Here is a 46,856-nt window from a genome sequence, read left to right as displayed (position 1 = left end):
ATATGACTCCAGAAACTTTTTCGAGAATTTTAAATAAATTTAAAACAAATGGTTTAGTTAAACTTGATGAAAAGAACCAAATTTTGGAAAAAGATGTGGGTGGACTGCAAGAAATTTATTCTTATTGAAAGTTAATATCAAATAAATATTTTTATTTACTTAAAGAAAAAATTTATATTTTTTTAGATAACATTCACTTAAAATTTTCGTAAAAATTTACGATATATTGATAAATTCAGGAGGAGATTTTGGCTGAAGTTAAGAAGAAATTTTTTGTTTGGTCATCTGTTATTATCGGCATTGTGATCGGACTTATTGCGTCTATGGGTATTGCTGATGCACTTCATGCAACTGGTAGCGGCTACATCTGTACCATTTGCCACACTATGGATCCTATGAATGCTGCATATCATGAAGATGTACACGGTGGCAATAACAAGCTTGGCATAAAAGCTGAATGTTCAGCCTGTCACCTAAATCATACAAGTGCCTATACCTATGTACTTACAAAACTTAAAGTATCGATAAATGATGGTTATAAGACATTTTTTACAGATACGGACAAGATCGACTGGCGCAAAAAACGCGAGCATGCATCTCACTTTGTCTATGATAGTGGCTGTTTGACTTGCCACTCAAATTTAAAAAATGTTATTCAAGCTGGTAAATCATTCTTGCCACATAGAGATTATTTCGTTCTTGGAAATCCTAATAAAAAATCATGTGTTGACTGCCACGAGCACGTTGGTCACAAGAATTTAGGACTACAAATCGATAAATTTGAAGCAATTAAAAAACAAGAAAACAATAAAACCAAGTAAGGAGGAGAGATGTTTAAAAAGTCGCTAATGTTATTAGCCTGTCTAATGTCTTTTGGCTTTGCCGCAAACATGGATGCAAATAAATCTGATGCTTTAAACCTTAATGTTGTAAAAAACATTAAAGTTGCTCACAAAATGTCAGACTTATCAAAAAGCTGTGTTGAGTGCCACGCTAAAGAGACACCCGGCATAGTTGCCGATTGGAAAAATAGTCGCCACGCTCACGTTGGCGTAAGTTGTATGGATTGTCACTCTGTAAATGCAGATAATCCTATGGCTTCAGTTAAGGTGCATCCAAAAGATTCTAACAACCATGTTTCAATGCTAGTTAGCCCAAAAACTTGTGCTAAGTGTCACGAAAATGAGGTTGAAGAATTTGTTAAGAGTGGTCACGCAAGAGGTGCTATGCAAATGTATGCTAACCCTGCGATGGTAAAACTAATGTATCACTATGAAGGTATGGATCATCCAGAATACAAAATGGCTCCAGACGCTACTGGTTGTACACAGTGCCACGGAACCGTCATCAAACTAGACGCTGATCACAAACCTACAAAAGAGACTTGGCCAAACTACGGTATAGGTAATGTTTATCCTGATGGTGGCGTAGGCGGATGTAAATCATGCCACAGCGCACACACATTTAGCATAGCTGAAGCTAGAAAACCAGCTGCTTGTGCATCTTGCCACCTTGGACCTGATCACCCAGATATTGAGATCTTTAACAACTCAATGCACGGACATATCTATAATAGCGAAGCTCACAAATGGAATTTTGATGCTGCTCCTGATACATGGGATGTACCAGACTTTAGAGCTCCAACTTGTGCAGCTTGCCACATGAGTGGTGTTGGTGAAACAACAACAACTCACAACGTTTCAAGAAGACTAAAATGGAACCTATGGGGCGTCAGCAGTAAGCTAAGAACAGCTGGTGATGAACAAGCTGCTGTTGTTTACGAAAAAACTGGCAAACTAACCATAGGAACGCCACTTGCAGGTCATCCAAATGGACCAGAAGCAGCAAGAGCTGAGATGAAGCTAGTTTGTAAAGCTTGCCATACATCAACTCATACAGATAACTTCTTCATTATGGGTGATAAGCAAGTAGAGCTTTATAACGTTTACAATGCTGAAGCAACTAAGATGCTTGAAGAGTTGAAAGCTAAAAACTTACTACTTGCAGACGCTTGGGAAGATGAATTCCAAGATGTTTACTATCATATGTGGCACCACGAAGGCCGTCGTATGAGACAAGGTGCTTTAATGGGTGGTCCTGACTACTCACACTGGCACGGTGTATTCGAAGTTAAAAATGATATAAGAAAACTTCGTGAGATATACAAACAAAGAATTGAGACTGGTAAAGTTAAATAATTCTTTATAAGGTGGGTTTTCTCCCACCTTACTTTCTTAAATAACTATTAGATTTACTCAACTTAAATCATTTTTTATACGTTCAAAACTATACAATTTTTAAGACTAATAACATTAAAAGTAAGATATTAATTTTTATAGTACAAATTTAAAAATATAAAATATAATTTTTTATTTTTACAAGGAGAATTTTTGGGACTTTTGAGAATTATTATTGGAGCATTTATATTTAGTTTTCTTATAAATTTTTATTCATATAACCGTTTCATAAAAAAGGTTTCATTTTTTATACCACATCTTGCAAAAATCAGGATACTTTTATATGTTATTTGTATTCTTGAGTTTATATTTGTTCTTCAGATCAGGTTTTCATTCTTAAGCATTGAGCTTTATTTGATCGCTGGTACGCTCATAGGTTTTTCACTATTTTTGTTTGCTGTTAGTCTATTTTACGATATTTTACGTAGCATTTTTTCTAAAAGTAGCTTTAGTCCAACAAGACGAAAATTTATAAAATTTTGCTTTGATATTACATTTGTCATTTTTGTAATTGCTTGTTTTTTAAAAGGTATTTTCAATGCTTTAATGCCACCAAAGATAAGGCAAGTAGATATAAAAATAAAAAATTTACAAAGCAGCCTAAAAATAGCCATGATAACGGACGTGCATATAGGAGAATTTTTACAGAAAGACTTTATTAAAAAACTCGTCAATGACATAAATTTGGCAAATCCTGACATCGTAGTGATAGTGGGTGACTTAGTTGATGTAAATGCCGCTTTTATAGAAGATTTTCTAGAGCCATTAAAAAGTCTTAAAAGTACTTATGGGACTTTTTATGTACCTGGCAATCATGAATATTATCACGGAATAGATGGCATTTTAGAAAAGATCAGTTCTCTTGGCATAGAAATTTTAGGTAATAAAAACAAAAAAATTGCGAGTATAAATCTAGCTGGCGTTTACGATTTGGCTGGCATTAGGTTTAAACATTTAGAGCCAAATTTAGATGAGGCATTGACAGGACGTGACCCATCGCTACCTACCATCTTGCTCTCTCATCAGCCAAAATTTATAAAATCAATGCAGCAAGATGTTGATCTGGTGCTTTGCGGTCATACACACGCTGGTCAAATTTTCCCTTTTGGCCTTTTGGTTTTACTTGATCAGGGATTTTTACATGGCCTTTATAAGATTAATGATAAAATGCAAGCTTATGTTAGCAGTGGTGCTGGATTTTGGGGGCCTCCTGTTAGAATTTTTGCTCCAAGTGAGATTGCAATATTAAATTTAAGTAAGGAATAAAATGAGTAAAGACAATCTGTTTTCTCAAATTTTTGGAAAGGTTGCAAAGATTAACTTTTTCAAACCACTTCAAGAAGCCATAAATTCTTTTTACATAAAGCTGTTTAAGATAGATATGAGCGAGTTTAAGCCAGCAAATGAATATAAAAATTTAAATGAGCTTTTTACTAGAAGGCTCATAAAACCAAGAGATTTTGATGCAGCAGATGAGATGTTTATAAGCCCAGTTGATGGTACTTGTCTTAGTTTTGGTAGCACAAAGGAACTAAAGGCCTTTAGCATAAAAGGCATGGAGTATAGTGTAAGCGAACTATTGGGGCAGAGTGAGCTTGAGGGCGAATATGACTTTGCAAATATCTATCTTAGCCCAAAAGATTATCATCATTATCATGCGCCTTGCGATATTGCCATTAAAAAAGCCATATACATTCCGGGTAAGCTTTACAGCGTGGCTGCAAAATGGCTTGCAAAAGTAGACAGCCTTTATACAAAGAATGAACGCGTAGCGCTATCTTGTGAGATAAAAAATGGTAAGAAACTTTGGCTTGTTTTTGTAGGTGCGTTAAATGTCGGAAAGATGAAATTTTGTTTTGATGAGCGTATACAGACAAATGCGATGGCAAATTTTACACAAATTTACGAGTATGAAAATTTACATATCAAAAAGGGCGAGTGCCTTGGGAATTTCGAGCTTGGCTCAACTATCGTGATACTTAGCGAAAAAGATGCGATCGAGTACAACCTCTTTGAAAATAAAGAGCTTAAATTTGCTGAGACTATCGGGTTTATAAAATAAATTACGCTAGGCATATAAGTAAAATTTTTATACCTTACTTGGCCGGTATCCTATTTGCTTAGATTTTAGCGGTAAGTTTTATATAGTCTTTAAAAAAAATTATTATAGATTTAAAAGTTTGTAAAAGATGATGAATACATTATTTTATCTATCAAAATCTTTCTTGCTTTAATGTGTTCTTCATTAAACCATCAACCTCTGTAACCAAGCTATTATCTTTACTTATAAAACCTATATTGATATCACAGAGCTGATAGCATTTACATCATTACTTGTATAGAGAAGCTTATATATCAATAAAGATTATTAATAAGGCATAAGATAACTTAGTATATTTTTTTAAAAGAATTTTTATTAACTATAATAAAGAAGTTTAAATTTGACTTATAGCTTAAGACTTAAATAAACTTTAGCTGTTTAGCCCAAAAGAGGGCTAAATTTAAACATTAAACCTAAAGTGCATAACATCACCATCTTGTACGATGTAATCTTTGCCCTCAAGCCTCATTTTGCCAGCCTCTTTGGCTCCGTTTTCACCGCCATGTGCGATATAGTCCTCGTAGCCTATCACTTCAGCTCTAATGAAGCCCCTCTCAAAGTCATTGTGAATGACGCTTGCTGCTTTCGGCGCTTTCCAGCCTTTTGTGATCGTCCAAGCTCTTACTTCAACGACGCCAGCAGTAAAATAACTTATTAAATTTAGCTTTGCAAAAGACGTTCTTATGATCTTTTCAAGACCGCTCTCGCTCGTACCGATAGATACCAAAAACTCGTGTGCCTCTTCTTCGCTTAGACCTATTAGCTCCTCTTCTACTTTGGCACAAAGCTTGATTACCTCATGATCTGAAGCCTTTGCGTACTCTTTTAGCGCTTTTACAAATTTATTATCTTCGCTAAGTCCCTCTTCATCGACGTTCGCACCATAAACTACCTCTTTGGCGCTTAAAAGTCTTAGTTCTCTATTTAACGCTAAAAATGCCTCACTATCTTTTTGTTCAAAGCCGCTTGCACTTTTACCTTCATTTAGGTGAGCCAAAAGTAAATTTGCTATCTCAAGTGCCTCTTTTGCACCTTTTGCATTTGCCTTCGCCTCTCTTGTGAGCTTTTCTATCTTTTTGTTTAGCTGCTCGATGTCAGCTAGTATCAGCTCGGTTTGGATGATCTCGATGTCTCTTACCGGATCGACGCTGCCCTCGACGTGAGTAATATTTTCATCTTCAAAGCAGCGAACGATGTGTAAGATAAGCTCGGTTTCTCTGATGTTTGATAAAAATTTATTGCCAAGCCCCTCGCCTGAGCTTGCACCCTTTACAAGACCTGCGATATCGACAAATTCGATGGTTGAATACTGAATTTTATTAGGATTAACTATCTTGGCAAGCTCATTTAGGCGCTTATCAGGCACTGGCACGATGGCTTTGTTTGGCTCGATCGTACAAAATGGATAGTTCGCACTCTCGGCATTTTGCGCCTTTGTAAGTGCGTTAAATGTCGTTGATTTACCCACATTTGGTAGGCCTATGATTCCAACTGAAAGTCCCATCAATTCTCCTTGCTAAGTGCTTGTAAAAAGTATAAATTCATCCTCACACCCGCTCCACTCGCACCTGCTTGGTTGTATCCCCAAGCCTTTTCACGGTATGCTGGGCCTGCAATGTCGAGGTGTAGCCACTTATCTTTATACTCATCTTTAATAAATTTATCTAAAAACATGCCAGCTGTGATCGCGCCACCATATCTGCTTGAGGCGCAGTTGCTAACGTCTGCGATCTGGCTTTTAATAAGCTCGCTAAGATAAGGGTTAAAATCAAGCGTAGTCACTAGTTCGCCGCTATCTTTTATCTTATTTTTAAACTCGCTTTTTAGACTCTCACTATTGCCCATGATGCCTGTTGTGTATTCGCCAAGTCCCACGATGCAAGCGCCAGTTAAGGTTGCCATGTCGATTAGGATATCTGGCTTAAAGTCCTGAGCGTAGCTTAGGCAGTCCGCCAACACCAAACGTCCTTCTGCATCAGTATTTCTCACCTCTATACTAATGCCACTTCTTGAAATAAGCACGTCATCAGGCTTGTAGGCGTTGCCTCCAATCATATTTTCAGTTGCACCCAAAATGGCGTGAATTTCAAATGGTAAATTTAGCTCCGCAGCACCTTTTATGATGCCAAGAGCCGCTGCTGCACCGCTTTTGTCTGATTTCATAGTGAGCATGTAGTCAGCCGGCTTTAAGCTAAGGCCACCGCTATCATATGTTAGGCCTTTGCCGACAAAGATGATGCGTTTTTTAGACTTTTTAGGCTTGTAAGTTAGGTGAATTAGTCTTGGTTTATGCACGCTTGCGCGATTTACTGCCAAAAATGCGTTCATATTCTCTTTTGCTAGAAATTTCTCGTCATAGACCTCGCACTTTATGCTTGCGATATTTTTGGCTAAATTTTGCGCGTCCTCGGCCATCTTTTGTGGTGTGTAAATTTCTGGAATTTCATTTACGATATCTTTTGCGAAATTTGTAGCATTTGCTATTATCTCTGCTTCTTTAAAGCCCTCATTTGCTGTCTTTAGATCGACCTTTTTGCCAGCAAATTCTTCAGTAGAAAAGATGATCTCTTTTAGGGTGTATTTTTCTTTTTTTTCTTTATACTTGTTAAATTCATAACTTCCAAGCAAAAAGCCCTCAGCTAGCACCTCAAAGCTTAGTTTTTGGCACTCTGCTACGTAAGAAGCTAGCTTTATACTCTTGATGTTTAGTGACTTTAGTGCATTATAAGCTTTAGCGGCTGCAACTCTTAGCTCGTCAAGATCAAGCTTAGAAAGTGGCACGTAAGCCCTTTTTGCCTCGCTTAGGATAAGGACGCTCTCGCCTTTGTAATTGTTAAATTTAATAGCCTCCTTATCGCCTATAAATTTATGTTTTAAGTCCTTATCTACTACGAAAATTAGTTCAATATCAGCTTTTATATCTTTTAATTTCTTATCAACTATTTGAAACTGCATGTCTTCTGTCTCTCCTTTCGTTTAAAATTTTATTTTCGATGCGCTTAAATGCATATATCAAAAGCCCCATAAATATAGCAACCACTGGGATAGCGACGTACCAGTGCTCTTTTGCTTCTTGCAAAAGCACAAGTATATGCTCGCCAAGTATCCAAGCAGGTATGGTGGTGATCGCCGCCCAGCACCAAGCGCTGATTAAATTTATAAAGGCGTACTTTTTAGCGTCATAGCCAGTAAGTCCTATGCAAAGCGGGATGATGACGCGAAAGCCATACATATAGCGTTGCAAAAAGATGATCGGCCAGCCGTATTTTTTCAGCATTATGTGCGCCACTGCAAATTTTCTCCGCTGCGTGTGAAGCCTTTTTGCGATGTATTTTTTATTATAACGGCCAAGGTAGAAGTAAATTTGATCACCCACAAAACCTCCAAGTCCAGCCACAAAGATAGCAAGAGCGATGTGCATATGTGTGGTGTGAGCGAGAATTCCAGCCATTATTAAGGCCATCTCGCCCTCCATGATACACCAGACAAAAAGTATGATGTAGCCGTACTCTTTAAGCAGCTCTATAAAAAACTCTTCCATTCTAAACCTCTAAAACGCTGTAAATTTTAGTAAGCGACTTTAGCTTTTCGCTACCTTTTAGATCGACTAGATCTATTAGAAAGCACGCTTCTACGCAGGTTGCGTTAGTTTGATTGATAAGCTCAACCGAGGCCTTTGCAGTGCCTCCAGTGGCTATGAGATCGTCCATCAAAAGCACTCTAGCGCCTGCTTTTTCTCCAAAAGCATCGATGTGAATTTGCACTTCATCGACGCCATACTCTAGGCTGTATTTTTGAGAAAGCGTGATAAAAGGCAGTTTTTTTGGCTTGCGAATAGGCACAAAAGGCAGTCTTAGTCTTGCTGCAAGCGCTGCGCCAAAGATGAAGCCGCGAGACTCGATGCCAGCGATGTAGTCGATATTTACGTCCTCATATCTAGCCATCAAATGATCTATCAAAAAGTTAAATGCATCTTTGTTATTTAGCAGCGTCGTGATGTCGCGAAAGACTATGCCAGGCTTTGGAAAGTCGTTTATGCAGCGAATAGAGTTTAGTAAAAATTCTTTACTTTTTTGATCTAAAATTTTCATAAATTTCCTTAAATTTGATGTTATAGTAACGCTTCGATTTTGCCTTCAAGCTCACGTATGCGTTGTCTTAGCTTATCGTTTTCTAAGCGGTACTGGGAATTTCTTGTGCGAAGCGAGGTCACGTCATTTTTAGTTTTGTTTAGCTCGTCTGTTAAGATGTCGATGTTGCCTAGGCTTCGCTGAAGTTGGATCTGAAATTTTCTTATGACGACCTCGGTGTCTTGGAGGTTATTTTTCATAAAATCTTTTGTCGCACGCTCTTTTTTTAGAAGCGTTTTGAAGTAAAAAACCATAACAGTTAGGTAGATCGCAGCACAAACAAGAGCAGTAAAAACGATCCACTCGCCTATCATTTGGCTTCCTTAAGCTCTATTTTTTTGACTCTTCTTTCGTGTCTGTCACCTGCAAACTCTGTCTTTAAAAATGTTTCAAGTGCTGCTGTAGCCACGCCAGCTCCGATAACCCTTGCTCCAAAAGCGATAACATTTGCATCGTTATGTTCTCTTGCAAGTCTTGCGGTAAATTCGTCGTGACAAAGTGCGCACCTTACGTTTTCATGCCTGTTTGCAGCGATTGAGATGCCAATACCTGTGCCACAAATGAGCACGCCGTAGCAGTTAGGCTCAAGCTTGCTTGCTAGCAAATGCGCATAATCAGGGTAATCAACGCTATTTTTGTCATTCGTACCAAGGTCAATAACTTCATAACCAAGCTTTTTTATGGCTTCCTTTAGCTCTACCTTAAGCTCTACTCCAGCGTGATCGCAGGCTATAAAAATTTTATCTATTTTCATGAAAAATCCAATAAATTTTTGCAGATTATAGTCAAAGTTGCATTAAAATAAAATTTTGCTTGCATGTGAGAAAAGGCTATAATTTTAGAAATTCTTAAAAGGGAAAAATATGAAAAAGACGCTCTTTTTAATGGCTTCAGCGCTAGCCTTTGCAAATGAAAATTTGATAGAGATATACACGGATCAAACCATCATCACTCAAAAATTTAGTGACGCAAATAGCTCTTTTAGCGCCTTTGTGCCAGAGGGTGTGCAAAGTGAGAGCATCACGATAAATGGGGATTGTGACGCGAATGCTTATCTAAAAAAGATCAACGAAGAAAATAGCCCAAGTTACATAAAATGGAAGCAAGAAGTTGCAAATTTAAATAACAAGCTTGAGGCGCTAAATGCGAGAGGTAGGTTTATAGAGCAAGCTTTAGTAGAAGAAAACAAAAGTAACGATGTGACAAAAAGAGCTGATGAGTTTTATAAATTTAGCCTAGAAAATATCGAGAAAATTTCAGCTGCTAAAAGTGAGCTTGAAGCGCTTAAAGAAAATGAGCCAAAGAGCGAGATGGCTGGATTTTTGCAACTTGATATGAAATTTGCTTGCGACCCAAAAGAGGCGACGCTTTCATACATGGATGATGAGGCGCCAAAGACGCTAAATGAAATTTATGCAGACACAAAAAACAAAAATATCTTGATAAAACAAGAAATTTTGCTCACCAACCCATTTACCAGTGATGTTAAAAATTTAAAACTCGCTATCTATCCAACCAGATATCAAAAGGCGCTTGCTCCAAGCAAGTTTTACCCTTGGTACGAGGAGAGTGAGGCAGAGGCTGATGGTTACGGCACTTCAAAAAATATGCTAAGAGCCGCAAAAGTCACTGCTGAGGTCGCTGATATGCGTGTGCAAAGAGATGAGAACGAATTTGCCAAAATTTGGAAGATAGATGGGATAAATTTAGCAAAAGGCGAGAGCAAATATATAACTTACGATACGCAAAAAATGGACACAAATTTTAGCGTTTTTGCTGATTTTTACGGCTCGCTAAAGGCATATAACGTAGCTAGCTTTAAGCTAAATGATGATCTAACGCCAGCTAAAACGCAGTTTTATGTTAATGGTGTGAGTGTTGGTAGTCCAAGCGAGTTTGAGATGAAAGCTAAAGATGAGCCAGTGCAGTTATTTTTAGGACAAAACGAGCTAATCGAGCTTAAAAAAGAGCGCTTAAATAAATTTAAAAAGAGCTCGCTTCTTGGCAAAGACCGCATAAGCGAAGAGGGCTATGAGATAAGTGTCAAAAATAACTCAAGTAAAAGTGTCGATGTCACTTTGGTTGATCGCGTGCCAGTATCTGTTGATGAGGCGGTAAAGGTCGAGATAAAGGGTTTTGATAAAAAAGATATCAGCAAAGATGGCAAGGTGGAGCTTAAATTTAGCCTCGCACCAAAAGAGGAATTTAAAAAAGAGTACTCTTATAAGATCACAAAGCCAAAAAATTAGAGCAAATTTGCTCTAAATTTAGCCGTTTATAAAGGCACTTGCGATATCTAAAACGTATCTTGTCGGATAAAAGATAGTATCTTTTAAAGGCGAAACAAGGATGATGATAAGGATGACAAAGCCATATCTTGAAATACCCTCAAGCTTTTCAGCCAGTGCATGAAAGCCAAAATTTCTAAGCGCGTACTCAACTGCGTGAAAGCCATCAAGTGGTGGAATCGGATAGAGATTAAAGATGGCTAACATCAAATTTAAAAGCGCAAGCGTAAATAAAAACTGAAGTAAAATTTCAAAGGTTTCTATATTTAATAAAGCCTTTAACACAAAAAGCGACAAGACGCCCAAGATGATGTTGTAGCAAATGCCAGCTAGACTTACGTAGATAGCTGCTTTATATCCGCCATTTCGCACGACTGTGTAGGTATTTACAGGCACTGGTTTTGCCCAGCCAAACATCATACCAGTGCTTAGGTAAAGTACCAGTGGCACGATGATAGTGCCAACTGGGTCAATATGTTTTATAGGGTTTATGCTAAGCCTGCCAAGGCTTTTTGCAGTGTTGTCACCAAATTTATAAGCGACATAGCCATGGGCGATCTCGTGACCAACGATGGCGATTATTAAAGAGATGACGATAGTGGCGATTTTAACTATGTCTATGTTATCAATGAAGCCCATCTACTTCACCTTCTTTTAGAGCTTTGCTAGTGAAAAATTCGTCATTTTCTATCGTATCTACAAAGCGTCCGATACGCTCCCAGCGCACATTGTAGTTATTGTCCCAGCTAAAATAAATAAACCAAGGCTGACCGACTATGTCCTTGTAAGCCACGCTTCCCCAAAAACGGCTGTCGTTTGAGTGATCGCGGTTGTCGCCTATCATAAAGTACTCATCCTTTGGCACTTTGACGTAAAATGCATTAAAGTTAAAATTTGGATTTTGCGGTAGTGAGCTAATGAGCGCTGGCTTCATAAAAACGTTTGATTTGTTTGTATTTAGCATGAAAACCATCTGCTCAAATAAATTTACATTTTCGTCGTAATGGATGCCACTAAATCTATACGGCTCTTTTATGAAAAGCTTGCCGTCAAGCTCGGCTATGTCGCTGCACGAGTAGCCAAATTTGCTCTCTTTGCCGTTTAAATTTTCACGGCAGTTTGCCTTTATGAAGCTATCTCCCTCTTTTGGGCGCAGATAGAGGGCTTTTTCAGTAAAAACGATCTCGTCCTCGCTAGTCGCAAAGCAGCGCTTTACAAAGTGAGTTTTCTCATCGTTTGGATAGCGAAATACGACTATATCGCCCCTTGCAGGACCATCGCCTGTTATAAGGTGACCATTGTCATTTAGCTCAGGTAAAATTTTCACCTCAAGCCAAGGAATTCTTGGTGTTGGTATGCCATAAACATACTTTTTAGCAAATAAAAAATCCCCAACCAAAAGCGTGTTTTTCATCGAACCAGACGGGATCACAAAGGCTTGAGCTACAAAGAAAATGACAAGCAAAACGATGATAACCGTACCTGTCCAGCTCGAGCAAAAGTCATAAAATTTAGTAAAAGCTCTCTTCATTATCTCACTCTTTAATTTTTAGCTATCTTTGCTTGTGCAGCAAGGATGGTGTTGTTTAAAAGCATGGCTATGGTCATAGGTCCAACGCCGCCAGGAACAGGCGTGATATATGAGCATTTTGGTGCGACCTCTTCAAAATCCACATCACCCACAAGCCTGCCATCATCAAGTCTGTTTATGCCCACATCAACGACTACTGCGCCATCTTTTACCATATCAGCCTTTAAGAAAAATGGCTTGCCAATGGCTGCAACGATGAGGTCAGCATTTTTGCAAATTTCTTTTAAATTTTTAGTCTTGCTGTGTGTCACCGTAACCGTTGCAGAGGCATTAAGGAGTAAATTTGCCATAGGCTTGCCAACGATGTTGCTTCTGCCGATCACCACTGCATTTAGTCCAGCTACATCTATGCCATACTCTTTTAAAATTTCCATCACGCCAAGCGGTGTGCAAGGCACGAAGCCATCAAGTCCGCTAACAAGTTTGCCAACATTTACAGCGTGAAAGCCATCTACATCTTTTCGTGGATCGATCGCTGCGAGCATGACGTTTGTATCGATGTGCTTTGGCAGTGGCAGCTGAACCAAGATGCCATGGATGCTATCGTCTAAATTTAGCACGTTTATAAGGGCAAGTAGCTCGTTTTGGGTTGTATTTTCGCTTAGACGGTGAGCCACGCTTTTTATGCCGTATTCGTTGCAGGCTTTCTCTTTGGCTCTAACGTATGTCTGAGATGCTTTATCTTCGCCTACTAAGATGACAGCTAGGGTTGGCTCTACGCCAAATTTTTTTAGTTCTTCAGCTCTTACTTTTACGCTTTCTTTGACCTTTAAAGATACGGCTTTGCCGTCTAAAATTTTCATGTTGGATCCTTATTTAAAAGCTTTTTTAATCACAAGGGTGGTATCATACCTAAAATTAAATTAAAATTTTTAAAGAGAGGTTTATGCGGTCTGTTTTTTTGATTTTGCTTTTTTGTGTAGCGATTTTTGGTGCTGATTTTATCACAAAGACCGAATATGCCAAGATGCTCTACCTAAATCCACGTGGCATAGGATGCGATAAATGTCACGGCACAAAGGGTGAGGGCAGTCTAATCTCTAAATACAAACACTTTGATAAAAAGGCAAACAAAACGGTTGACGATGAGCTTAGAGCACCAAAGATAAATGATATAGATTTTGAAAGCTTTAAAGCCGCTTTAACTAAGCCAAAAGGCGTCATGCCAAGCTACTTTTTGACAGACGAGGAGACTACGATTCTTTATGAATACATTACGAATAAGATAAATACTCCTTCAAAAGCAGCAAAAGCGCAAAATTTAAGCAAGCCAGTTTCCACTGATACGACGCAAAAACAGCCAGAGCAATCTGCTAAAGCCGCCCCTGCTACAAAACCAGCAGAGTCAGCTAAAACTACCACAGCTAAGCCAGCTGAGTCAGCAAAAACCGCTACTACGCAAGCACCAAAGTCGCCAGTAAAACCAGTAACAAATCAAAAAGATAATCAAAAGACAAATTTAAAAACACAAAATCAAAAGGATAAAAAATGACAAATAAAGAGGCATTTAGCGAAGCCAAAAAATATATCCCAGGCGGCGTAAATTCGCCAGTACGTGCATTTGGAAGCGTTGGCGGTGAGCCTGTAATGATCGATCACGCAAATGGAGCTTATCTATACGATGTCGAGGGTAAAAAATATCTTGACTTTATCCAAAGCTGGGGACCACTCATCTTTGGTCACTGCGACAAAGATATCGAAGAGGCGATCATCTCTGCTGTAAAACAAGGCGTCTCATACGGCGCTCCATCTCCAAAAGAGACAGCTCTAGCAAAGCTAATATGTGATGAGTTTAAACAAATAGATAAAATTCGCTTCGTAAGCTCTGGCACAGAGGCCACTATGAGCGCTATCAGAGTGGCTAGAGGATATGCTAAAAAAGATGGACTAATAAAATTTGAAGGCTGCTATCACGGACACAGCGATGCACTTCTTATAAAAGCAGGAAGTGGCGCTACGACATACGGCAACGCATCAAGCAGCGGCGTACCACAAGATGTTGTGAAAAACACTTATCTAGCAGTTTATAACGATATCGAGAGCGTAAAAGCCATCTTTGAAAACAATAAAGACAAAATCGGCGTCGTCATAATCGAGCCTATCGCAGGAAATATGGGGCTTGTGCCAGCTGATAAGAAATTTTTAGAAGAGCTTAGAGAGCTTTGCGATAAATTTGGCGCAGTGCTTATTCTTGATGAGGTTATGAGCGGTTTTAGAGCTTCTCGCCTTGGCTCATATCCATTTCACGAAGTAGATGCCGATCTTGTCACATTTGGCAAAGTTATAGGCGGAGGCATGAACGTCGCTGCATTTGGCGGTAAGGCTGAAATTATGGACTGCTTAAGCCCTGAGGGTGCAGTATATCAAGCAGGCACGCTAAGTGGCAACCCAGTGGCGATGAGCGCTGGTATAGCGGCTATTTCAAAGATAAATAGCGACGTAAATTTATACGCTAGACTTGAAAAATTAGCTAAAAAACTAATGGACGGCTTTAAAGAGGCAGCAAAAAGTGCTGGCATTACCATCCAAACTGATGTTCGTGGCTCTATGTTTGGCTACTTTTTTACAGAGCATGCCGTGAAAAACTACAACGATGCGTTAAAGAGCGACACAAAACTCTTTGCTAAATTTCACCAAGCGATGCTTAGGCGTGGAATTTATCTAGCGCCAAGTCAGTTTGAGACTGGATTTATCTGCGATGCGATGAGTGAGGCGGATATTGATCTAGCGGTAAGTGCAGCTAAAGAGGCGTTTTTGGAGATAAAAGCCTAATGGCAAAATTTAAGATAAAAGATATCGTAGCGGGGGCTGAGCAGCTAAGCCTTGGCGTTTCAATCGTAGTTGCGATCTTGCTTGGCACTGGACTAGGGTATTTTGTAAAAAAGGCTACAAATTTCACGCCAGCCCTTTGGATAGGCTTTGCTATTGGCATCGCAGCTGCTATTTTAAACGTCTATAAAGCTTACAAAGCGCAGATAAAAAGCCTAGATGAGCTAAAAGATGAAAGCAGATACAAAGGCTACACAAAAGACGATGATGAGGATGATTAGTAGGCTTTTGATTTGCTACTTTGCACTTTGGCTAGCTCTTAGCGCGGTTGGCAAATTTATATCAAATCAATTTTTTATAAGCTCGCAAATTTCATTTTTTGCTTCGCTTATCATCTTAACGGCTAGTTTTTTTGCATATAAAAACCGCATAAATTCTCGGCTAGAAAATGCTAGAGATGAAATTTTAGCCAAAATAGAAGAAGAGGACGAAGAGGATGAAGAAATTTTGCCTGAGAGAGAGGCAAAAGAATTTAGCCTAAAAGAAGAAAAAGCAAGGCTAAAAAAGCAGAGATTTTCATTTAAAGATAAAAGTTTCGCAGCAGCCTTTATGCCTTACCGCTTAGTGGCTTATGCGATACTTTTTTTTGGATTTATTTTTTTAAAAAATGAAAATTTACTAAACGTGCCTGGCTTTTTGGTGGGGCTTGCTCCGATGCCTATTGGTGCATTTGTTTTTGGGCTTATGGAGAATAAATTTAATACCGCAAAGGATACTGATGGCAAGTAGCTTTAGGATCATCCGCTCGATGGGACCTCTATTTTTGGGCATGAGTTTACTTTTTATCGGAAATGGCCTAGTCATCGCATCTTGTAGCGCACTTCTTAAGCAAAATGGAGTGGGTGAGCTAGAGATTGGATTAATCAATACAGGCTTTTTTGTAGGCGCGTTAATTAGCACCATTACAGCTCACAGAGTCATCTCAACTACTGGTCACATAAGAGCCTTTGCCATCTTTTCAGCCATTTTTGCGGTCTCAGCTATGCTTCATGCGTTAAATCAAAATTTAGTATTCTGGGCGATCTTGCGTGCATTTTTGGGATATTGCTACTACGCACTTTTGATGGTTATAGAAAGCTGGCTAAATGCAAAAATTCCAAATAAAATAAGATCTCGCGTGATAGCCTTTTACGAAGGCGTTTTTTACACGAGTTTTGGACTTGGTATTTTGATCTTGGCGCTTAACCTTAATACCTTTGAAATTTTTATCATAAGTGCAGCTTTTATCATGCTCTCAAGCATTCCATTAAATTTGATCCGTATAAATCAGCCTCAAATCCCAGAGCGTCAGCCCATAAATATCCCAAAAATTTTTGGTATCGTCCCGCTCGCTCTTGTTGGTGCGCTCATTGCAGGCTTAGCAATAAATGGCTTTTTTTCGATGGCAAGCCTTTTTGTTTTGCTTCAAGGATACGGCACAAAAGAGGCGTCATTTTTTATGACGGTTGCGATGATCGGAGGCTTTTTAGCTCAAGTTTTTATCGGTAGTTTTTCTGATAGATATGGCAGAAGGCCAGCTATTTTGCTTTGTAGCAGTGTAGCTTTAATAAGTGCGGTTTTGTTTTTACTAAATGGCAAAAATTTAATGGTTGAATATCTGCTTTCATTCTTTTTTGGGGCTGGAATTTTTTGCACATATGGACTTTCGCTCGCTAGGGCAAATGATGAGATCACAGACAAGACAAAGAGCGTGCAAGTCGCACGTGCTTTGCTATTTAGCTACTCTTTGGCTTCGCTTTTTTCGCCGCTTCTTATGAGTTATGCGATGAAAATTTTTGGAGCATTTGGCTTTATCTATGTTTATTTGGTGCTTTTTGCTGGGCTTATTTTATTTGCGCTAACGCAAAAGACAATACCACAGCACATGAGAAAAGAGTACAACGACAGGCTCGTTGCAAGAACGGCTGGCATCGCTACTATTGAGCAAAATGGAAATTTTGCCGATAGAAAAAATAAAAAGTAGAAAATGAACGTAGGAAATTCTTTGAATATATCAAATACTTCGGTTCAAACTGGACAAAATACTGCTCAAAATGTGCCAGTTCGTAAAAATGAAGGCTCGCTTTTTAAAAATCAGCCAAGCGTACAAACGCCTAGTGAGCAAAGCGTTTCAGAGACACTTGATAATGTTGGAAAACTCGTTGCAAGAGTGCTTGATGATCTAAAAAGCGCTTCAAGTCTTAGCAAGGCTGAACAAATTTTATCTCAGGCAAAAGATACGAAAATCGCTCCAAATTTAGCCAGCGAGCTATCAGACCTTGCAAAAAGCTTAGAAGCAGAAGCGGCGCAAAATGAAAATAGTGAAATAAAGAGCCTTGCACTAAAGCTAAAAGAATTTCTAAAACCAATAGCCGATCTAAAAGCTGGCTCACTAAATGATCAGATCAAAAACTCAGGCGTAATGCTTGAAGCAAATTTAAAAGATGCACTTAGTCCAGAGAAGCTTCCAAGCTCGGTTCAGAAGCTACTAAGTGATATAAAAAATCTCTTAAGCGGGAATTTACTAAATCAAATTTTAACCCTAAATGATGAAAAATTAGATAATCAAAATTCTTTTTCAAAACTTGCTTCTATACTTGAAAAATCGAGTAATGACGCAAAAAATATCCTTGATAACTCAAGCATAAAAACCCTTTTAAAAGATGTTGATAAGCTTGATAATGTGGTTAAATTTTTAGATAAAAATTTTTCAAAAGATCAAAATGGCGAGCTAGTAAAAAATCAAATAGGCAAAATGCAAAATTTCATCTCAAATTTAAGCGAGAAAGTCGCAAGCCTAGCAAATGAAAAGCTAAATCAAAATTTTGGTTTTAGCCAAAATCACAAAGAGCTAAAAACTATCCTTGATAGCATAAAAAACGATCTAAAAACGCTAAATAACATAGGCGATGAAGCAGGGCTTGTAAAAGCGTTTAATGAGATGAGTGATGTTTCAAAGGATGGCAGCTTGCAAGATAAGCTCCAAAGCGCGGCGAGGCGTCTTGCTCATAGCCTAAGTCTTGCTGATGCTAAGGTAAGTTTGGCTAAAAATGAACTAAGTGAGAGCAAGGCGCTTTTAAAACAACTAAATCTCGCTACAAACGATATAAATAATATTACGACTAAAAATAGCAACGAAATTTCAAAGGTGCTAAGCCAAGATATAAAAAGTACGCTTTTAAATATCAGTGAAAAGAGTCAAAACCCACAAAGCGTAAATGCTGCAAATAAGATGATTTCGCAGATCGAGATGCATCAAATGATATCAAGCCTTCAAGGCGGGATTCAAACTTATATGCCTTATATTTGGGACGGCGTTGAGGGTGGAAATATCGCATTTAAGCAAGGCAAAAAGGATAAATTTTACGCTCAGATCGATCTAAATTTTAAGAAATTTGGACAGATAAATGTGATGGTTGGACTTATTGATAAAAGGTACATTGATCTTTCGGTAGCTACGCAAACAAATGAGTTTAAGGAGCTAATCCTCTCAAACTCTAGCGAATTAAAACAAGCAATATCAAAGCTTGGACTTATAGTTTCAAACTTTAATATCAAAACTTTGTCAAAAGTGAAGCTAAATGATAGATTTAAAAAATTTGGTGGCCTTGATGTGGGCTTTGATAAGAAAATTTAATGCAAGTAAATAAGAAAAAAGCAGTAGCTCTTGGCTACAACAGATCTAAAGATAATGCTCCAAGAGTGCTGGCTAATGGCGCTGGTGAGATAGCAAATAGAATAATTGATCTTGCAAAAGAGCATGATATACCGATCAAAGAGGATCCTGACCTTATTGAAATTTTAAGCAAGGTTGAAGTTGATCAAGAAATTCCACCGAATTTATATAAAGCTGTTGCTGAAATTTTTAGCTTTTTATATAAGATCACAAAGAAATGATCTATAAATTTGCTTAAAAGTTAGCAAGGCATATAAAGAGTGGCAAGGATATTGACGATATACAAAAAAGTGGCGTAAACTAAATATTAAATTAAAATTTTAAAGGCTATTTGTGGCACAAAAATTAATATTAATAGGGGCATCTACTGGCGGGCCTGGGCATTTAAAAAAGTTATTAAAAAACGTAAAACTAAATGGAGCTATCATCGTGATAGCCCAGCACATGAATAAAATGTTTATAAACTCTTTTGCTATGCAAATCGGAAAAGAGTGTGGCTTGGATGTTGAAATTTTAAATGAGAGGAAAATTTTAAAAGAAAATACCGTATATGTCTGTGAACAAAATGTAGTGGTTTCGCCAAATTTGCCAATCAGTGCAAAGCCAAATACAGAAGAAAAGACTATATATACGCCAAATGTTGATGTGTTGTTTAAATCTGGAGTTGGAATTTGCAAAAGCGCAAATGTCTTAGCTATCTTACTAACTGGCATCGGAGATGATGGTGCATCTGGGCTTGATAAGCTTTATAAGGCTGGAGCAAAATGTATAGCTGAAAATGAAGAGAGCGCGATAGTTTATGGTATGCCAAAACGTGCAAAGGAGCTAAATCAAAGCTTAAAATCATTAAATCTAACTATGATAAAAAAAGAGCTGGAGGATTTTTTAAATGCTATTAACTAATGACGCAAAAGATACAAAAACAATGCAAACAAATACTTCACAAGATATGGATAGTTTTAATGAATTTATGAATGTTATCAAAACTCTTTGCGGAGTTGATCTGGAGCCAAAAAGAGATATTACATTGCAACGAATTACCATTTTTATTAGAGATCGCCAGATAAAAAGCTTTAAAGATCTTGTTTCGATGATAAGATATAACACAAGCTTACGACAAGACATTTTAAATCTAGTAACTGTAAATGAGACTTATTTTTATAGAGAGTTGCCTCAACTTAAAGATGTGATCTATTACGCAAAGGAGCTTGGAGGAGCTAGAATTTTGTGTGCTCCTTGCTCTACTGGAGATGAGTCATATTCGCTCGCAATGCTTGCTTATGAGATGGGATTTAAACAGCATGAAATTTCGATCGTAGGTATAGACATAAACTCAGAAGCCATTGCAAGCTGTCAAAATGGTATTTTTAGTGAGAGGAGCTTGCACAGATTAAGCGATTTTCAAAAAGAGAGATTTTTTACAAAAGTCGATGATAAATTTAAGATAAAAAAAGAAATTTTACCAAGGTGTGAGTTTAAAATTTTAAATGTTTTTGATGATGCTATTTTTAATCTAGGAAAATTTGATATCGTACTTTCAAGAAATATGATGATCTATTTTGATGATGATTTTAGATTAAAATGTGTTGAGAGGCTTCATAAATTGCTTAAGCCAGATGGTAGGCTTTACGCTGGGCACGCTGATCTTGTTCCTTACACTCCAGCTTATGAAAAACGCTTTTCAAATGGAACTACTTACTATCTAAAAAAATAAAAATTTGCCAAGTCGCCTTTTAACTTAGGCGACTTAATTTAAAAACAATCACCTTATTTTGTAGCTTTTTAATACGATGTGATAGTAAAAAGCCCCTACAAAAAAGAGGCTTCCCATAAAACTTGCAATCATCTCAACACTAAGTCCAATATCATAAAGCAGACCAATGATAAATGAAATGAGAGCGCTAAAGCCAAGAAAAATCATATCGTTATATGCAATCACTCGGCCATAAAATTCTTTTTTGCAGTTTTGCTGAAGCATCGTATAGGTGTAGCTCCAAAGACTTGATGTGCAAAATCCAGCGAAGATAATGCCAATAAGCGATAGATAAAAATTCCAAAGCGATAAAGCCCAAATAATGATACCAAGGCCTTGACCGATATATACGAAAATAAGCGTGTTTTTATTTATAAATTTACTAAGTATGGCTGGAGCAAACATAAGCGAAATGGACCTTGAGGTATTTAATAGTCCTATAATTAGCGATGTCGATAGTAAATTTGCATATTTGTAATCAGCCAAAAGCGCGATCAATGCGTCATAAGCGGTAATTCCAACAAAGGCGTGCAAGAATATAAGATGCACGATAAGCCTGTTTTCTTTTAAATACACAAGGCCATTTTTTAGCATTTTTAGTGGTTTTTCTATAAATTCTGGCTTTAGACCTTGTAAATTTAAAAAATATAAAAATCCAAAGCTAAAAATGTATAGTATGCCATCAAGCAAAAATGCGCTTTTAATACCAAAAAAGTGTATGTAAACTCCAGCAAGCCCCATGCCAGCAGTGTATGAGACCGCCCAGATGATAGAGTGGATCTCGTTTGCGAGTTTGAGATTTTCTTTGCTTAAAATTTTTGGCAGTAAGCTCATCTCTACTTGAAAATACATTCCGCCAGTGCCATTTCTAACAAAAATGATGAGTAAAAGTAGCCATAAAAAATCAAGTGAGTTTATAAAAAGAAGCATAAAAACGCTTATCGTCTCAACTGCCATCATGATGACAAGCATTGGTTTTGGGCTAAATTTATCAACTAAAATTCCACTAAATGGAGCTATGACAACACCTGGGATAAATGCCATCGCTGCACTTAGTGTGATCGCCCAAACAGGAGCGTCAAGCTTGATAAGAAGGGTAAAGATACCTGTGTGCGAAAACCATACGCCAAAATAGCATATAAGCTGAATGATGCTTAAGAGGCGAAAATTTTTCTCTTCTTTTAAAAGTTTAAGATATTCTTTCAACTTATTGATTCCACATTAGCGTTATTTGCTCTATCTTTGTTTCTTCTGGTATATTGTTTAGGCTTGTTACCTCTTTGGCAAGTGGATTTTTTAGTGTGATTAACATATCGTGGCTATCTATTTTTAGATAGATATTGTTTTTTTCACTACTAAATTTAGAAATAACAAGAGAATTTTTTATATCTTTGAAATTTGATTTAAGACTGATATTTTCTGGAGTTTTAAACTCGTTTGAGTAAATTTCAATGCTTGTGATAATGCCATTTAGCAAGGTGTATTCAAAAATTCTTTCATTTTTGTTTGTTACGATGTAGCTGTTTTCTTTTTTTGTGTTATCCCGTTTTATGTTTTTTGAGCCATAAATTTTTATCACATCTCTATTTGCTGATTCGTTTGTCAGCTCTGCAAAAAATCCTTTACCAAAGAGATTTTTTTGATCTTTATCTTTTTTATATCGTCCGCTTATGTGAGCATTTTTACAAATTTTATCGTTTGCCACTAGAAAAATTGCATTATTTATTCTGTGTATGCTTAGAGCAATGCCTTTTTCATCTAAAAGGTAAAAAATTCCTTTGTCGTAAAGTAGCTCCGAACTAAACTCGCAAAGTGGCGAGCCATTTTTTAATGATGAATAAAAACTTATTTTTGCACCATTTTTACTTGGTACGATTACGATGTCTAAAAAGTTATCTTTGTTTTTAAATTTATAAAATTTAGCAAAAAAACTATCTTTGTAAGCTTTATTTACCGGCTCGAAATTATAAATTTGAGCTAGCACGCCAACTCGCTTATTTTTCTTATCATCAAGCTGAAGAAGTGAGTTTTTATTTGGTGCAAAGTAGCTAAGATTGCCATTTTCATCTTTTAAAATGATCGCACTATCATCAACATCAAATGTGCCATTTTTTTCAACCAAGCTTACTTCTTTATCCATAGTAAGCATTGTTTTTGTGTAGGTTTTGTCTTTATTTAGCGTAATGATGGTTTTTATGCCTTCACAGTTTGGGCAAGGCAAAATAGTGTGAAAACTACTATAAATTGAGTTTGGAAGTATTAGCTTTTCTGGCTTTTTGGGTGTATTTGCCTGAACTAGTGGTTTGTCTTCTTTTACTGTATTTTGTGTGCTTTGTTTTGGCTCTAAATTTTCATTTTTTGCGCAGCCAAGGATGAAAAATGAGATAAGTATGGCAAAAAGATATTTCATTTGCAACTCCTTAAAAATTGCAAAATTATATCATTTTGCCTTTAAAATTTATTTTACGCGTTTAAAGATGTATTTATCTTTTAGCTCGCCAGTGACCTCTTTTTGATCCATATCTAGCATTTTTAGGTTCTCGCCCTCTATTTTATAAAAGCTCTTTTCTTTATACTCATCAATCGTTGTTATCACACCATTTTCGATTGAGTATTTGCCTTTACTAACGGCTTTGTAGTTGTCTTTTGACTTGTAGTTCATCACACTTTCAAATGTGCCGTCCTTTTTTAGTATAAGGGTTGAGTCTATACCCATGCAGCTAGCGCAAGGCAAAAATGCTTTATAAGTGCCCTCGATGCTGTTAATTGGAGCTTCGCAGCTACTTTTTACTTCACATTTGCCTTGTGGGACGTTTGTGTTTTGGCTAGATGATGCACAACCTGCCAAAAGTAGAGCCGCACTTAGTGCAAATATAAAATTTTTCATGCTAATCCTTTTTGAAAATAAAATTTAAAATGTATTATAATACTTAAGAAAATAACAAATTATAAATTAAAGGAGTAAAAATGCAAATCGAAGCATTTGGCGTTTTAGTCGTAGTTCTGGTTATCTTTGCGTTCTTGTTTTTAAAGGCTGGTATCAAGATCGTCTCACAAGCTGATAATCTACTCATCGAGCGACTTGGTAAATTCCATAAAGTGCTTGATGGCGGATTTCACATAATTATCCCATTTGTCGATCAAATAAGAGCGATAATCACCGTAAAAGAGCAGCTTGTAGACATCACAAAACAGCAAGTCATCACAAAAGATAACGTTAATATAAGCGTCGATGGCATCGTCTTTTTAAAGGTCTTTGATGCAAAAATGGCGGTTTATAATGTAGATAACTACAAGCGTGCCATTGCAAATTTAGCCATGACTACGCTTCGTGGCGAGATAGGCGCGATGAATCTTGACGATACGCTAAGCTCACGTGACCGCCTAAATGCCGCACTTCAAGTGGCTCTTGGCGACGCTGCTGGCAACTGGGGCGTAAAGATCATGCGCGTAGAAATTTCTGAAATTTCTGTTCCGCTTGGCATCGAAGAGGCGATGAATATGCAGATGAAAGCTGAGCGTGAAAAACGAGCCATCGAGCTAAAAGCCTTGGCTGAAAAAGAGGCTTTAATACGCAACGCTGAGGCGCTAAAACAAGAAAAAGTGCTTCAAGCAGAGGCAATAGAGCGTATGGCTGATGCAAAAAAATACGAGCAAATAGCCATTGCAACGGCTCAAAAAGAGGCTATGGATATGATAAATGATAGTATGAGCAAAAACGCAAATGCGGCTGAATTTTTGCTCGCGCGCGATAGAGTTGGGGCATTTAGTGAGCTAGCTAAAAATAGTTCAAAAGATAAAATTTTAGTCCCTTATGAAGCGACTGAGCTTATTGGCTCTCTTAGTGTTTTGAAAAATTTTCTAGCTAAGGATAAGGCGTGATCAGCCCTTTTATAATGATAGCAATCGGTGTGGTTTTGTGCATCACCGAGTTTATCTTTTTTTCATTTTATTTGCTATTTTTTGGTATAGCTTTTATCGTAGTTGGAGCTATAAATTTTGGTTTTAGTTTTGCTTGGAGCTATCAAATTTTAATTACAGCAGCGATTGCGGTCGTGCTCCTTGTGCTTTTAAAAGCGCCGTTAAAGAGTAAATTTATGTCCAGAAAAGAGAGCTTTAACGAGGAATTTTTAGACGAAGCTGGAGTTGGCGAGATCAGAGAAAATATGGTCTATTTCAAAGGCACACTTTGGAAATACGATGGAAATTTAGCTAACGGAGAGAAGGTGACGATTCTTGGCACCAAAGGCGACAAGGTGATATTAAAATAAAAGTGCCTTTTGGCACTTTTATTAATATTTATGCATCATTTGGTGGTCATGTGTATGGCCACCATTTTGCATACCGCCGTGGTGTTCGCAACTTCCTTTATCTTTTGCCATGTTTTGGTGGTGAGGGCAGCCACATCCTGCGTGTCCAGCTTCGTTTGGCTTTGGCTCATTTTTAGCACAACCAACTAAAAATAACCCGCAAATAACGGCAAATATCACCTTTTTCATAACTCGCTCCTTTAAAGAATTTCTCACATTTTAGCCTTTAAAAATTAATTTTTCATAACGCCTGATTTATCATATTTAAAAGCATTTTTGGCTAAACTCTCGCCCAAAAATAAGCAAAATAAAAGGTTAAATTTGAAAAGACTTAGTGTAAATGAAGCCATCGATCTTATAGAAAATGCACCGCTTTACGAGCTTGGCAAGATGGCGCTAGCTAGAAAAAAAGAGTTTCATCCAGAAGGCATTACGACCTTTATCGTAGATCGCAACATCAACTATACAAATGTCTGCTGGGTGGATTGTAAATTTTGCGCATTTTACCGCCACGCAAAAGAAGAAGACGCTTATGTGCTAAGTTTTGAGGAGATCGGCAAGAAGATCGAGGAGCTAATCGCCATTGGCGGTACGCAAATTTTATTTCAAGGTGGCGTTCATCCAAAGCTAAAGATCGAGTGGTACGAGGAGCTTGTAAGCTACATCAGCAAGCACTATCCAAGCATCACGATACATGGCTTTTCTGCCGTTGAGATCGACTACATCGCAAGAGTTTCAAAAATTTCTACAAAAGAGGTCTTAAGACGCCTAAACGAAAAGGGCTTATACTCGATGCCAGGGGCTGGAGCGGAGATTTTAAGCGATAGAGTGCGTGACATCATCGCCCCTAAAAAGTGCGACACCGCAGACTGGCTTCGCATACACAAAGAGGCGCACGAGCTTGGCATGAAGACGACTGCTACTATGATGTTTGGCACGGTTGAGAGCACTCGTGAGATCGTCGAGCACTGGGAGCACATCAGAAATTTACAAGATGAAACGGCTGGATTTAGGGCATTTATACTTTGGAGCTTTCAAGGGCTAAATACAAAGCTCATGCAAGAATTCCCTGAGATAAAAAAGCAAAGCTCAAACGTCTATCTAAGGCTTCTTGCGGTTTCAAGGCTCTTTTTGGATAACTTTAAAAATATCCAAAGCAGCTGGGTTACACAGGGCAGCTACGTTGGTCAGCTAGCGCTTCTTTTTGGCGCAAACGACCTTGGCAGCACAATGATGGAAGAAAATGTTGTAAAGGCCGCAGGAGCGAGCTTTAGGATGAATCAAGATCAGATGATCGAGCTTATAAAAGATGTCGGAGAAATTCCAGCTAAGCGCAACACAAACTACGATATTTTGGAGAAATTTTAGATGAAAATTTTAGATATCAATGTAAAAAATATAAAAATTCCAGTCGTTTTTGAAAGCTCAAAAGCGATGCCAGTAGTGAGCCTAAAACTAGTTTTCAAAGCAGCTGGTAGCTCACAAAACGGCAAACTAGCAGGCCTAGCTAGACTAAGTGCAAATTTACTAAACGAAGGCGATATGAAGCTAGGCTCGGCTAAATTTGCTAAAGAGCTTGAAGTAAGGGCTATTAGCCTAAATGCAAGCTGCGGCTTTGAGACCTTTTGCATCGATCTAAACTGCCTAAAAGAGCACTTTGCCTTTGCGTGCGGCAAGCTAAAAGAGCTCTTGAGTGCTCCAAATTTGACAGATGAGATCCTAAATAGGTGCAAAACCGTCACACTTGGCGAGATCGCAGCAAATGAAAACGACTTTGACTACGTGGCAAGGCAAGGGCTTTTTGAGATTTTATACCCAAAAAGCGTGCTAGCTCTGCCAAGTATCGGCACGAAAAAGAGCATTAAAGCTATAACGCTTGAAGACGTGAGGAAATTTTTAAACGAGCACTTAGACCTTTCAAATTTGCTTTGCGTGCTAGGTGGCGACATCGATGAGAAGCAGACAAAAGAACTGGCTAAGGTTTTAGAAATTTTAGAGCCTGGCAAGGTGCGAAAGCTAGAGTGTTTTAGTCCAAGCAACAAGTGCGAAACCAGCGAGATCATCAGGCAAAGCGAGCAGGCCTACATCTACTTTGGCGCGCCATTTTATGTAAAGCCAGAGGAGAAATACAAGGCCGCAGTGGCGACATTTATCCTGGGCGAGGGCGGCTTTGGCTCGAGGCTCATGGAGGAGATCCGCGTGAAAAGAGGGCTTGCATATAGCGCCTACGCTAGAAATTTGCTAAATCTCTCTTACAGCCAGCTATACGGCTACATGCAGACAAAAAATGAGAAAAAAGATGAGGCTATCGCCGTTATAAAAGAGGAAATTTTAAAATTTAGTAAAAAAGGCGTTAGCAAGGCCGAGCTTGAGCAAGCGAAGAAATTTTTACTTGGCTCGTTGCCACTTAGGCTAGAGACGCTATTTAAACGCCTTGATATCGCGCAGGGCGAGTTTTATGAGCATGGCGAGCTTGGGGCATTTTTAAAAGATCTGGATAAAATTTCAGCCCTTTCACTAAGCGAGCTAAATAGCTTCATAAAAGCCCACGCAGAGATCAATCAGCTAAGTTTTTGCGTCCTAAAAAATGAAATTTGAAGCAAGCGATAGGGCAAAACTTCTAAAAATAGGCGTGCTTAGCCTACTTGACCTTGCTCTTGTGCTACCAAAGGGCTTTGAGGATACGACGATCGCTAAGAGCCCAAGAGAAGGGCAGATCTGCATAAATGTAAAGATCACCTCGCTCGCCTCGCGCCCTGGCATGTTAACGGCGCTTGCCTTTTGCGGGCAGTGGCAAAGTAGCGTAAAGATCGTCATTTTTAACGCAAAGTCTTGGCACTACGGCGCTTTTAAGGTGGGCAAGGAGATGGCTATATATGGGCTTTGCTCCTACGCCTTTAGCTCGTGGCAGATCGTAAATCCAAAAATCACCACAAAAATAGGCCAGATAGTGCCTAAATTTAAGACTGAGCTAAAAGATGATGAAGTCAAAAAACTCGTTTTAAAATATATAAATTTACAAAATTTATTAGCCGAAGGCTTAAATGAAAAAGAGGCTAAATTTCTGGCTGATCTGCAAAGGCTAGATGAGCAAAGTGTACAAATTTTATACCGCCTAAAAAATGATGGCGAGGGCGTGGAGATCTTAAAATTTGTAGAAATTTTTAACTACATAAAAAAGCTAAGTGCCAAAAAAATCTACTTTAAAAGCCCAAAAATCAAGCTTTTTGATATAAGTTCTTGGCTTAAAAGCTTACCATTTACTCCGACAAATGACCAGCTAAATGCGATAAACGACATCAGAGACGACCTTGGTGCTGTGCAGGCAAAAAGGCGCGTCATAATGGGCGATGTGGGAAGTGGCAAGACGCTAGTGATCCTAGCAGCTGCTCTTAGCGTCTATCCGCAAAGTGCCATTTTGATGGCGCCAACAAGCATCTTAAGCGAGCAAATTTATAACGAAGCAAAGAGGCTACTGCCCGCTTTTATGAATGTGATGCTGGTGCGAAGCGGGGAGAAAAAGATAGACTTTAGCGGAGTAAATTTGATCATCGGCACGCATGCGCTGCTCTTTCACGAGCTGCCAAACTCACCACTTGTTATGGTTGATGAGCAGCACCGCTTTGGCTCAAATCAGCGCAAAAAGATAGAGGAGCTTGCCTCAAGCGAGGACAAGCGAGCAAATTTTGTGCAGTTTTCAGCCACGCCAATACCAAGGACGCTCAGTCTTATTCAGTCATCGATCGTAAATTTTAGCTTTTTAAAGCAGATGCCGTTTAAGAAAAATATAACGAGCCAAATTTTAGGCGCTAGCGAGTTTGGCTTTTTGCTAACTCACATCAAAAATCAGCTTGAAGGTGGCTTTCAAGTAGCCATCATCTATCCTCTAGTTGAAAGTAGTGAGAGCTCAAACTACCAAAGTCTAAGCGAGGCACAAGGTTTTTGGCTAAAGAATTTCAAAAATGTCTTTGTCACGCACGGCAAGGATAAAGAAAAAGAAGAAATTTTAAGGCGGTTTAGAGAAGAGGGCGAGATTTTACTCTCAACAACCGTTGTTGAGGTGGGGATCTCGCTACCAAGGCTAAATACGATAGTGATCGTAGGGGCTGAGCGGCTCGGCCTTGCCACGCTTCATCAGCTGCGAGGCAGGGTGGGGCGAAACGGTGGCGATGGATACTGCTTTTTGTTTACCAAGCTAAAAGAGACGCCTGCTAGGTTAAAAGAATTTTGTGCGACAAATGACGGCTTTAGGGTGGCCGAGCTTGATCTTAAAAACCGCCAAAGCGGTGACATACTAAACGGCTTTGTACAGCATGGAGCGACATTTAACTTCTACGACTACGAGGATGATATCACACAGGCTGCAAAGGCTAGAGTGGCAGCGCTTGCTAAAAATAACGCCTAGTTGCTTTAAATTTTTGATTTAATTTTGTTAGCTTTAAATTTTTAGTGGAGTAAAATTTAATAAAATTATTTTCCTACTCTACGTTCTTTGCATATATTCTCGCATGGCATACCGTCATGATCGCGGTCAAAGCCACTGCGTCCACACTCTTTTAGATAGTGATATGCTTCTTCACAGCTCTTCATCTCTTTGCAATAGCGTTTAGAACAATCAAATTTATCCGCCGCGTTTGCCATCAATGCAAGAAATAAAATCAAAGCTACTTTTTTCATTTTTACTCCAAAGGCAGTATGTGTGAAATAACAAAAAGTACAAAAAGTGCTTTCAAAAGAATTTATCCTTTTGAAAGCAGATAAATTTAAAGAGGATATGTTAGGCAACACTCTCTTTGCACTTCGTCGATGTAGCTGACATTTAGATCGAGTCCATAAAGTTTACTTAAATTTTCACTTCTGATGATCTCATCAACCGTGCCAAATCCAACCTCGCCATCACCTTTTACAAGTGCCACATATCCGCCAAGAAGCACGGCAAAGTCAGGGTTGTGAGTGGTTAGCACGACCGAGTAGCCAAGCTCTTTTAGCCATTTGACGGTGCGTAGGAATTTATACTGGTTGCCAAAATCAAGCGCGCTCGTTGGCTCGTCAAATATGATCATCTTTGGCTGCGCAGCCATCGCACGAGCGATCATACACATCTGCTTTTGACCGCCACTCATCTGCGTGATGAAGCGATCTTCAAGATACTCGATCTCAAGCTTTTTGGTGTAAATTCTAGCGATCTCCTCGTCCTCTTTGCTAGGTCTTGCAAAGATGCCAAGGTGCGCCGCGCGTCCCATCGTTATGAACTCAAGTCCGGTGTAGTCATACTCTGTAACCTCGCTTTGAGCGACATACGCCATGATCTTAGCGCGCTCTTTGTTGCTTAGGCTATCTACGTTTTTGCCATCAAGAAAGATCTCGCCAGAAACTGGCTTTAGCGAGCCGCTTATTAGCCCAAGAGTTGTTGATTTGCCAGCTCCATTTCGACCAAGAATGGTTAAAATTTCTCCTGCGCCTATCTTTAAATTTACATTTTCTAGTTTGCCAGCCCCATTTGGGTAGCTAAAGTTTAAATTTCTAACTTCAAGCATCATGCAACCTTTTTATTTCGCCATAAAACCCAGACGAAAAATACCGTGCCGATAAAGCCAGTAAGTACGCCAAGAGGCACTTCGCTCACGCTTATGCTGCGCGCTAAGGTATCGACAAATAGCAAAAATATCGCACCCATAAATATGCTTGCAGGCATGCTTTTTATGTTATTTGCGCCAACTAGCATGCGCGCTAAGTGAGGCATGAGAAGTCCCACCCAAGCGACTATGCCGCTTATGCAGACGCTGCATGCTGTTAGAAGCGTAGCGCAGATGATGATGACAGCGCGCTCAAATGAGACATTTACGCCAAGTCTTGCCGCACTCTCGTCGCCAAGAGAGAGTAAATTTATACGCCAGCTCATGGCGATAAGTAAAATGGCGCAGATGATCATCACTGGAGCTATGTATTTTAAGTTGTCACTATCAAGCTTTGCAAGGCTACCAAGCTGCCAATAAACAATGTCAGGTAGCTTTGTCTCAGGATCTGCGACATACTTTAAAAAGCCGATCACTGAGCCCATGAGACCACTTACGATGATACCAGAAAGAACTAACATAAGCGTGCTCGTGCGACCCATCATCTTTGGTATGGCTAGCGTGATAGCAACGGCTGCTAGGCCAAAGCCAAAGGCAAAAGCCTGCACCCAAAATAGCGATAGATCAAAGATGATAGCAGTGGCTGCTCCCACACAAGCACCAGCTGAGACGCCTAGAAGATCAGGACTAACTAGCTGGTTTTTAAAGACGCCTTGATAGGCTGCACCACTCACGCTAAGAGCAGCTCCAACAAGGATGGCTGCGATGATGCGCGGGATGCGTAAATTTTCTATCACGTTTGTGATGTTGCTAGCTGCGCCATCTCCAAAACCAAAGCTGTGAGCTAGCACGCTAAAGACGTCGTTAAAAGGTATGTAAAATCTACCAACGCCAAGTGCGACAAAGGCGCAAAGAAGCGTTAGTAGAGCTAAAAAGATAACAACTATTGAAAAATTTGCGTTTTTCATATCTTACTTGCTGCTACCGTCTGGATTCAGACCTTTTAGGATATAGCCGTACTCTGTATCGCTAAGATCGTGATTTAAGAACTCTTTATAAAACTCTTTTGTTTTTACTTTCATATCGACATCTTTAAATAGATCTGGTTGGATAGTCTTTGCTGCCCATAAAATTTGAAGCACGTTTTCAGCGCCATATCTATCCCAGCTAAATACACCTTTTGGGTTGCCATAAACTTTGCCGTTTTTAACAGCATTTGAGCCAGAGAATGCAGGGTGCTCTTTTATCTTTTTGATCTGTGCGTCTGTGTCATTGCCGCCAACGATGATGATATCAGGATTTGCGTTGATGATCTCTTCAGCGCTAACTTCGATCATTGAACCCTCAGTATTGATAGCATTTACACCGCCACCTAGCTTGATCCAAGTGTTTTGGATAGTGTTTGTACCATCAACTTTTAGCAAATTCGCTCCGCCAAGAAGGTGAAGTACTTTTGGACGTTTAGCGTCAGGGATGTTTTTTGTTCTTGCTGTTACAAACTCAGAGTTATCGTGGATTTTATTAGCAAGCTTTTCAGCTTTTTTTCTAGCATCATCAGTGCCTATGACTTCAGCTGTTGCGTAGATGCTTTTCTCCATATCTGGATAGTCTCTAAAGATCAAATTTACCGCGCTAAAGCCATTTTTGATAAGTTCATCTTGAAAATTTTTGTTATACACTATGATAACGTCAGGTGCAAGTTTAACAAGCTCTTCGATCTGAAGGTCTTTGCCGTTTAGTGCAGCTGGTAAATTTTTAAGTCTTGGATAGACGTGCTCAAACCACTTGTTGTTTTTGATCAGATCAGTTGTGGCTACAACCTTATCCATACCGCCAAGTGCTAGGATGATCTCGTTGTTTGCATTCCATAATGCAGCGATCTTCTCAACCTTCTCAGGCACGCTTACTTTGACACCTTTCATATCTGTGATGCTTCTAGCAGACTCAGCTGCGCTTAGGCTAAGAGCCGCAAAAAGTGAAGCAACAAGGCTAAATTTGGTTACTTTATGCATAAAATTTGTTTGCATATTTTTTCCTTTATTTTTGAAGTATAAACATGTATATTAATAATATTTATATTAATTCTATGTAAATTTTGCATATACATTATGAAAAATTTACATATTATTGTAAATTCTTATAAAACTAATGGGATAAATTCTCTCCTTTTATTGACATATGTCATTATTTGCTTTTTTAAAATGAGATAAACTTCGCCTTAAAATTTTTAAAAAAAGGAGAATCAATGCGTGAATACAAAAAGTATTGGCTAGCACTTGTTGCAGTACTAGTAATTTGCTTTAGTATTTTAGGCTACTACGGCGTTGAGGTTTATAGAAGCTCGCCACCAGTTGTAAATTTTACAGATGAGAATGGCAATGTCGTGATCGACAAAGAGAGCATCTATAAAGGTCAAGAGGCCTGGCAAAGCATAGGAGGTATGCAAGTTGGCTCTGTTTGGGGACACGGTGCATATCAAGCACCTGATTGGAGTGCGGACTGGCTTCACAAAGAGTTAGTTATATTTTTAGAGTTAAAAGCAGATGAAATTTACCACTCAAAATATGCTGACTTAAATGATGAGCAAAAGGCAAATCTAAAAGTTCTACTTAAAAAAGAGTACCGAGAAAATGGCGTAAAAGACGATAAGATCGTACTTAGTAGTGATAGATTAAAGGCTATTAAGCAAGTAAGCCAAGAGTATTCATCACTTTTTGGAAATGACCCTAAGTTTAAATCTTTAAGAGAAGCTTATGCGATGAAAGAAAATACTCTTCCAAATGCTTCTGATAGAGATGATCTTAATAACTTTTTCTTCTGGTCAGCCTGGGCAACCGCAGCAAACAGACCTAACAGCGATGCTACATACACAAACAACTGGCCACATGAGCCACTAATCGATAATGTACCAACAAGCGAAAATATCTTTTGGTCAATCGCAAGCGTTGTAATACTTATTGCTGGTATTGGATTTCTTGTTTGGTTTAGCTCTTTTTATGGCAAAAAAGATGATGAAAAATTAGAAGTTATTAGCGAAGATCCGCTTAGTAAATTAAGCCTAACTCCATCTCAAAAAGCTCTTAAAAAATATCTTTTTGTAACTTTGGCTCTTTTTGCATTCCAAATTTTAATAGGTGGCTTTACAGCTCACTATACGGTCGAAGGACAAGAATTTTACGGTATAAACTTATCAGCCTATATTCCTTATTCACTTGCTAGAACATGGCACATTCAGGCTAGTATCTTCTGGATTGCGACAGGATTTTTAGCAGGCGGTCTTTTCCTAGCACCTATTATAAATGGCGGTAAAGATCCAAAATTCCAAAAGCTTGGCGTAGATTTATTATTTTACGCACTACTAATCCTTGTGGTTGGCAGTTTTGCTGGCGAGTATTTAGCGATTGCAAATATTATGCCTATAAATTTAAGCTTCTGGTTTGGACACCAAGGATATGAATATATCGAGCTTGGACGTGTTTGGCAGATTATTTTATTTGTTGGTCTTGTTATTTGGATGCTACTTTTACTTCGTGGATTTATCGGCGGATTTAAGAACAAAGGTGACAAAAATTTACTTGCTATCTTTGCAGCTTCAGCTGTTGCAGTTGGATTATTTTACGGAGCAGGATTATTTTACAGTCAAAGAAGTCCACTTCCAGTGATGGAATACTGGCGCTGGTGGGTTGTACACCTTTGGGTTGAAGGCTTTTTTGAGGTATTTGCTACCGCTTCACTTGCTTTTGTGTTTGTTAGTCTTGGTCTTGTTTCAAAGAGATTTGCTACGTTTTCAACACTTGCGAGTGCATCACTTTTCCTAGTAGGCGGAATTCCAGGAACTTTCCACCACTTATATTTTGCTGGTACTACAACACCTATAATGGCAGTTGGCGCTAGTTTCTCAGCACTTGAGGTAGTTCCTCTTGTATTGCTTGGTGCTGAAGCTTATGAACACTACAGACTTCAGTTTGCTCAAACTTGGGCTAAGACATTAAAATGGCCACTTTACTGCTTTATCGCAGTTGCTTTCTGGAATATGTTAGGTGCTGGTGTATTTGGATTTTTAATCAATCCTCCGATTTCACTATTTTATATCCAAGGCCTAAATACGACTCCAGTTCACGGACATGCTGCGCTATTTGGTGTTTATGGATTTTTAGCACTTGGATTTGTTTGGCTAGTAGCTACTTATCTATTCAAAGGTCAAGAATTTGACGAGAAGCTTATGAAAGTAGGCTTTTGGGGCTTAAATATAGGCCTTATGCTAATGATCGTGCTTTCACTACTTCCAATAGGAATTTATCAAGCATTTGCAAGCCTAGAGCATGGTATGTGGTATGCAAGAAGCGCTGAGCTTTTACAACAATCACACTTGCAAAATTTAAGATGGGTAAGAATGATTGGCGATACGATTTTAATAATCGGTGGAATCAGCTTCCTTGCACAACTTCTAAAATTTATGCTTAATAAAAAATCTTAAAACTAAAGGGGTACTTTGCCCCTTTATTAAGCTATCTTTTCATAAAATAACGCAAATTTAAAAGGAAAGAAATGATTACATTTTTTAAAAGAATTTGCGTTATTTTTATCGTACTCTTACACTCTTTTTTAGCTCTTGTAGTTGATTATTCATTTCCACACTATGCAAATGTACAAATCACAGGTGGCGATGTCAAACGTATGGACAAAGATGGTATCATCGACGCTAAAAATCCGGCAGATGGCCCTACCAGAGATGTTTATTTTATCTACACTAAAGATTCTAATAATTCAAATAAAGTCATGGCTTATAGAAATGAAGATACTGCATGGGGATTTCCGTTTTATTTTAAATTTAACTCAGCTGATGTACAAGCCAAAGCTCAAGGCTTTGCAAATAGCGATAAAAACGTAACTGTAAAATATTATGGATATAGAATTTCTATGCTTCAAGAGTTTAGAAATGTCATCTCACTAAAAGAAAGCGGTACTGATACTAGTTGGCCTGTAGCTAGCTATGTATTTTACTTTATCTTGTTTATCTCGCTAATAATTTGGACAAGAAAGATAAATAAGGCCTTTAGACCAAAAGCTAGTGAAAATTTAGAGAAATAGATAGTATTTGTTTTAGCTATTTGATATTTTAAAAATAAAAAAGAGAGCTTTATCTCTCTTTTTTATTTAAAAATTTCTGACGCTATCAAGTATTTTTAGCTCGTTTGCTCTGTTGTATTATTTGTCACATTCATCTACGTTTTTCCAGCTTGTAAAGTAAAATTCCACATCTTGATGTTTGCAATTATTTTTAAGAAAATCACCCATTTTTTTATGGTAGCCTTGCCATTCATCAGTTGTGACCTAGTTTAGTTCGCCAAGATCTTCTTAAAATGGCTTGCAGGGAAGCCTTCTTGTATCTAGATCTATTTTACGCAAGGATATCTCTATTCTATTTTTGAAACTTTAAAGCCATTTGCTGGCGTATTAGCTTTTGTAGTAGGATTTTTAGATTTCAGAAAGAAATTTTATAGTGAATCAGCATAAATTTTAGGGGCAAAGCTGCCCCTGTTTTTAGTAAAGACCGAAAGTTCCGTCTGTTCTTTTGTAGATCACGCGCATTTTTGCGTCAACATCGTTAAATACGTAAAATTGTTTATCGCTTGATTTTAGTTTCTCAAGTGCTTCTTCGACTTCAAGTGGTTTATAGATTTCAAGTTCCATAGGCACTATCTCCTCGACACCCTCTATCTTTTCTTCACCTATTCTTGAGCGAAATTCTTTGTCGTCAGCCTTGCCTTTAACAGTAAATTTCTTATCATGCTCTCTTCTTAAAACTTTTGATGCTTTTTCGATAGCAAGATCGATCGCAGCGTAAAGATCTTTATCTTTTTGGCGAACGACTATTGTATCTTTATGGGCCATATTTAGAGAAAATTCTGCATTAAAGCCTTTTTTTCCTTGTTTTTCATCGGCTGCTACAACACATCTTGCTGAGATGATGTCGAGATTGTATTTGCTAAGCGTATCAAAAGCGTCTTGGATATAGTTTTTGATTGGCTCTGTTAGCTCAAATTGTTTTCCTACAATGCTTATGTTCATCGTAATCTCCTTTATAGAAAGTAAGATGATTATAACACGCTAAAACTAAAAACAAATTAAACTAAAATCTTTATAAAATTTTAAAGTTTCTGAAGAGTTCGTTTGTGAAAATTTATAGGATTTGGCGTTTTTTTATCTTTTGATGTTACAAAAACATCAAAGATCATGTTGCCAGTACTTGCGACTCCGTTTGTTCCTGGCATGATGGTCGGTGGAGTGCACATGCCGATATCGCCAAAGTAAATTATTTTTACTTTAAAGTCGAACATATCGTTAAATTCTCCATCTACTTTATCTAGGCATTTGTTTGAGAAATCGGTTCTAAAAATTTCAAACATTGCATACTCTGCTGCTGCTTGAGCAACGAGTTGTGCTTGCTCTCTTAGATAAATTTCACTGCTTTGTCTAGCTGATGTGCTAGCTATCGAAAGGGCAAGAGTGCTGATAGAAGCTGCTACAACTAGAAAAAATATCGCTGCTATTAACGTAAATCCTTTTCTCATTAATAAACCGCCTTTGACTTGCAAATGGTTATTTCTGATTTTTCTGCTTTAAGGCAGAGCTTTAGCGCGATGACTCCATTTTTTTCTGTAAAGACAAATCTTGTTACATGTTTAGCTAGTGTCGCACTTTCGGCTTTGATAGCCTTTGTAGATGTTGAGCTAAATTTTTTAAAGCTTTCATTTAGCCATGGCCTATAGTTGTAGTAAATTTTAAGGTCAAAAGAGCCGTTTTGTACATCCTCGGCACTTTGCTCAGCTGGTGCTATGGCAATGGCTGTGTAAGCTAGCTTATACTGCTCTGAAATTTTTTTATTTTTAAAATCACTTGAAATTTTAAGCGTGTCGATTGATTGTATGCCTACTTTTGCGATGTCTAAGTGCCTTTGGTCTAAATTTTCTTGATAGCCAAAGCTGCTACCAACTCTATAAAGTATGCTAGAAAATATCGCCACTAAACCACCATTTTCATTATCGGCGTTTATGCACCTAGAGCCGCTATTTACATCTTCTTCATTGCTATCATTTTCGCAGGTCAAGTCCATTACGCCGTTTCTAAAAGCGTCATTAAATTTGCTTCCAGGACTTTTCAATCCATTTGCAATAGAGCTATTTGCAAGATCTACATATCCACTATATATACCTTCTTCAAAGATGGGATCTCCGTTAGTATCATCTCCTTTATATTCGTTGATGCCATCAAATAGCTCATAAGCAGCTGGGATAAATTCTAAAATTTCAAAGTCGCTACTTAAATTTACACCACTATCATTTAGAGCTAGGTAATCTCCATTTTTTTTCCTAGCGATAACGCTTTGTTTGATTCTGTGGCTAAGTAGCATTGAAATTTGTTCTAGAGCGATTTCGCTTTGTGTTTCTAGTTCGTTTATTACTTTGCTTTGAAAATAGTTTTGATATAAATTCATAAGCGTATTAAAGCTCATAAGTGAGATAACGCCAAGTACGGTGATGACTATTATTAGCTCAATTAATGTAAAAGCTTTTTTTGTTTTTTTCATTTCCATTCTTTTACACTTAGAGTGCTGCTTTCACCTATGTTAAAGGCATATCCATAAAGTACGCTTTTGCTCTCTTTTGTGGTTTTCATAGTTGTATCTAGCTTTATCTGTAAAACGTCACTATCATTTAAAGGAGTGCTAACTACAAATTTATCAGCTCCATTTGTTATGGTTGGAGTCGTTTCTGTGTCTATAATAAAGTCGCGTTTAGTAGTGCTAGCAGTTGGTGAGATGGATTTTTGGGTATTGAAATTTTTGATAGATTTTACTTTAAAATTTACGCTTTTGATTGATTCTGGAAGCTTTGAATCACTAGGCCTTGCGGCACATGCAGATGAATTGTGTACCGGATATGCAAGTATCCTATGACCTTCACCTTTTACTCCACTTTTTTCATAAAAATCCGGATTTGCTCCTTGCTCACAGATAATAAGAGGAAAAATTATAGCCTCTTGAGTAGTTATAGATGATGGCATGGTATTTTTACCTGCTATTAAGACTTGATCACTAAATGGTGCTTTTAATATTAATGACATATAAGTTTTAGCATTCATTAGTCCTTCTTGCATTAAGGATTGCTCGCTTAAATTTGAAGTAGTTCTTACTGCTAGTGGCAAGCTTGCACTTACTATGGCTACTACAAGCACTGACAAGATAAGCTCTATCAATGAAAAGCCGCCCCTTTTTACCACTCTATTCTCCTGTTTGTCTTATCGCTTATATCTAGGTTATTATCACTATTTGATTTTACTCCTATAAAACCTCCAACTGCGCCGCTTGTCTTATCCTCTATATTATTGCTCTTTAGGACTTTACCAGCCCATTCGCCATTTGGTACTAGAAAATTTAGATTGAAATTATTTGTTTCGGTTTTCTCATCAAATTCACTATAAAGAAGCCAGCTAGGTGCTCTCATTTTAGCCACATCAGTAACCGCTGAAGGGTTTCTTATAAAAATTATTTGCTCACCATTACTTATGCTGCTTACATCATTTCTTAAAACAGTGCCGCTGTAAGTGTTTGTAAAGCTAAAGTCGTGATAGTTAAGTACTCCTGCGCTATGTTTTGGATTGGTGGCCCAAAATGGTGCAGCTGGAAAGTCTTGCCACAGTTTGCCATTATCTTTCATATAGATATTTTTATTGCATCCATCGCAGTAGGCACCATAATAAATTTTGGCATAAAAGCCACTATAAAGCCCTTCATAAAATGGTGCATAAACCCTACCAAAGTAAAATTTTGCTGTCGTTTCTGTTGCTGGTTTTTCATATTTTTTTACTGTATCGGTGCTGTCTGACATACCGCTAAAACTAAAATCATTACTTGAAATAGTAAAAGGATTTTTAGCATGATTTACTTTTCTTTCAAAATTAAAATATACTTCACCTTTGCCTACGCCATTTACAAAAGTATTTTTCTCTACATAAAATGTTGATTTTGTGGCACTTGGATCTATTGCTTTTCTAGTGTTTGAGCCAGGAATTTCAAAAAATAAAATTTCTTCATTTGCTTTTGCTAATGTGCCGGCATTACCATCATTATCTGTAAAATTTAAAGGAACTCTGTCTAGTTTTATATCAAAGTTCATATTCTTTGCATAGCAATCTTCATTATAAAGTTTTGCAGGGTCATCGTTAAACAACCTAGCAGTTACTTCAAAGTCAAGCTTTGCTTTTTGTATGCCTTCATTATCAAGGTATGTTATATCGCTATCTTTTGTTATCTTTAACTTGCTTATTTGTATATCTTTTGGCCTAAATAGATAATCTCTATTACCTTCTAGCTTTATATTGCATCCGATCCTTCCTTCTTGAGCAGTATCTTGTGATGGATCGTTGCTAATTGAGTTTTTTACACAATCATCAGCTCTTGATGGCGCATGTTGATCAGTTATTGTATAGTCTTTGTCTAATACATAAAAATATGTATCGCCTATATCTGAGTAAGAAAAGCCAACAGGTCCACTTGATGTGTGACGGAAAATTTTACCCAACGCTTTATTTGGATCGTTAAAATCTACGCTTAGTTTGTTCTCGCTCTCTATAATGCTAGGATCGCAAGTCGCACTATATGCTGGTACAAGTTTTATCTCTCCATTTGAGCCACTTATGTTATTTATATAGCCATTTGCTAAGTCACTATCAAGAGGTTTCATAGCTGCAAGAGCAATGTTATTATAAACTTTGCCGCCTATTAAAACATTGTTATTATTGATCGTATTCTTGTCAGTATCCCATAGCCTAAAGTGACTTGGTCTTATGGCAAAATCATCTAATTTTTCGCATTCAACCTTTGTAGTATTTGTCACTGGATCAAGATGAGAAATTCTAAATTTTACGCTTTTATAGGCTCTGTCAATACTAATGCCTGATAACAAAATATCAGTTACGCCATTAAATGTTATATCTTGTTCATATAAATTTGTTGGAGCACTGCAAGACTCGACCAACTCTACTTTTACATCTACTGGGGCATCTGGTACTTTTTTGTTGCCATCTGTATCATAGTTCGTGATATAGACATTAAATGGCGTAGAAACGATTTTAGTTAGAAGTCTATTTTTAAATTTATCTTTAAAAGCTGCCGAGCCATCGTCTTGTCTATTACTTGCGACGAAATTATTTGGACTGGTACTAACACCTAAAGTAATGTTGTAGTTTTGATTACTACATCTTCTTATATATGTGTCATAGGGCTGTAAATTTATATCAGCATTTGCGACCATGGCTTTGTAACTATTTGTCTCAAATTTAGACTTAAGGGTCGTTTCATATATGGCATAAGCGTAGTTGCCTTGATGAATTAGCATTTCTCCACCCTTATTTGCAGCCGCACCTTGTCCTAAATAAAAAGTTAAGTCATTTCCGCTTAATTGCTGCAAGCCTGTGTTGTCGCTATAGTGTACCTGTCCTGACATAGTAAGCAGATCACTAGGTCCTTGTGATGCTTTATCTGCGTATATGTAAGTTGAGTTTGGATTATAAATTTGGCTTGGATATATTGTAGCTTTTAACGCAAAGTCTTGGGCAGCTTCATTAGTATTGTTTGTAACTTCAACGAAAGTTTTTAAAATAGTATTTGCTGGCACTACTGTTGGGGTATTTTCTTGCACCTTTGTAAAAGTACTATCGCTAGGTTTTTTTGCATAAATATATTCCATATAGCAAACATCTGGTTTATATATACGGGTAGAAAAGCCTACCATGGCCAAATTTATACGGTCAGCGCTTACAACATTAGCACTGCCTGAATTTTTAATCGTTGTAACTGTAAATTTTATATCTGCTTCTTTTTGGGAATGTGACATTTTGTCTGATATATCAAATATATCTAAGTCTGCTTGAGAGTGAAATTTTTTGCCTGGATTTATAGGTTGTCCAAATTTTGTCATGGTTGAGTTAAATTGATCACCTTTTGCATTGTATTTGCTGGTTATACTCAGATAGCTACCTTCGTTTTCTATTTCAATATTCTCACCTTTTGTTTCTGGCTTTCCGCCAAAAGAAAACATTGTAAGCGTAGCATTTATATCGCCTGCTTTTGGTGTATAGATATTTTCAAATTTTACATCTACGGTTGAGCTCTTTACAGTACCAAATGGATCGCTTGACTTCATCCAGTCTGCTGCAAGCCTTTCTAGTCCATCAAATATACTAACAAGCTTTGGCTCTATATTGTTTGCTGCAGCGGTTTTATCATCAAAGTCATAAATGATGACTAAACTCCAAGCCGCAAATTGTGGTGCGATGGATTGTATCCAGTAACCATTTTGCCCTTGAACTGGTGAGAATAGTAGCGTGCCGTATGTTTTTTTTAGTTTTCTATTAGTAGAGTTGTTTACCTTATATATGCCATCATTTGGGTCTATAAATTCATCACTAAAGGGAATCGTAGTTGATCTGATATTGCCAGCATAAAATGTCCTATCTGACTCACTAGTACCAAGAGAATCTCTAACTATATCTGTTACATCAGCACTTGCTACATATTGGTAGTTTATTCCAGCCTTTACATAGTAGCTATTAGACTCGTTTTGATTGTATGATTCAAGAGTCATTGATTTTGGTTTATACTCACTAAATGAGCCAAACCAAAAGATGTCTTTTGGATCAGCATCTATTGTGATTACATTTTTTCCAGGAGCTTTAAAATCAATCCTACTATATCCTTTTATGTAATTTAGAGCATTTGTATATAAATTTGTTTTAATGGCCCAGTTTTGATAAAGAGAGCCACCCCAATAAAGCCTGGCATAGACTACGTTTTTGCCCTTTAAATTATTTTGTATAAAGGTATTTTTCTCACTAAAATCAAATGTGGAAGAGGATGAATTTTTACAATAAGGATGCTTGCTAGGATTATAAATATATGTTGTTTGGCAAAGTGTGTAATTGCTAGACGAAAAATTACCAGTATTTAAAAATATTCTATCGGCTGTAGATGATGTTTTTGTTACGTTAGATGGATCTGGAACAAAATTATATCCAGTGTATTGTGGAATCATAATAGTAGCACCAATGGTAGCTATATCGCCATTTACTCTGGTATTTAGATTGCCATTTATTGATCTTTGTCTTAAGCCTTTAGAGTGATCATCCCACATACCAATTAATGGTTCATACCCCCACGGAGAAGATTGTCTTGCATAAATGTGATAATGATCTTGTGCTACACCGGAAACAAAGTTGTTAGTATCTATCGTCCAAGTTCTATCAGATTTTCTTATACAATGTGGGATATTTTTAGAAGAGTTGTCTTGGTACTCTTCAGCGTCTATAAAGCAAGAATAATTTGCTCCACTACAACCAATAGATGCTGCTTCTGCTGTAGTACAAGCTCTGGGTGCACAAAAACCAAACGTGACAATAAGACAGAGTAAGTATACTATCTTCACAACAAATCCTCTAAATAACAATAAAAAATCTCTCCTTAGATTTTCTAAAAGCTTTTAGCTACTATTTTTGTATAAAATTTTCTATCATTTCAGCTTGCCCGTACTGAGGATATTTGGCAATGTCTAAAACGACTTGAGATAAGGTCATATTATCCATATTGCAAACGATAGGAGCTATAAAATTTACAGTTGATTTTTCAAGCGGGAGTGCAACAACGATAATGTTATAAATTCTAAGTTGAGAGCTTTCTTTAATCTCCATAAGATCTTCATAATAGTTTGGAATATCGAATTCGTAGCTTCTTAATGCAAAAGGATTTATCATTGTAAAAGATGTCTCATCATCTTTGCTTGCTAGCTTAACAAAAAATTTATCAAGTTCAATTAACTCCATCGTCTTAATATGCTCAAAGCCTAAAATAGGGCTTTTAACACTAAAAATCATACTAACTCCTATTTTGTAAAGTTGCCGTATTTTATCATAGTTTTAAAAAATTTATACAAAAATAATAGCAAAAAATGTAGAATACGAGGATTTAAACTTTTTAAGGAAAAGCATGAAAAGATTTTCTAAATTTCTAGCAGTTGTAGCTCTTTTGGGGCTTTTTAGTGGTTGTGCTGAAAAATATACCGAGCTTTACAATCTAACTCCTGATGAGTGGTATGCTCAGGTTATCGCTGATATAAAAGACGGTGATCTTGAAGCGGCCGATAAACACTATGTTTCAATGGCAAGCGAACACGTAGCAAGCCCACTTTTGGAGCAAATTTTACTTATCCTTGCCCAAGCTCACGCAAATGATGAAGAGTATCTTATGGCAAATCACTATCTTGACGAGTATATCAAAAGATATGGCGACAACGGCCCAAAAACAGAATTTGCTCAGTATCTAAAGATAAAAGCAAATTTTGACTCATTTACTCAGCCAAACCGTAACCAAAAGCTTATGGAAGATAGCGTAACAGAGATCGAGAAATTTCTTTATATGTATCCAAATACTGAATATAAGCCACTTATTGAGACTATGCTTATTAAATTCAAACTCGCGCTTTACTTCCTAGATATGCAAATAGCTGATCTTTACAATAGGACTGGTCGTGATGTTTCGGCTAAAATTTACGAGCAAAAGCTTGAAGAGTCGCCGTTTAGAAACTCAGATCTTATCAAACCTGACGTGGCATGGTATAGAAAACTGTTTGAATAGGAGAAATTTTGCAAATAAACGAAAATAAAGGCTTCCCAACTGAAATTCCTATTGTCGTTGAGGACGAGCTATTTTTATATCCATTTATGATAACTCCGCTTTTTTTAAGTGATGATGAAAATTTAAAGGCACTTGAACTCGCCATACAAGAAGAGACTCCGATCCTTGTGGTGCCTACAAAGCCTCAGCAAGACGGTGCTAGAGACTTTGATGGTATCTATGATGCTGGCGTTATCGGCACGATAATGCGCCGTGTGCCACTACCCGATGGACGCGTAAAAGTACTATTTCAGGGCATCGACAAAGGTAAAATTTTAAAACAATCAGGCATAAATCCGCTCCGTGGAATTGTCGATATGCTCCACGTCAAGCGCCCATCGCAGGTGAAAACTGACGCTCTTATCGTAGTTTTAAGAGAAAAAGTAAGAGAGCTTTCGCAGTTTAGCCACTTTTTTCCGCCTGATCTTTTAAAGACGGTAGAAGAGAGCGCTGAAGCGATCAGGGTTTGTGACCTAGTTTCAAGTGCACTTCGCCTAAAAAAACAGATCGCTTATAGCTTTTTTGTCGAGGAAAATTTAGAGCAACGCCTACTAAAGCTCATCGACTACGTTATCGAAGAAATTGAGGCAAATAAACTTCAAAAAGAGATAAAAAATAAAGTCCATTCAAAGATCGATAAGACAAATAAAGAGTACTTTTTAAAAGAGCAGCTAAAGCAAATTCAAGCTGAGCTTGGAGCGGATACGAGCCGTGAAGAGGAGCTTGAAGAGTACCGCAAAAAGCTTGATGCGAAGAAGAAATTTATGGCTGAGGACGCCTACAAAGAGATCAAAAAACAAATAGACAAACTTTCTCGCATGCACCCAGACTCAGCTGACGCAAACACCTTGCAAAGCTACCTTGACTGGGTACTTGAGATACCATTTGAAAATGTAGCTAAGAAAAAGTCATCCATCAGCGAAGTGAGCAAGCATCTAAATGCCGATCACTACAGCTTGGAGAAGCCAAAAGAGCGCATCGAGGAGTATTTTGCTTTGCGTGAGCTTTTGGAGCTTAGAGGCGTTGGCGAAAAGGTAAATAATGGCGCTATTTTATGCTTTGCAGGCCCTCCAGGCGTGGGTAAAACCAGCCTTGCAAACTCGATCGCAAAAGCACTAAAGCGTGAGCTAGTTAGGATCGCACTTGGTGGACTTGAGGACGTAAACGAGCTAAGAGGCCACCGCCGCACCTACATAGGCGCCATGCCAGGGCGTATCGTGCAAGGGCTCATAGAAGCCAAGCAGATGAATCCAGTAGTAGTTCTTGACGAGATCGATAAAGTTGGCAGAAGCTACAGAGGTGATCCGACTGCTGTTTTACTTGAAATTTTAGATCCTGAGCAAAATAATAAATTTAGAGATTACTACTTAAATTTCAACATGGATCTTAGCAAGATCATCTTCATCGCTACAGCAAATGACGTGAGCATGATACCAGCCGCACTTCGCGACAGGATGGAGTTTATCGAGCTTAGCTCATACACACCACAAGAAAAATTTGAGATCGCTAAAAAATATCTATTGCCTCAGGAGCTTAAAAAGCACGGGCTAAAACCAAGTGATGTAAGTATCAGCAAAGAGGCGCTTGAGCTAATCATCAGCGACTACACAAGAGAGAGTGGCGTGCGAAATTTACGCCGCAGGATCGCTGATATATTAAGAAAAGTCGCCAAAAATATCCTCACTAAAAAAAATGAGGGCAAGATCAGCGTCACGGCTAAAAATTTGAAAGAATTTTTAGAGAAAAAGGTCTATGAGATCGAGCCGGCAGATAAAAAAGATCAGATCGGTCTAGTAAATGGCCTTGCGTGGACGAGTGTCGGTGGCGACGTGCTAAGGATCGAGGCTATCAGGATCCAAGGCAAAGGCAGCATGCAGATCACCGGTCAGCTAGGCGACGTGATGAAAGAGAGCGCTCATATCGCATTTAGCGTGGTAAAAGTGCTGATCGATAACAAAAAACTAAAAGTACCAATGGCTATCGTGCCAAAACTAGATGATGACAAGCGTAAGCTCGAAGCTAGCGATGTTTATAGGCGCTATGATCTTCACTTGCACGTACCAGAGGGTGCTGTACCAAAAGATGGCCCAAGTGCTGGCATCACGATGGCAACCGCGATCGCATCTATACTAACCGACACAAAGGTAAGACACGACATAGCAATGACTGGTGAGATTACGCTAACTGGCAGAGTGTTGCCGATCGGTGGTCTAAAAGAGAAGCTCATCGCTGCCCACAAAGCCGGTATCAAAACAGCTCTGATACCTCGTAAAAACTATGACCGCGACCTTATCGATATCCCAGCTGAGGTAAAAGCTGATATGAAGATCATCGCTGTAGATACGATCGATGATGTGCTAAAAAATGCTCTTGTAGCTAAAAAATAATCTTTCCCTAGTCCTAAGTGAGATTAGGGCTAGGGAAATTTATAAATTTTGATGATCATAAAATCCAAGCAAAAAGCCATATAACGCATAAAAGCAATTAATAATTTAAACATTATAAGCACATGCAGCACAGCAGAGAAAAATAAATTTTAAAATTTTATAAACGAGTGATTTTGGCTCTAAAATTTGAACTAAGCGGTAAGCGAATTTAGATTTTAGTTCTTGCGAGTGAATGAAATTTTAAAATTTGTAAAGATGATTGATTAAATT

Annotated in this window: 46 protein-coding genes and 1 pseudogene; 24 read left to right on the top strand and 23 right to left on the bottom strand. The window is 38.0% G+C overall.

The window, feature by feature from the left end; translation table 11 throughout:
- The first annotated feature begins 2 nt into the window (after positions 1-2).
- From CYP51_RS01280 to CYP51_RS01260, 5 genes are all read left to right on the top strand, one after another.
- Positions 3-128: a helix-turn-helix domain-containing protein gene (locus CYP51_RS01280; protein WP_141089676.1), complete on the top strand. Its 126-nt coding sequence runs from the start codon at positions 3-5 to the stop codon at positions 126-128.
- A gap of 120 nt (positions 129-248) precedes the next feature.
- On the top strand, positions 249-821 hold the full coding sequence (locus CYP51_RS01275; RefSeq protein ID WP_009294580.1) for a cytochrome c3 family protein: 573 nt from the start codon (positions 249-251) through the stop codon (positions 819-821).
- A 9-nt stretch (positions 822-830) separates the two neighbouring features.
- Complete coding sequence (locus CYP51_RS01270; RefSeq protein ID WP_084040848.1) at positions 831-2,198, top strand: multiheme c-type cytochrome; 1,368 nt, start codon at positions 831-833, stop codon at positions 2,196-2,198.
- 192 nt (positions 2,199-2,390) lie between these two features.
- A complete protein-coding gene (locus CYP51_RS01265; RefSeq protein ID WP_103624070.1) occupies positions 2,391-3,503 on the top strand; it encodes a metallophosphoesterase in 1,113 nt (370 codons plus the stop codon).
- A 1-nt stretch (position 3,504) separates the two neighbouring features.
- Complete coding sequence (locus CYP51_RS01260) at positions 3,505-4,299, top strand: phosphatidylserine decarboxylase (protein WP_103624069.1); 795 nt, start codon at positions 3,505-3,507, stop codon at positions 4,297-4,299.
- A 439-nt stretch (positions 4,300-4,738) separates the two neighbouring features.
- Here CYP51_RS01260 and ychF read toward each other — a convergent pair whose 3' ends face one another.
- The 6 genes from ychF to rpiB are packed head-to-tail and all read right to left on the bottom strand — an operon-like array spanning position 4,739 to position 9,222.
- Entirely contained in the window at positions 4,739-5,842 is a 1,104-nt protein-coding gene (ychF, locus tag CYP51_RS01255; protein ID WP_103624068.1) for a redox-regulated ATPase YchF, read from the bottom strand.
- Positions 5,842-7,293 carry a leucyl aminopeptidase gene (locus CYP51_RS01250; protein WP_054196331.1) on the bottom strand — a complete coding sequence of 484 codons (1,452 nt, stop codon included), beginning with the start codon at positions 7,291-7,293 and terminating at the stop codon, positions 5,842-5,844. The genes ychF and CYP51_RS01250 overlap by 1 nt, the downstream gene beginning before the upstream one ends.
- Positions 7,274-7,879, bottom strand: a complete 606-nt coding sequence (locus tag CYP51_RS01245) for a DedA family protein (RefSeq protein ID WP_054196332.1) — start codon at positions 7,877-7,879, stop codon at positions 7,274-7,276. The genes CYP51_RS01250 and CYP51_RS01245 overlap by 20 nt, the downstream gene beginning before the upstream one ends.
- A gap of 1 nt (position 7,880) precedes the next feature.
- Complete coding sequence (gene apt, locus CYP51_RS01240) at positions 7,881-8,429, bottom strand: adenine phosphoribosyltransferase (protein WP_103624067.1); 549 nt, start codon at positions 8,427-8,429, stop codon at positions 7,881-7,883.
- Positions 8,430-8,449: 20 nt separating this feature from the next.
- The gene (locus CYP51_RS01235; protein ID WP_002939538.1) at positions 8,450-8,782 is read right to left on the bottom strand and encodes a hypothetical protein; all 333 of its coding nucleotides are present in this window, start codon (positions 8,780-8,782) and stop codon (positions 8,450-8,452) included.
- Positions 8,779-9,222 carry a ribose 5-phosphate isomerase B gene (rpiB, locus tag CYP51_RS01230; protein ID WP_103624066.1) on the bottom strand — a complete coding sequence of 148 codons (444 nt, stop codon included), beginning with the start codon at positions 9,220-9,222 and terminating at the stop codon, positions 8,779-8,781. The genes CYP51_RS01235 and rpiB overlap by 4 nt, the downstream gene beginning before the upstream one ends.
- Positions 9,223-9,331: 109 nt before the next feature.
- On the opposite strand from rpiB, the gene CYP51_RS01225 reads away from it, so the two are divergent.
- On the top strand, positions 9,332-10,717 hold the full coding sequence (locus CYP51_RS01225) for a DUF4139 domain-containing protein (RefSeq protein WP_103624065.1): 1,386 nt from the start codon (positions 9,332-9,334) through the stop codon (positions 10,715-10,717).
- A gap of 18 nt (positions 10,718-10,735) precedes the next feature.
- Here CYP51_RS01225 and CYP51_RS01220 read toward each other — a convergent pair whose 3' ends face one another.
- The 3 genes from CYP51_RS01220 to folD are packed head-to-tail and all read right to left on the bottom strand — an operon-like array spanning position 10,736 to position 13,150.
- Entirely contained in the window at positions 10,736-11,395 is a 660-nt protein-coding gene (locus CYP51_RS01220; protein ID WP_103624064.1) for a site-2 protease family protein, read from the bottom strand.
- The gene (gene lepB, locus CYP51_RS01215) at positions 11,382-12,287 is read right to left on the bottom strand and encodes a signal peptidase I (RefSeq protein WP_103624063.1); all 906 of its coding nucleotides are present in this window, start codon (positions 12,285-12,287) and stop codon (positions 11,382-11,384) included. The genes CYP51_RS01220 and lepB overlap by 14 nt, the downstream gene beginning before the upstream one ends.
- 11 nt (positions 12,288-12,298) lie before the next feature.
- Complete coding sequence (gene folD / locus CYP51_RS01210; RefSeq protein WP_103624062.1) at positions 12,299-13,150, bottom strand: bifunctional methylenetetrahydrofolate dehydrogenase/methenyltetrahydrofolate cyclohydrolase FolD; 852 nt, start codon at positions 13,148-13,150, stop codon at positions 12,299-12,301.
- Between the two features lie 83 nt (positions 13,151-13,233).
- Here folD and CYP51_RS09740 point away from each other — a divergent pair.
- From CYP51_RS09740 to CYP51_RS01165, 9 genes and pseudogenes are all read left to right on the top strand, one after another.
- A pseudogene (locus CYP51_RS09740) lies at positions 13,234-13,569 on the top strand (c-type cytochrome); the annotation flags it as partial.
- Positions 13,570-13,835: 266 nt separating this feature from the next.
- Positions 13,836-15,119 carry a glutamate-1-semialdehyde 2,1-aminomutase gene (gene hemL, locus CYP51_RS01200; protein ID WP_103624060.1) on the top strand — a complete coding sequence of 428 codons (1,284 nt, stop codon included), beginning with the start codon at positions 13,836-13,838 and terminating at the stop codon, positions 15,117-15,119.
- Positions 15,119-15,397 carry an AtpZ/AtpI family protein gene (locus CYP51_RS01195; RefSeq protein ID WP_084108504.1) on the top strand — a complete coding sequence of 93 codons (279 nt, stop codon included), beginning with the start codon at positions 15,119-15,121 and terminating at the stop codon, positions 15,395-15,397. Before hemL ends, CYP51_RS01195 begins: the two co-directional genes overlap by 1 nt.
- Complete coding sequence (locus CYP51_RS01190) at positions 15,348-15,905, top strand: hypothetical protein (RefSeq protein WP_258032758.1); 558 nt, start codon at positions 15,348-15,350, stop codon at positions 15,903-15,905. The genes CYP51_RS01195 and CYP51_RS01190 overlap by 50 nt, the downstream gene beginning before the upstream one ends.
- On the top strand, positions 15,895-17,139 hold the full coding sequence (locus CYP51_RS01185) for an MFS transporter (RefSeq protein ID WP_103624058.1): 1,245 nt from the start codon (positions 15,895-15,897) through the stop codon (positions 17,137-17,139). The genes CYP51_RS01190 and CYP51_RS01185 overlap by 11 nt, the downstream gene beginning before the upstream one ends.
- A 21-nt stretch (positions 17,140-17,160) precedes the next feature.
- Positions 17,161-18,792, top strand: coding sequence for a flagellar hook-length control protein FliK (locus CYP51_RS01180; RefSeq protein ID WP_180997721.1), 1,632 nt, complete (start codon positions 17,161-17,163; stop codon positions 18,790-18,792).
- Positions 18,792-19,052, top strand: a complete 261-nt coding sequence (locus CYP51_RS01175) for a FlhB-like flagellar biosynthesis protein (protein WP_084108494.1) — start codon at positions 18,792-18,794, stop codon at positions 19,050-19,052. The genes CYP51_RS01180 and CYP51_RS01175 overlap by 1 nt, the downstream gene beginning before the upstream one ends.
- A gap of 112 nt (positions 19,053-19,164) precedes the next feature.
- Entirely contained in the window at positions 19,165-19,734 is a 570-nt protein-coding gene (locus CYP51_RS01170) for a CheB methylesterase domain-containing protein (protein WP_021090732.1), read from the top strand.
- On the top strand, positions 19,721-20,545 hold the full coding sequence (locus CYP51_RS01165) for a CheR family methyltransferase (RefSeq protein ID WP_103624056.1): 825 nt from the start codon (positions 19,721-19,723) through the stop codon (positions 20,543-20,545). The genes CYP51_RS01170 and CYP51_RS01165 overlap by 14 nt, the downstream gene beginning before the upstream one ends.
- Positions 20,546-20,593: 48 nt before the next feature.
- On the opposite strand, the gene CYP51_RS01160 is transcribed toward CYP51_RS01165, so the two are convergent.
- From CYP51_RS01160 to CYP51_RS01150, 3 genes are read right to left on the bottom strand one after another with little or no spacing between them, the layout of a single operon-like run.
- Entirely contained in the window at positions 20,594-21,790 is a 1,197-nt protein-coding gene (locus CYP51_RS01160; protein ID WP_103624055.1) for an MFS transporter, read from the bottom strand.
- Between the two features lies 1 nt (position 21,791).
- Positions 21,792-22,994, bottom strand: a complete 1,203-nt coding sequence (locus CYP51_RS01155) for a copper resistance protein NlpE (protein ID WP_103624054.1) — start codon at positions 22,992-22,994, stop codon at positions 21,792-21,794.
- Positions 22,995-23,042: 48 nt separating this feature from the next.
- A complete protein-coding gene (locus CYP51_RS01150) occupies positions 23,043-23,471 on the bottom strand; it encodes a copper resistance protein NlpE (RefSeq protein WP_084108484.1) in 429 nt (142 codons plus the stop codon).
- An 80-nt stretch (positions 23,472-23,551) separates the two neighbouring features.
- On the opposite strand from CYP51_RS01150, the gene CYP51_RS01145 reads away from it, so the two are divergent.
- Positions 23,552-24,466 carry an SPFH domain-containing protein gene (locus CYP51_RS01145; RefSeq protein WP_054196349.1) on the top strand — a complete coding sequence of 305 codons (915 nt, stop codon included), beginning with the start codon at positions 23,552-23,554 and terminating at the stop codon, positions 24,464-24,466.
- Positions 24,463-24,855: an NfeD family protein gene (locus tag CYP51_RS01140; RefSeq protein WP_103624053.1), complete on the top strand. Its 393-nt coding sequence runs from the start codon at positions 24,463-24,465 to the stop codon at positions 24,853-24,855. The genes CYP51_RS01145 and CYP51_RS01140 overlap by 4 nt, the downstream gene beginning before the upstream one ends.
- Positions 24,856-24,876: 21 nt before the next feature.
- Here CYP51_RS01140 and CYP51_RS01135 read toward each other — a convergent pair whose 3' ends face one another.
- Positions 24,877-25,083, bottom strand: a complete 207-nt coding sequence (locus CYP51_RS01135; RefSeq protein WP_103624052.1) for a hypothetical protein — start codon at positions 25,081-25,083, stop codon at positions 24,877-24,879.
- Between the two features lie 132 nt (positions 25,084-25,215).
- Between CYP51_RS01135 and CYP51_RS01130 the strand changes: the two genes are divergently transcribed.
- Genes CYP51_RS01130 through recG form a run of 3 tightly spaced genes read left to right on the top strand, consistent with a single transcriptional unit; the run spans position 25,216 to position 29,299 of the window.
- Positions 25,216-26,262 (top strand): dehypoxanthine futalosine cyclase, encoded by a 1,047-nt coding sequence (locus tag CYP51_RS01130; RefSeq protein WP_103576760.1) that lies wholly within the window; start codon positions 25,216-25,218, stop codon positions 26,260-26,262.
- Positions 26,263-27,492, top strand: a complete 1,230-nt coding sequence (locus tag CYP51_RS01125) for a M16 family metallopeptidase (protein ID WP_103624051.1) — start codon at positions 26,263-26,265, stop codon at positions 27,490-27,492.
- Positions 27,482-29,299, top strand: coding sequence for an ATP-dependent DNA helicase RecG (gene recG / locus CYP51_RS01120; RefSeq protein WP_103624050.1), 1,818 nt, complete (start codon positions 27,482-27,484; stop codon positions 29,297-29,299). Before CYP51_RS01125 ends, recG begins: the two co-directional genes overlap by 11 nt.
- Before the next feature lie 65 nt (positions 29,300-29,364).
- On the opposite strand, the gene CYP51_RS01115 is transcribed toward recG, so the two are convergent.
- The 4 genes from CYP51_RS01115 to CYP51_RS01100 form a co-directional block, all read right to left on the bottom strand.
- Entirely contained in the window at positions 29,365-29,571 is a 207-nt protein-coding gene (locus tag CYP51_RS01115) for an excalibur calcium-binding domain-containing protein (RefSeq protein ID WP_103624049.1), read from the bottom strand.
- Positions 29,572-29,657: 86 nt separating this feature from the next.
- Complete coding sequence (locus CYP51_RS01110; protein ID WP_103624048.1) at positions 29,658-30,431, bottom strand: ABC transporter ATP-binding protein; 774 nt, start codon at positions 30,429-30,431, stop codon at positions 29,658-29,660.
- Positions 30,431-31,438, bottom strand: a complete 1,008-nt coding sequence (locus tag CYP51_RS01105; protein ID WP_021084752.1) for a FecCD family ABC transporter permease — start codon at positions 31,436-31,438, stop codon at positions 30,431-30,433. The genes CYP51_RS01110 and CYP51_RS01105 overlap by 1 nt, the downstream gene beginning before the upstream one ends.
- A 3-nt stretch (positions 31,439-31,441) precedes the next feature.
- Positions 31,442-32,497 (bottom strand): ABC transporter substrate-binding protein, encoded by a 1,056-nt coding sequence (locus CYP51_RS01100; RefSeq protein ID WP_103624047.1) that lies wholly within the window; start codon positions 32,495-32,497, stop codon positions 31,442-31,444.
- 218 nt (positions 32,498-32,715) lie between these two features.
- Between CYP51_RS01100 and CYP51_RS01095 the strand changes: the two genes are divergently transcribed.
- Positions 32,716-34,947 carry a nitric-oxide reductase large subunit gene (locus CYP51_RS01095; protein WP_103624046.1) on the top strand — a complete coding sequence of 744 codons (2,232 nt, stop codon included), beginning with the start codon at positions 32,716-32,718 and terminating at the stop codon, positions 34,945-34,947.
- A gap of 71 nt (positions 34,948-35,018) precedes the next feature.
- Complete coding sequence (locus CYP51_RS01090; protein WP_103624045.1) at positions 35,019-35,561, top strand: DUF1523 family protein; 543 nt, start codon at positions 35,019-35,021, stop codon at positions 35,559-35,561.
- A 453-nt stretch (positions 35,562-36,014) separates the two neighbouring features.
- Here CYP51_RS01090 and hpf read toward each other — a convergent pair whose 3' ends face one another.
- The 6 genes from hpf to fliW form a co-directional block, all read right to left on the bottom strand.
- Positions 36,015-36,542: a ribosome hibernation-promoting factor, HPF/YfiA family gene (hpf, locus tag CYP51_RS01085; protein ID WP_103624044.1), complete on the bottom strand. Its 528-nt coding sequence runs from the start codon at positions 36,540-36,542 to the stop codon at positions 36,015-36,017.
- Between the two features lie 80 nt (positions 36,543-36,622).
- Complete coding sequence (locus tag CYP51_RS01080) at positions 36,623-37,045, bottom strand: hypothetical protein (protein ID WP_103624043.1); 423 nt, start codon at positions 37,043-37,045, stop codon at positions 36,623-36,625.
- Positions 37,045-38,061, bottom strand: coding sequence for a type II secretion system protein (locus CYP51_RS01075; protein WP_258032757.1), 1,017 nt, complete (start codon positions 38,059-38,061; stop codon positions 37,045-37,047). The genes CYP51_RS01080 and CYP51_RS01075 overlap by 1 nt, the downstream gene beginning before the upstream one ends.
- The gene (locus tag CYP51_RS01070) at positions 38,058-38,753 is read right to left on the bottom strand and encodes a type II secretion system protein (RefSeq protein ID WP_103624041.1); all 696 of its coding nucleotides are present in this window, start codon (positions 38,751-38,753) and stop codon (positions 38,058-38,060) included. Before CYP51_RS01070 ends, CYP51_RS01075 begins: the two co-directional genes overlap by 4 nt.
- Positions 38,747-42,955: a hypothetical protein gene (locus tag CYP51_RS01065; RefSeq protein ID WP_141089675.1), complete on the bottom strand. Its 4,209-nt coding sequence runs from the start codon at positions 42,953-42,955 to the stop codon at positions 38,747-38,749. Before CYP51_RS01065 ends, CYP51_RS01070 begins: the two co-directional genes overlap by 7 nt.
- Positions 42,956-43,016: 61 nt before the next feature.
- Positions 43,017-43,400 (bottom strand): flagellar assembly protein FliW, encoded by a 384-nt coding sequence (gene fliW / locus CYP51_RS01060; RefSeq protein WP_085657594.1) that lies wholly within the window; start codon positions 43,398-43,400, stop codon positions 43,017-43,019.
- 112 nt (positions 43,401-43,512) lie between these two features.
- Between fliW and CYP51_RS01055 the strand changes: the two genes are divergently transcribed.
- The gene (locus tag CYP51_RS01055) at positions 43,513-44,160 is read left to right on the top strand and encodes an outer membrane protein assembly factor BamD (RefSeq protein WP_072594822.1); all 648 of its coding nucleotides are present in this window, start codon (positions 43,513-43,515) and stop codon (positions 44,158-44,160) included.
- An 8-nt stretch (positions 44,161-44,168) separates the two neighbouring features.
- Positions 44,169-46,586: an endopeptidase La gene (gene lon, locus CYP51_RS01050; protein WP_103624039.1), complete on the top strand. Its 2,418-nt coding sequence runs from the start codon at positions 44,169-44,171 to the stop codon at positions 46,584-46,586.
- Positions 46,587-46,856: the final 270 nt, after the last annotated feature.

The sequence above is a fragment of the Campylobacter concisus genome, assembly GCF_002912895.1.
In the GTDB taxonomy this organism is placed as follows: Bacteria; Campylobacterota; Campylobacteria; order Campylobacterales; family Campylobacteraceae; genus Campylobacter_A; species Campylobacter_A concisus_G.
Note: the sequence above shows the minus strand (reverse complement) of the source record. Positions and strands in the feature narration are given on the sequence as shown.

What these genes read in the sequence shown, in the direction of transcription:
- fliW (WP_085657594.1), bottom strand. Translation starts at nt 43,400, where the DNA reads ATGATTTTTAGTGTTAAAAGCCCTATTTTAGGCTTTGAGCATATTAAG.
- CYP51_RS01270 (WP_084040848.1), top strand. Translation starts at nt 831, where the DNA reads ATGTTTAAAAAGTCGCTAATGTTATTAGCCTGTCTAATGTCTTTTGGC.
- CYP51_RS01245 (WP_054196332.1), bottom strand. Translation starts at nt 7,879, where the DNA reads ATGGAAGAGTTTTTTATAGAGCTGCTTAAAGAGTACGGCTACATCATA.
- rpiB (WP_103624066.1), bottom strand. Translation starts at nt 9,222, where the DNA reads ATGAAAATAGATAAAATTTTTATAGCCTGCGATCACGCTGGAGTAGAG.
- CYP51_RS01105 (WP_021084752.1), bottom strand. Translation starts at nt 31,438, where the DNA reads ATGAAAAACGCAAATTTTTCAATAGTTGTTATCTTTTTAGCTCTACTA.
- CYP51_RS01100 (WP_103624047.1), bottom strand. Translation starts at nt 32,497, where the DNA reads ATGCAAACAAATTTTATGCATAAAGTAACCAAATTTAGCCTTGTTGCT.
- CYP51_RS01195 (WP_084108504.1), top strand. Translation starts at nt 15,119, where the DNA reads ATGGCAAAATTTAAGATAAAAGATATCGTAGCGGGGGCTGAGCAGCTA.
- CYP51_RS01235 (WP_002939538.1), bottom strand. Translation starts at nt 8,782, where the DNA reads ATGATAGGCGAGTGGATCGTTTTTACTGCTCTTGTTTGTGCTGCGATC.
- CYP51_RS01250 (WP_054196331.1), bottom strand. Translation starts at nt 7,293, where the DNA reads ATGCAGTTTCAAATAGTTGATAAGAAATTAAAAGATATAAAAGCTGAT.
- hpf (WP_103624044.1), bottom strand. Translation starts at nt 36,542, where the DNA reads ATGAACATAAGCATTGTAGGAAAACAATTTGAGCTAACAGAGCCAATC.
- folD (WP_103624062.1), bottom strand. Translation starts at nt 13,150, where the DNA reads ATGAAAATTTTAGACGGCAAAGCCGTATCTTTAAAGGTCAAAGAAAGC.
- CYP51_RS01150 (WP_084108484.1), bottom strand. Translation starts at nt 23,471, where the DNA reads ATGAAAAATTTTATATTTGCACTAAGTGCGGCTCTACTTTTGGCAGGT.
- CYP51_RS01135 (WP_103624052.1), bottom strand. Translation starts at nt 25,083, where the DNA reads ATGAAAAAGGTGATATTTGCCGTTATTTGCGGGTTATTTTTAGTTGGT.
- ychF (WP_103624068.1), bottom strand. Translation starts at nt 5,842, where the DNA reads ATGGGACTTTCAGTTGGAATCATAGGCCTACCAAATGTGGGTAAATCA.
- apt (WP_103624067.1), bottom strand. Translation starts at nt 8,429, where the DNA reads ATGAAAATTTTAGATCAAAAAAGTAAAGAATTTTTACTAAACTCTATT.
- lepB (WP_103624063.1), bottom strand. Translation starts at nt 12,287, where the DNA reads ATGAAGAGAGCTTTTACTAAATTTTATGACTTTTGCTCGAGCTGGACA.
- CYP51_RS01125 (WP_103624051.1), top strand. Translation starts at nt 26,263, where the DNA reads ATGAAAATTTTAGATATCAATGTAAAAAATATAAAAATTCCAGTCGTT.
- CYP51_RS01080 (WP_103624043.1), bottom strand. Translation starts at nt 37,045, where the DNA reads ATGAGAAAAGGATTTACGTTAATAGCAGCGATATTTTTTCTAGTTGTA.
- CYP51_RS01185 (WP_103624058.1), top strand. Translation starts at nt 15,895, where the DNA reads ATGGCAAGTAGCTTTAGGATCATCCGCTCGATGGGACCTCTATTTTTG.
- CYP51_RS01280 (WP_141089676.1), top strand. Translation starts at nt 3, where the DNA reads ATGACTCCAGAAACTTTTTCGAGAATTTTAAATAAATTTAAAACAAAT.
- recG (WP_103624050.1), top strand. Translation starts at nt 27,482, where the DNA reads ATGAAATTTGAAGCAAGCGATAGGGCAAAACTTCTAAAAATAGGCGTG.
- CYP51_RS01075 (WP_258032757.1), bottom strand. Translation starts at nt 38,061, where the DNA reads ATGAAAAAAACAAAAAAAGCTTTTACATTAATTGAGCTAATAATAGTC.
- CYP51_RS01145 (WP_054196349.1), top strand. Translation starts at nt 23,552, where the DNA reads ATGCAAATCGAAGCATTTGGCGTTTTAGTCGTAGTTCTGGTTATCTTT.
- hemL (WP_103624060.1), top strand. Translation starts at nt 13,836, where the DNA reads ATGACAAATAAAGAGGCATTTAGCGAAGCCAAAAAATATATCCCAGGC.
- CYP51_RS01110 (WP_103624048.1), bottom strand. Translation starts at nt 30,431, where the DNA reads ATGCTTGAAGTTAGAAATTTAAACTTTAGCTACCCAAATGGGGCTGGC.
- CYP51_RS01225 (WP_103624065.1), top strand. Translation starts at nt 9,332, where the DNA reads ATGAAAAAGACGCTCTTTTTAATGGCTTCAGCGCTAGCCTTTGCAAAT.
- CYP51_RS01220 (WP_103624064.1), bottom strand. Translation starts at nt 11,395, where the DNA reads ATGGGCTTCATTGATAACATAGACATAGTTAAAATCGCCACTATCGTC.
- CYP51_RS01055 (WP_072594822.1), top strand. Translation starts at nt 43,513, where the DNA reads ATGAAAAGATTTTCTAAATTTCTAGCAGTTGTAGCTCTTTTGGGGCTT.
- CYP51_RS01190 (WP_258032758.1), top strand. Translation starts at nt 15,348, where the DNA reads ATGAAAGCAGATACAAAGGCTACACAAAAGACGATGATGAGGATGATT.
- CYP51_RS01090 (WP_103624045.1), top strand. Translation starts at nt 35,019, where the DNA reads ATGATTACATTTTTTAAAAGAATTTGCGTTATTTTTATCGTACTCTTA.
- CYP51_RS01115 (WP_103624049.1), bottom strand. Translation starts at nt 29,571, where the DNA reads ATGAAAAAAGTAGCTTTGATTTTATTTCTTGCATTGATGGCAAACGCG.
- CYP51_RS01095 (WP_103624046.1), top strand. Translation starts at nt 32,716, where the DNA reads ATGCGTGAATACAAAAAGTATTGGCTAGCACTTGTTGCAGTACTAGTA.
- CYP51_RS01165 (WP_103624056.1), top strand. Translation starts at nt 19,721, where the DNA reads ATGCTATTAACTAATGACGCAAAAGATACAAAAACAATGCAAACAAAT.
- CYP51_RS01175 (WP_084108494.1), top strand. Translation starts at nt 18,792, where the DNA reads ATGCAAGTAAATAAGAAAAAAGCAGTAGCTCTTGGCTACAACAGATCT.
- CYP51_RS01155 (WP_103624054.1), bottom strand. Translation starts at nt 22,994, where the DNA reads ATGAAATATCTTTTTGCCATACTTATCTCATTTTTCATCCTTGGCTGC.
- CYP51_RS01260 (WP_103624069.1), top strand. Translation starts at nt 3,505, where the DNA reads ATGAGTAAAGACAATCTGTTTTCTCAAATTTTTGGAAAGGTTGCAAAG.